The 57,671-nt window shown below is 49.5% G+C and carries 46 protein-coding genes and 1 riboswitch (2 of these 47 cut by a window edge); of the genes, 27 read left to right on the forward strand and 19 right to left on the reverse strand.

All coding sequences use genetic code 11. From position 1 onward, the window contains the following. A protein-coding gene (locus DYH27_RS02685) for a DNA polymerase III subunit gamma/tau (RefSeq protein ID WP_025067670.1) crosses the window boundary here: on the reverse strand, nucleotides 1-1,768 show its 5' portion. 35 nt of this gene lie to the left of the window's left edge; 1,768 of the gene's 1,803 nt are visible here — the first part of the coding sequence; it begins with the start codon at nucleotides 1,766-1,768; its stop codon lies off the left edge, out of view. Between the two features lie 219 nt (nucleotides 1,769-1,987). Between DYH27_RS02685 and DYH27_RS02690 the strand changes: the two genes are divergently transcribed. From DYH27_RS02690 to DYH27_RS02740, 11 genes are all read left to right on the forward strand, one after another. Next, nucleotides 1,988-2,332 carry an FtsB family cell division protein gene (locus tag DYH27_RS02690; RefSeq protein ID WP_004354141.1) on the forward strand — a complete coding sequence of 115 codons (345 nt, stop codon included), beginning with the start codon at nucleotides 1,988-1,990 and terminating at the stop codon, nucleotides 2,330-2,332. Continuing rightward, the gene (locus DYH27_RS02695; protein WP_025067669.1) at nucleotides 2,316-2,750 is read left to right on the forward strand and encodes a hypothetical protein; all 435 of its coding nucleotides are present in this window, start codon (nucleotides 2,316-2,318) and stop codon (nucleotides 2,748-2,750) included. Before DYH27_RS02690 ends, DYH27_RS02695 begins: the two co-directional genes overlap by 17 nt. A gap of 110 nt (nucleotides 2,751-2,860) precedes the next feature. Further along, complete coding sequence (locus tag DYH27_RS02700) at nucleotides 2,861-3,715, forward strand: DUF4369 domain-containing protein (protein ID WP_029216445.1); 855 nt, start codon at nucleotides 2,861-2,863, stop codon at nucleotides 3,713-3,715. 91 nt (nucleotides 3,716-3,806) lie between these two features. Further along, a complete protein-coding gene (locus tag DYH27_RS02705; RefSeq protein ID WP_025067668.1) occupies nucleotides 3,807-5,156 on the forward strand; it encodes a dihydroorotase in 1,350 nt (449 codons plus the stop codon). A 104-nt stretch (nucleotides 5,157-5,260) separates the two neighbouring features. Then, nucleotides 5,261-5,410, forward strand: a complete 150-nt coding sequence (locus DYH27_RS13710; protein ID WP_155809674.1) for a vitamin B12 dependent-methionine synthase activation domain-containing protein — start codon at nucleotides 5,261-5,263, stop codon at nucleotides 5,408-5,410. Next, entirely contained in the window at nucleotides 5,407-6,579 is a 1,173-nt protein-coding gene (locus DYH27_RS02715) for a metallophosphoesterase (RefSeq protein ID WP_025067667.1), read from the forward strand. Before DYH27_RS13710 ends, DYH27_RS02715 begins: the two co-directional genes overlap by 4 nt. 19 nt (nucleotides 6,580-6,598) lie before the next feature. Beyond that, on the forward strand, nucleotides 6,599-7,426 hold the full coding sequence (locus tag DYH27_RS02720) for a lysophospholipid acyltransferase family protein (protein WP_025067666.1): 828 nt from the start codon (nucleotides 6,599-6,601) through the stop codon (nucleotides 7,424-7,426). 67 nt (nucleotides 7,427-7,493) lie between these two features. Further along, entirely contained in the window at nucleotides 7,494-8,240 is a 747-nt protein-coding gene (locus tag DYH27_RS02725) for a polyprenol monophosphomannose synthase (RefSeq protein WP_025067665.1), read from the forward strand. Nucleotides 8,241-8,550: 310 nt separating this feature from the next. Continuing rightward, a complete protein-coding gene (locus DYH27_RS02730) occupies nucleotides 8,551-9,456 on the forward strand; it encodes a Cbp1 family collagen-binding glycoprotein adhesin (protein WP_025067664.1) in 906 nt (301 codons plus the stop codon). Between the two features lie 83 nt (nucleotides 9,457-9,539). Beyond that, nucleotides 9,540-10,355, forward strand: a complete 816-nt coding sequence (locus DYH27_RS02735) for a Nif3-like dinuclear metal center hexameric protein (protein WP_025067663.1) — start codon at nucleotides 9,540-9,542, stop codon at nucleotides 10,353-10,355. Nucleotides 10,356-10,443: 88 nt separating this feature from the next. Further along, complete coding sequence (locus tag DYH27_RS02740; RefSeq protein WP_013671502.1) at nucleotides 10,444-11,271, forward strand: zinc ribbon domain-containing protein; 828 nt, start codon at nucleotides 10,444-10,446, stop codon at nucleotides 11,269-11,271. A 702-nt stretch (nucleotides 11,272-11,973) separates the two neighbouring features. Here the strand turns inward: DYH27_RS02740 and DYH27_RS02750 are convergent. From DYH27_RS02750 to DYH27_RS02760, 3 genes are all read right to left on the reverse strand, one after another. Beyond that, a complete protein-coding gene (locus DYH27_RS02750; protein ID WP_013671501.1) occupies nucleotides 11,974-12,720 on the reverse strand; it encodes a peptidylprolyl isomerase in 747 nt (248 codons plus the stop codon). 189 nt (nucleotides 12,721-12,909) lie between these two features. Next, the gene (locus DYH27_RS02755) at nucleotides 12,910-13,740 is read right to left on the reverse strand and encodes a DnaJ domain-containing protein (protein WP_029216446.1); all 831 of its coding nucleotides are present in this window, start codon (nucleotides 13,738-13,740) and stop codon (nucleotides 12,910-12,912) included. Between the two features lie 325 nt (nucleotides 13,741-14,065). After that, nucleotides 14,066-14,515: a type I restriction enzyme HsdR N-terminal domain-containing protein gene (locus tag DYH27_RS02760; RefSeq protein WP_004354196.1), complete on the reverse strand. Its 450-nt coding sequence runs from the start codon at nucleotides 14,513-14,515 to the stop codon at nucleotides 14,066-14,068. Nucleotides 14,516-14,734: 219 nt separating this feature from the next. Between DYH27_RS02760 and holA the strand changes: the two genes are divergently transcribed. From holA to DYH27_RS02785, 5 genes are all read left to right on the forward strand, one after another. Continuing rightward, nucleotides 14,735-15,760 (forward strand): DNA polymerase III subunit delta, encoded by a 1,026-nt coding sequence (gene holA / locus DYH27_RS02765; protein WP_025067661.1) that lies wholly within the window; start codon nucleotides 14,735-14,737, stop codon nucleotides 15,758-15,760. 838 nt (nucleotides 15,761-16,598) lie between these two features. After that, nucleotides 16,599-17,069, forward strand: coding sequence for a helix-turn-helix domain-containing protein (locus DYH27_RS02770; RefSeq protein ID WP_025067660.1), 471 nt, complete (start codon nucleotides 16,599-16,601; stop codon nucleotides 17,067-17,069). A gap of 641 nt (nucleotides 17,070-17,710) precedes the next feature. Beyond that, entirely contained in the window at nucleotides 17,711-18,706 is a 996-nt protein-coding gene (locus DYH27_RS02775) for a 2-hydroxyacid dehydrogenase (RefSeq protein ID WP_025067659.1), read from the forward strand. 260 nt (nucleotides 18,707-18,966) lie between these two features. Then, nucleotides 18,967-19,551 (forward strand): porin family protein, encoded by a 585-nt coding sequence (locus DYH27_RS02780; RefSeq protein ID WP_025067658.1) that lies wholly within the window; start codon nucleotides 18,967-18,969, stop codon nucleotides 19,549-19,551. Nucleotides 19,552-20,371: 820 nt separating this feature from the next. Beyond that, a complete protein-coding gene (locus tag DYH27_RS02785) occupies nucleotides 20,372-21,733 on the forward strand; it encodes an MATE family efflux transporter (RefSeq protein ID WP_025067657.1) in 1,362 nt (453 codons plus the stop codon). Nucleotides 21,734-21,853: 120 nt separating this feature from the next. Here DYH27_RS02785 and pncB read toward each other — a convergent pair whose 3' ends face one another. The 4 genes from pncB to glyA form a co-directional block, all read right to left on the reverse strand. After that, nucleotides 21,854-23,059, reverse strand: a complete 1,206-nt coding sequence (gene pncB, locus DYH27_RS02790; RefSeq protein ID WP_025067656.1) for a nicotinate phosphoribosyltransferase — start codon at nucleotides 23,057-23,059, stop codon at nucleotides 21,854-21,856. A gap of 268 nt (nucleotides 23,060-23,327) precedes the next feature. Beyond that, nucleotides 23,328-24,392, reverse strand: coding sequence for a YncE family protein (locus tag DYH27_RS02800; RefSeq protein WP_029216447.1), 1,065 nt, complete (start codon nucleotides 24,390-24,392; stop codon nucleotides 23,328-23,330). Between the two features lie 108 nt (nucleotides 24,393-24,500). Beyond that, complete coding sequence (locus DYH27_RS02805; protein WP_025067655.1) at nucleotides 24,501-26,480, reverse strand: TonB-dependent receptor plug domain-containing protein; 1,980 nt, start codon at nucleotides 26,478-26,480, stop codon at nucleotides 24,501-24,503. 49 nt (nucleotides 26,481-26,529) lie between these two features. After that, nucleotides 26,530-26,719, reverse strand: a riboswitch (cobalamin riboswitch). 201 nt (nucleotides 26,720-26,920) lie between these two features. Beyond that, nucleotides 26,921-28,201, reverse strand: coding sequence for a serine hydroxymethyltransferase (gene glyA, locus DYH27_RS02810; RefSeq protein ID WP_004354237.1), 1,281 nt, complete (start codon nucleotides 28,199-28,201; stop codon nucleotides 26,921-26,923). 227 nt (nucleotides 28,202-28,428) lie between these two features. Between glyA and DYH27_RS02815 the strand changes: the two genes are divergently transcribed. After that, the gene (locus DYH27_RS02815; RefSeq protein ID WP_029216448.1) at nucleotides 28,429-28,812 is read left to right on the forward strand and encodes a hypothetical protein; all 384 of its coding nucleotides are present in this window, start codon (nucleotides 28,429-28,431) and stop codon (nucleotides 28,810-28,812) included. A 423-nt stretch (nucleotides 28,813-29,235) separates the two neighbouring features. On the opposite strand, the gene DYH27_RS02820 is transcribed toward DYH27_RS02815, so the two are convergent. The 5 genes from DYH27_RS02820 to DYH27_RS02840 are packed head-to-tail and all read right to left on the reverse strand — an operon-like array spanning nucleotide 29,236 to nucleotide 35,182. Further along, complete coding sequence (locus DYH27_RS02820) at nucleotides 29,236-30,321, reverse strand: ABC transporter permease (RefSeq protein ID WP_004354279.1); 1,086 nt, start codon at nucleotides 30,319-30,321, stop codon at nucleotides 29,236-29,238. Between the two features lie 7 nt (nucleotides 30,322-30,328). Continuing rightward, nucleotides 30,329-31,387, reverse strand: a complete 1,059-nt coding sequence (locus DYH27_RS02825; protein ID WP_029216449.1) for an ABC transporter permease — start codon at nucleotides 31,385-31,387, stop codon at nucleotides 30,329-30,331. A gap of 22 nt (nucleotides 31,388-31,409) precedes the next feature. After that, nucleotides 31,410-32,870 carry an ATP-binding cassette domain-containing protein gene (locus tag DYH27_RS02830; protein WP_029216450.1) on the reverse strand — a complete coding sequence of 487 codons (1,461 nt, stop codon included), beginning with the start codon at nucleotides 32,868-32,870 and terminating at the stop codon, nucleotides 31,410-31,412. Nucleotides 32,871-32,879: 9 nt separating this feature from the next. Continuing rightward, the gene (locus tag DYH27_RS02835) at nucleotides 32,880-33,896 is read right to left on the reverse strand and encodes an HlyD family secretion protein (RefSeq protein WP_025067654.1); all 1,017 of its coding nucleotides are present in this window, start codon (nucleotides 33,894-33,896) and stop codon (nucleotides 32,880-32,882) included. A gap of 14 nt (nucleotides 33,897-33,910) precedes the next feature. Continuing rightward, a complete protein-coding gene (locus tag DYH27_RS02840) occupies nucleotides 33,911-35,182 on the reverse strand; it encodes a TolC family protein (protein ID WP_025067653.1) in 1,272 nt (423 codons plus the stop codon). Between the two features lie 183 nt (nucleotides 35,183-35,365). On the opposite strand from DYH27_RS02840, the gene DYH27_RS02845 reads away from it, so the two are divergent. Next, a complete protein-coding gene (locus DYH27_RS02845; protein ID WP_025067652.1) occupies nucleotides 35,366-36,238 on the forward strand; it encodes a helix-turn-helix domain-containing protein in 873 nt (290 codons plus the stop codon). 456 nt (nucleotides 36,239-36,694) lie between these two features. On the opposite strand, the gene nifJ is transcribed toward DYH27_RS02845, so the two are convergent. Together nifJ and DYH27_RS02855 are read right to left on the reverse strand one after the other, a co-directional pair. Next, entirely contained in the window at nucleotides 36,695-40,270 is a 3,576-nt protein-coding gene (gene nifJ, locus DYH27_RS02850; RefSeq protein WP_025067651.1) for a pyruvate:ferredoxin (flavodoxin) oxidoreductase, read from the reverse strand. Nucleotides 40,271-40,316: 46 nt separating this feature from the next. Continuing rightward, nucleotides 40,317-41,501 carry an ATP-binding protein gene (locus DYH27_RS02855; RefSeq protein WP_029216451.1) on the reverse strand — a complete coding sequence of 395 codons (1,185 nt, stop codon included), beginning with the start codon at nucleotides 41,499-41,501 and terminating at the stop codon, nucleotides 40,317-40,319. A 155-nt stretch (nucleotides 41,502-41,656) separates the two neighbouring features. On the opposite strand from DYH27_RS02855, the gene DYH27_RS02865 reads away from it, so the two are divergent. Next, entirely contained in the window at nucleotides 41,657-42,739 is a 1,083-nt protein-coding gene (locus DYH27_RS02865) for a hypothetical protein (protein ID WP_025067650.1), read from the forward strand. 562 nt (nucleotides 42,740-43,301) lie between these two features. Here DYH27_RS02865 and DYH27_RS13520 read toward each other — a convergent pair. The 4 genes from DYH27_RS13520 to DYH27_RS02885 all read right to left on the reverse strand — a co-directional run bounded on the left by DYH27_RS13520 (nucleotide 43,302) and on the right by DYH27_RS02885 (nucleotide 47,430). Next, entirely contained in the window at nucleotides 43,302-43,475 is a 174-nt protein-coding gene (locus DYH27_RS13520) for a hypothetical protein (protein ID WP_231559286.1), read from the reverse strand. Between the two features lie 220 nt (nucleotides 43,476-43,695). Then, on the reverse strand, nucleotides 43,696-46,242 hold the full coding sequence (locus DYH27_RS02875) for an outer membrane beta-barrel family protein (RefSeq protein ID WP_025067649.1): 2,547 nt from the start codon (nucleotides 46,240-46,242) through the stop codon (nucleotides 43,696-43,698). 4 nt (nucleotides 46,243-46,246) lie between these two features. Beyond that, on the reverse strand, nucleotides 46,247-46,939 hold the full coding sequence (locus DYH27_RS02880; RefSeq protein ID WP_029216452.1) for a DUF4974 domain-containing protein: 693 nt from the start codon (nucleotides 46,937-46,939) through the stop codon (nucleotides 46,247-46,249). After that, on the reverse strand, nucleotides 46,936-47,430 hold the full coding sequence (locus DYH27_RS02885) for a sigma-70 family RNA polymerase sigma factor (RefSeq protein ID WP_025067648.1): 495 nt from the start codon (nucleotides 47,428-47,430) through the stop codon (nucleotides 46,936-46,938). The genes DYH27_RS02880 and DYH27_RS02885 overlap by 4 nt, the downstream gene beginning before the upstream one ends. A 406-nt stretch (nucleotides 47,431-47,836) precedes the next feature. On the opposite strand from DYH27_RS02885, the gene DYH27_RS02890 reads away from it, so the two are divergent. The 8 genes from DYH27_RS02890 to DYH27_RS02925 form a co-directional block, all read left to right on the forward strand. Continuing rightward, on the forward strand, nucleotides 47,837-48,475 hold the full coding sequence (locus DYH27_RS02890; RefSeq protein WP_029216453.1) for a DUF4827 domain-containing protein: 639 nt from the start codon (nucleotides 47,837-47,839) through the stop codon (nucleotides 48,473-48,475). Between the two features lie 60 nt (nucleotides 48,476-48,535). Further along, on the forward strand, nucleotides 48,536-49,927 hold the full coding sequence (glmM, locus tag DYH27_RS02895; RefSeq protein ID WP_025067647.1) for a phosphoglucosamine mutase: 1,392 nt from the start codon (nucleotides 48,536-48,538) through the stop codon (nucleotides 49,925-49,927). Nucleotides 49,928-50,152: 225 nt separating this feature from the next. Further along, nucleotides 50,153-51,601 (forward strand): hypothetical protein, encoded by a 1,449-nt coding sequence (locus tag DYH27_RS02900; protein ID WP_025067646.1) that lies wholly within the window; start codon nucleotides 50,153-50,155, stop codon nucleotides 51,599-51,601. 405 nt (nucleotides 51,602-52,006) lie between these two features. Continuing rightward, a complete protein-coding gene (gene rlmN / locus DYH27_RS02905; RefSeq protein WP_025067645.1) occupies nucleotides 52,007-53,068 on the forward strand; it encodes a 23S rRNA (adenine(2503)-C(2))-methyltransferase RlmN in 1,062 nt (353 codons plus the stop codon). A 75-nt stretch (nucleotides 53,069-53,143) separates the two neighbouring features. Continuing rightward, a complete protein-coding gene (locus tag DYH27_RS02910; RefSeq protein ID WP_029216454.1) occupies nucleotides 53,144-54,280 on the forward strand; it encodes a PdxA family dehydrogenase in 1,137 nt (378 codons plus the stop codon). A gap of 110 nt (nucleotides 54,281-54,390) precedes the next feature. Beyond that, nucleotides 54,391-55,392 carry a lysylphosphatidylglycerol synthase transmembrane domain-containing protein gene (locus tag DYH27_RS02915; RefSeq protein WP_025067643.1) on the forward strand — a complete coding sequence of 334 codons (1,002 nt, stop codon included), beginning with the start codon at nucleotides 54,391-54,393 and terminating at the stop codon, nucleotides 55,390-55,392. Nucleotides 55,393-55,937: 545 nt separating this feature from the next. Continuing rightward, nucleotides 55,938-57,179 (forward strand): sigma-54 interaction domain-containing protein, encoded by a 1,242-nt coding sequence (locus DYH27_RS02920; protein ID WP_004354177.1) that lies wholly within the window; start codon nucleotides 55,938-55,940, stop codon nucleotides 57,177-57,179. 40 nt (nucleotides 57,180-57,219) lie between these two features. Beyond that, on the forward strand, nucleotides 57,220-57,671 hold the 5' portion of the coding sequence (locus DYH27_RS02925; RefSeq protein ID WP_025067642.1) for an LptE family protein. 85 nt of this gene lie beyond the right edge of the window; the window shows 452 of its 537 coding nt (coding positions 1-452); it begins with the start codon at nucleotides 57,220-57,222; its stop codon lies beyond the right edge, outside the window.

The raw sequence follows: 57,671 nt of genomic DNA on the forward strand, positions 1-57,671 counted from the left end.
TTTTCACAGGGCTGTTGTTCCTCATCAACTTGTCAAGTTCCTCGCGGGGGGTGAGCATGGGCTTTATTTCCTCCTGGCGGGCAAGCCGGATAGTAAGGCCGATCTGTCCGTTGTGCAGATCCTTTGCCAGTGTGGCACGGATGCGCGACCTGATGGGAAGCATCTCGTTGAGCTGGATGTTGTTCTCTGCAAGTACCTGGATGTTGGGGAACTCGGTGATGGTCGGCGTAATATTCTTCATACGCTGTGCCAGAGCCTGCATCTTGTCAGGCATACGTGTACACATGGCCCGCCAGCGGACAACGAGTTCCTGCTGTGTGAAGGCCTCGTTTTCGTCTTTGTTGGTTATTTCCGGCTCGTCTTCCTGAGTTTTCTTTTTGTCACTCTTCAGCAGATTGTCGAATGACATGCTCAATGCGCCCAGATTGATAGACTTCGGCAAGCCCGACATCACTTTAGCCGCCGGTCGGGAAACCGGTGTGACAGATGCAGATGGCAACGCCTGCGACGGATTCACCACTGTTTTTCTGTCATCGCTTCGATGTGCCTCGTCGTTATGTTTCAGGCTCCCGACCACCTGCGGAGCCGGTTTCTGTTGAGCCTTCAGGATAAGATTCTTGAACAGGGATTTCAATCGTTTAGGGCTACGCCCCGAGGCTGGAACATCATCGTCCTTCTGCGTGATCTGTGCTACCTGGATAAGCGTCAGCTCTACCAGCAGCCGCTTGTTGGAACTCTGTCGGTATTCCACGTCGCAGCGGTTCATGATCTGTAGGGCATTGTACAGGAACCTGGTGGGACACTTCTGTGCCTGTTCCTGATAACGCAGCCTTTGCTGCTGGCTTACTTCGAGCAGTGGGAGTGTCTGTGCATCCTTGGCCATCAGTACGTTGCGGACATGGGAGGCCAGTCCGTTGACAAGATGGCCGCCGTCGAATCCCTTGTTGAGTACATCATTCAGGAGCACCATGATTTCGTTCACCTTGTTTTCCAGAGCAAGGCTGACGATATTGAAGTAATTGTCTGCATCCAGCACGTTCAGGTCTTCTATCACCTTCTGGTAGGTGATGTTTCCCTGAGAGAAACTCGCTGCCTGATCGAAGATGGAGAGGGCATCGCGCATACCACCGTCGGCCTTTTCGGCGATGATGGCCAGTGCCTCCTCTTCATACTGTATGTTTTCCTTTTCCGCCACGTTTTTAAGGTGACTGATGATGTTCGGGACAGTCATGCGCTCGAAATCGTAGATCTGGCAGCGTGACAGGATGGTGGGGAGGATTTTGTGCTTCTCGGTTGTCGCAAGAATGAAGATGACGTGTGCAGGCGGCTCTTCCAAGGTCTTGAGAAAAGCATTGAAGGCAGCCGTCGAGAGCATGTGTACCTCATCGATGATGAAGACCTTGTAGCGTCCTACCTGTGGCGGAATTCGCGTCTGTTCCATCAGCGACTTGATGTTCTCGACCGAGTTGTTGCTGGCAGCGTCCAATTCGAAGATGTTGTAACTGCGTCCTTCGGCGAACGCCTTGCAGCTTTCGCATTCATTACAGGCTTCACCGTCGACCGTCGGGTGTTCGCAGTTGATGGCTTTTGCAAAGATGCGGGCACAGGTGGTCTTTCCCACCCCCCGTGGCCCGCAGAAAAGATAAGCATGGGCCAGCTTTCCGCTTTTCACGGCATTCTTCAGCGTGGTGGTCAGCGCCTGCTGTCCCACGACAGAATCGAAGGACATCGGGCGGTACTTGCGCGCCGAGACAATATATTCATCCATAGACTTAAAATCTGATAGTTTATGCAAAGGTAATAAAAGTTAAGGGAAGAGGGTGGAGAGGGAAAGAATTAAATTGTTAATTTGCCAAAAATATAGATGTTTCATGCGTACGTCTGCAATCTTTTCCTTACTTTTGCAGGAAATAAGCTGCGCCTGGCAGATTGGGAACAGAACTGTTTGCCCCGCCTGCTTTATTTTTACTGAAAGGAAAACAGAGACGTGAGCAAGATTACCGGACATATTTACCGCTTTTTCAGTCGGTTCAAGTTCCATATTGTTATTGTTCTGGGCGCACTCATCGTGGGTGTGCTGGATGAGAACAGCTTTATGAAGCGCATAGAATATGCCTACCAGATTGATGACCTTAAGGCTGAGATTCAGAGATATGACCGTCAGTATCAGCATGACACGCAGCAGCTGAAAGATCTCAAGACCGATTCCGGAGCCATTGCGCGTGTGGCCCGAGAGCGTTACTTCATGAAAGCTGACGATGAAGATATCTTCGTGCTGAGCGACGATGAGCAGCCGGCAGAAAACACACCTAAATATGAGACAGCTGAATAAACTCGAATCAATTATCTATCTTGCAGGAGGCATTATCATGGTGGCAGGCGCAGGCCTGTATGCCTTTCTCATGATTCAGCCCTTTGCATGCTGGCTGATGCTGGTCGGTGCCATCGCTTTTGTGCTTGTGCAGGCCCGTCAGCGTTATCTTGGTACACAGCTTGTTGTCCGCCGCCTGCGCAGGATCATGACCTTGGCAGGGTGGGGGTTCATCCTTGCCGGGCTGTTCATGGTGGAAGACTGCTATCATTTTCTCCGCCCGCTGTTTTCCGGTTCATTGGACGGTTACAGCAGTTATGTCAGTATTTTTCACCATAACTGGGTCATACTCCTGCTTCTGTCGTCCGTCATAGAGATGTACACGACACATCGCATCAGCTATGAACTGAAGAAAGAGGGCGACAAGGAAAGTAACTAAAAAAAAGCTAAAAGGGTTACGGATAGTTTTAATTTGAATAAAAAAGTTTTTCAGGTCCGATTATAGATTGTAATTTTGTCTGAGAAGAAATTGAACCAGTTAAATGATCTATGAATAAAGTTCTCTATGCACTCCTGACGCTTGCGGCGTTCACATCGTGTGCCAACTCTTTCAATATCCAGGGGACATCCAACGTCTCAAGTCTGGATGGAAGGAAACTGTATCTGAAGACCGCCCAGGGCGACTCGCTCGTCAATCTGGACTCCTGTGATGTTGTTCACGGACAGTTTGCTTTCCATGGGACAATCGATTCTGTGGAAGTGGCACAGGTGTTCATGGATGATGTTAACCTGCAGTTTCCAGTCGTCATCGAGAAAGGAGACATTACGGTCAGACTGGACAATACGCAGCAGCGTGTCAGCGGGACACCGCTGAACGACAAGCTGAATGATTTCTGGACAAAATTTACACAGCTGCGTAACCAGTATGCAGAGATTGACCATGAGGAGAGCGCGGCAATCCTGAACGGTCACGAAGAGGATACGGTGAATGCTCAGCTCATCAAAAAAGCATTGGGAGTATACGCCAAGGGAGACAAGCTCTTCACGAAATTCGTGACGGAGAACTTTGACAACATCCTCGGCCCCTGGTGTTTCATGACCCGTATTACTTATGATACGACCCCCAACGCCTACCCTGTGTGGATGAACGATTATATGTATGCCAACGCCATCAACCAGTTGCCGTCATGGGTTGAATATATCATGACAAAGGCGACAGACTCATTCAAGCAGAATCCACAGGTAAAGGCTTTCTATGCCGATTTTCTACAGGCACAGAAAGAAATGAACGGTACGGCGGAACCGGCAGCTGAAGCGGCTCCTGATGCTGCCGGGACTACTCCTGATGCTGTAGCTGCACCTCCTACTCCAGCACAGATGGCCGGTGATTCCATCTCCAGATGATGCTGCGTCCTGCATTCTTCCTCCTTTCCTGCCTCTGATTCCTTCAGCTTTCCATGGAACAGACAGCCACAACCCCTAACAACAAAGACTTATGAGGAAACTCATCCAAGGCGGAACAATTGTCAATGAAGGGCGGAGCTTTACCGGTTCGCTCGTCATAGAGGACGATTGTATCGCAGAGATTATAGACGGAACACAGACACCCCATGGTACATTTGACGAGACGGTCAATGCCATGGGGTGTTTTGTTTTACCCGGAGTTATTGATGACCATGTTCATTTCCGTGAACCGGGACTGACCGAGAAAGCGGACATTGAGAGCGAGAGCCGGGCAGCTGCCTACGGTGGTGTCACGTCCTATTTCGAGATGCCGAACACCCTTCCGCAGACGACAACACTGGAAGCTCTGCACGACAAATGGGCACGTGCAGGTCGATCAAGTCATGTAAACTACAGTTTTTTCTTCGGTGCTGCAGACAATAACTGCAAACTGTTCTCTCTGCTTGATGCCCACACAATTCCCGGGATAAAACTCTTCATGGGAGCATCGACTGGAAATATGCTTGTCGACCGCCGTGAAACGTTGGAGGAAACTTTCCGTACGGCAGCAGAACTTGCCCTCCCCGTAATGACCCACTGTGAGGATTCGCACATGATCGATGAGAATATGAAAGCTGCCAAGGCACGCTATGGAAACGACCCGGACATCTGCCATCACTGTGAGATACGCAGTGAAGAAGCATGCTGGGCATCATCACGGTTGGCTGTCGAACTGGCACGGAAATACAAGACACGACTGCACATTGCACACATCTCTACTGCAAGAGAGTTGTCGCTGGCAAATCAGCCGGAGGATGAAGGGAGGATTACCCTGGAGGCTGTCATCGCCCATATCGCTTTCTCAGCCCAGGATTACCTTACCCGGAAAGCCCTCATCAAGTGTAATCCGTCAGTCAAAACCATTGCCGACCGTACCGCCATCCGTCAGGCACTTATGGACGGACGGATTGCAGTGGTCGGCACCGACCATGCCCCGCACTTGCTCGCACAGAAGCAGGGAGGCTGTGCCAGGGCAGCATCTGGAATGCCGATGGTTCAGTTCTCACTTGTTACGATGTTGGAGCTGGTTGATGGGAAAGTACTTGACATGGAGCGGATGGTGGAACTGATGTCTCATGCCCCCGCCCGCCTCTTCCATGTTGACGCCCGCGGTTTCCTGCGCAAGGGGTATAAGGCGGACATTACAATCGTCTCACCTCATCGTCCCTGGACAGTTGATGAAGCGTGCATACAAAGCAAATGCAAGTGGAGTCCGATGATGGGACACACCTATCGATGGAGAGTCTTACACACTTTCTGTAACGGGCATCATCTGTTGGATGATGGAAGATTTGACAGTGCTGTACGCGGTGAAATGATTACTTTCCGGAATGGGAAATGAAGCCCTATGTGTAATCAGTGTGGATTTTCGGCTTTATGGATTGCTGGACCTGAAGGGAGTTGGCATCAGTCTTGCGGAGGGGATGATGAAAGCCGTATGCCGGTGTGTCCGGCTTGATGTTCGTACACCCTGAAAGCAGGTGTTTCGATCTGGGAAATATCGGAGAGAATCAGTTGGAAGACCATGTCCGCCGGCACGACTTTTCGGTTGACGCAGGAAGGAGAATCCCCGGCTCCAGCCTTTTAAAGAAATGATAGCAAGAATCGTCATATACCTTATATTAGTGATAGTGCTGTCTGACCTGTATATAGATATGCACTATTTCCGCAAACGGTATCACATCACATGGTGGCAACGTCTCCTGTGGTGGATGCCCTGTGCCGGTATGGTCGTCTATACCTGCGCACTGGCTTCCATCCGCAATTTTGCCCCTTCCGACCTTACTTGGCTGAACACTTATCTCTTTCTCCTCGGTATGTTCGTCGGTCCTAAAGCCTTCTTCACCCTCTCTTCTTTCGTGGGGTGGATAGTCCGTAAGTACATTACGCATACTCATCGAAACTGGGGGCATTACGTCGGTCTTATCCTCGGCACCATAGCTTTCTGTGTCTACGTCTATGGACTTACGGCGGGCTTCTCTGCCATCCGTGTAAGACACATCGACCTGTCGTTCAATGATCTGCCGCCATCGTTCGATGGCTATCGCATCGTACACCTGTCCGACCTCCATCTCGGCACCTTTGACGGATGGCGGAAGAAAATATTGAAAGCAGAGATGGACAGCATAGAACAGCAGAAACCTGACCTCATCTGCTTCACTGGTGACCTACAGAATATGCGTCCCAGAGAGGTGGAGAAGATGCTGCCCGTCATCCGTCAGGCTATGAGGGGAACGATAGCCGTCCTGGGGAACCATGACTATACAGAATATATCAAAGGCAATCCGAAAGAAAAGGCGGCACAGGAAGCACGGCTGATTGCCGTAGAAGAAAAGCTGTTAGGCTGGACACTCCTGCGTAATCAGAACATCGTCATAACCTCGTCCAGTGGTGATTCCATCTATATCTGCGGTACGGAAAATGACGGCCGACCACCTTTCCCGAACTATTCCGACTACAGAAATGCGACGAAGGGTATCGGCAGGAAAGCCTTTGTGATTATGTTGCAGCATGACCCGTCGGCATGGAGACGGAATGTCCTGCCGAAAACGAGAGCGCAGCTGACCCTCTGCGGGCATACCCATGGCGGACAGATGCAACTCTTCGGGTGGCGGCCGACAAGTATCCGGCAGCATGAAGACTATGGACTATACCGACAGGGAGAACGCTGTCTCTACGTTACGGCGGGACTGGGCGGACTCGTACCTTTCCGTCTCAATATGCCCAACGAGATTGCAGTGATAACACTACATACAAAGAAATAGAATTAAAAAAGAATACGCTATGAGCAACCCTACAGCCCGGCAACAAGTACAACATTCCACTGTCCATCGTCCGGTATTCGTACAGATCCTGACCGTTCTGTACAATCTCTATACGATGTTTATCGTCTTACCGCTCTTTGTCTTGGCCTCCATACTTACCGCTCTGACAACCACCGTCGGCTGCCAGTTGGGCAACGGGCACTTCTGGGGATATTATCCCGGCAAGTACTGGGCGTGGCTTACGATCCGTCTGCTCCTCCTCCCCGTGAAAGTCAAAGGACGTGAACATCTTGACCCGAGACAGAGCTATGTCTTTGTCAGCAATCATCAGGGAGCTTTTGACATCTTTCTCATCTACGGCTTCCTCGGCCGTAACTTCAAATGGATGATGAAAAAGGCTATCCGGAAAATCCCCTTGATTGGTCTTGCCTGTGAAAAGGCCCACCACATTTATGTGGACAAGAGTGGTGCCAGCAAGATAAAGAAGACTTACGACACGGCGCGCGAAACGCTCCGTGAGGGTATGTCTGTCGTTGTTTTCCCCGAAGGCGCACGCAGCTTCACAGGACACATGGGACGGTTTCGCCGGGGAGCCTTCATGCTTGCCGATGAACTGCAGCTGCCTGTCTGCCCGCTCACCATCAACGGCTCTTTTGATGTCATGCCGCGTACCAGTGACTGGCGTTTCCCAGTATGGCACCGGCTCTGTCTTACCATTCATGAACCGATTTTCCCGGAAGGAAAGGGGGCGGCGTTTGAGAAGCAGACAATGGAAAGAGCATATGATGCGGTCATGGCCGGTCTCACACCCGAATACCAGGGATTCATAGAGAATCCGGATCAATAAAATCAGGCGGAAAATTTGTCAGTTCCATATTTTTCCACTATATTTGTCCTGTTAAAACAACAATCCTATGACAAGCGACAGCATTGTAATCATACCGACATACAACGAGAAGGAGAACATGGAAAAAATCATCCGGGCGGTATTCCAACTGGAGAAGTACTTCCATATTCTGGTGATTGACGACGGAAGTCCTGACGGAACGGCGCAGATTGTCCACCGTCTGATGGAGACGGAGTTCACAGACCGCCTTTTCATCATCGAGCGTTCAGGTAAGTTAGGATTAGGGACTGCCTATATTACCGGTTTCAAGTGGGCTTTGGAACATGGCTACGACTATATCTTCGAGATGGATGCAGACTTCAGCCACGACCCCAATGACCTGCCACGTCTCTATGCCGCCACGCACGATGAAGGCTACGACGTTGCTGTAGGGTCACGTTATGTCAGTGGTGTGAATGTCGTCAACTGGCCTATCGGACGAGTACTGATGAGCTACTTTGCCAGCAAGTATGTCCAGATTGTGACCGGCTTCCACGTCCATGATACCACGGCGGGATTTGTATGTTACCGACGTCGCGTCCTTGAGACAATCCCATTGGACAGAATTCGTTTCAAAGGCTATGCCTTCCAGATTGAAATGAAATACACGGCCTATAAGATTGGTTTCAGGATAAAGGAAGTTCCTGTTATCTTCGTCAATCGGCGGGAGGGGACCAGCAAGATGAGCGGGGGTATCTTTTCAGAGGCGTTCTTCGGGGTCATGCGTCTCCGTATGGACGGTTGGTTCAGGAAGTATCCGAAGATGCAAAAGTAGGTTCTCCGCATTGTTTTCGGAAAAGCAAGCCCCCAGATCAGATAAGTTCTGCCGGTACAGCTCTTTTCCAGCTGCAAACTGGCTTCCATCCTGGCTATATATTGCAAGGAGCGGGCCGTCAGCACGGTCGGTGTCTGCCGTCAACTCCATAAGTGATGGGCATCAACTCTATAAGTGACGATGACCGGTCAGGTGCTGCCTGCCGTGTGGGTATATGCTCGTTTACCTTTTATTAGCATTTTTAAGACACATCTGGCAGATTCTTCGTATAAATGGCGTATCTTTGCAGGATATTCGATATATTTTGAAGATGAACTGCAATAAACTCACATCTCTAATCTTACTTGCAGGTGTTTTCACTTCTACCTCTTGTGTGGAGGAAAAACGACCGGTCCCTGTCAGGCAGCGAATCAATGTCACCCCTCCGTCGAGGGAGTCGGAGGCGATAAGCCAGCTTACCGCTTCGATTGACGATATTTCTGCCGATCTTGATCTCATCTATTCGCAGGAGAGATTGCTCTGCAAGGCCACAGAGCATACGAACAAGCGGTCGAAAATCATCCGGCAGATCAACGCCCTCGGTGCCCTGCTGGCAGAAAAGCAGAAGCAGATAGCCCGGATCCAGAAAGAGAGGACGAGGAAGACGGATGGCACGTCAGGCGAGAAGACGGAGATGGAGAACCTCTACAAGGTGATAGACTTCCTTTCGGAGCAGCTGAAGGAGAAGAGTGAACGCGTAGCGCGCCTTCAGGCAATGGCAGCCCGGAAGGATGTAAGTGTAGACCAGCTCAGGTTCATCGTCCTGAACCGGAACAGCGACATGGATGCCCTTTGCGACAAGCTTAAGATATCAGAGCTGGAGCGGGAAAACATCAGACTCAAAGCAAAGCGGATAATGGATCAGCAGAGGGAGACTTCATCGGAGGTCTATTATATCATTGCCAGAAAGCAGACGCTGAAGGAAAAGGGACTGTTGAAGACCGGCTTCTTCTCGAAGAAGATTGACGGCAACCACATCATTGATGAGAATTTTACGAAGGCAGACCGCAAAGAACTGAAGACGTTGACAATCAACTCCCATGCGCCGAAAGTGCTGTCAGCAAATCCGGAGGCGAGCTATACGCTTACAGAGAACGAGGATGGTACGACTACACTTACGATTACGAATGCTGACAAGTTCTGGAACGTGTCGCGCTATCTGATCATTCAGGAATGACCGTGCTTCGAAAGGAGAAAAAATAATAGACGGCAAAGATTGTAGAAATCGGATAATTTTCTTATCTTTGCAGTCTGAAACTTATGCGTAGCGTGAAAATAAAGGAAGTAGTTGATGCCCTTGAACGATTCGCGCCTTTGCCTCTGCAGGAGAGCTATGATAATGCTGGCCTGCAGGTTGGGTTGACAGAGGCGGAAGTATCAGGGGCTTTGTTGTGTCTTGACGTGACGGAAAACATAGTGGATGAAGCCATCCGCCGGGGATGCAACCTGATTGTCGTACACCATCCGCTTATCTTCCGTAAGCTGGCACAGGTGTCGGATGCGGACTATGTGCAGCGTACTGTCATGAAGGCGGTCAAGAACGATATTGCCATTGTGGCCATGCACACGAATCTGGATTCGGCTGTGGGAGGCGTGAACTACAAGATAGCCGAGAAGTTAGGACTTGAAGACGTACGGTTTCTGAGACGTAGCAAACAGGTAATGAGTTCGCTGATGGGCGATACGGTTATTGGAGGCGACGGTGTCATTGGTGAGTTGGAGACTCCGTTGGCAGCCGACGATTTTATATTGTTGCTGAAGAAACTGTTTGACGTTGAGTGTGTTCAGGCCAATGAGCTGCTTCGTCGCAGGATACGTACCGTTGCTCTCTGTGGCGGATCAGGGGCTTTTCTTCTGCACGATGCTGTCGAGGCTGGTGCCGATGCCTTTGTTACGGGAGAGATGGGGTATCACGAGTTCTTCGGGCATGAGCAGGAAATACAGCTTTGTGTCATCGGACATTATCAAAGTGAGCAGTACACTGTGGAGGTGTTTCGTGACGTGATTTCACGTGATTGCCCGGGAGTGAAGTGCCTCCTGTCAGAGGTAAATACGAATCCCATCGTTTACTTTTAGCCAGTTAGGTTAATTGCAGACGTGTCGAAAGGTCTGCCGGCAGACACCGGTAATTACGATTATGAATTTTGAATTAATATAAGGAATTATGGCAAAGAAAGATCCAAAGGATTTACCAGTAGAGGAAAAACTGAAGAATCTCTTTCAGTTGCAGACGACATTGTCCGGCATCGACGAGAAGCGCGCACTGCGCGGCGAACTGCCGCTTGAGGTGCGCGACCTGGAAGACGAGCTGGAAGGTCTGCACACCCGTATTGAGAAAATCGAACAGGACATCAAGGACTACCAGAGTGCGGTTGCCCAGAAGAAGGGCGACATTGTTGAGGCACAGGCAAGTCTGGAACGTTACAACAAGCAGCTGGATACTGTTGCAAACAACCGTGAGTATGACACGCTGACCAAGGAAATCGAGTTCCAGACCTTGGAGATTGAACTTTGTAACAAGAAAATCAAAGAGGCTCAGTTCAAGGTTGAAGAGAAGCAGCAAGACCTGGATGCCAACCGCGCTCTGCTTGAAGACAGACAGCGTGCCTTGGAAGAGAAACGCAATGAACTGGATGAGATCATGCAGGAAACGCGCGAAGAGGAAGGGCTGCTGAAAGAGAAGGCGGCAGAGCTGGAGACGAAAATCGAACCCGGACTGCTCCGCAGCTTCAAGCGCATCCGGCGTGGTGCCCGCAATGGTCTGGGCATTGTTTATGTACAACGTGATGCCTGTGGTGGCTGTTTCAACAAGATTCCGCCCCAGCGTCAGCTGGATGTGAAGATGCACAAGAAAATCATCGTCTGCGAGTATTGCGGCCGTATCCTTATTGACCCGGAACTGGCAGGCGTGAAAGTGGACAAGCCTACAGAAGAGAAACCGAAGAAGCGTAGAACGACACGCAAGAAGAAAGAGGAAGAAGAGGGGGAGTAGTAGTCTGCAACCCTTCCTCTCTTTCCCGGACAGGTGTCGTATTGGGCTGTACAGAAGTCTTGGTTGTCGAATAGAAGATGGACAGCTCCTTTTCCCCGGAAAGCCCGGTCTGGATGTATACAGGAAAAGAGACGGTCTCAGAAGGTCGGAATGCAATCGTGGTTGCACCTGACGTTCTGGGATCGTCTCTTTCTGTGTCTGGGATAAGTCGTTTTTCTGTATGTCTTATATGGAGGGACAACGTATGTGTCTCAACCGAGTGGGAAGGGGAGGCAGGTTTTCCTGCTGCTTTCAGTATGCTGCTGATTGGCATACATAAAAAAGTGCATTTCGAAATGCAAATGTCTTTTTGAAAGTTCTTGCTCAAGAAATTATTCACAGCAGATGCACCTGTGATCGGTCTGCTGTGAAATTATTTTCCTGTCACTACCGTCACTCTGTAAATGCTTATAACATACTAATAAACAATGTGTTATTGAAAAATGTTAAAAGTGACAGCAAATAAGAAATAAACTTTTGCAGTAAACAGTTGGTAATTCTGTCCTCACTGCCACTTTAAACTTTAGAATTGTTTTTATAAGTAGAAAGAGTCTACCCCCACGAAAAATCTGCTGTTCCGATTTCAACTTACAGACTGGAAGATGCCAGGTTGTGGATCTGTATTTTCCTCCCTGTAGGGGCATCAGCGGTTCTGTGCATACGTCATAGTATAGCGATAGCTTCCATCTTTACGTCTTCTGTAGGACGGTCATTGCGGTCGGTCTTGCGGTTCTGGATACGCTCAACCACATTGATTCCTTCTTCTACTTCACCGAAGACGGTGTATTGGTTGTCAAGGAATGGTGTCCCGCCAACAGTTGTGTAGGCTTCTGTCTGCTCTGTTGTAAAGGTGGGCTTCCCCTTCTGCCTGCAGATTTTCTTTGTCTCTTCAATCAGTTGTTCCTGTAGTGTCTGTAATCCGGCCTGGTCACGGTTGCGCCGGAACTCCATGATTTCTTCACGATGTTCTTTTGCAAGCAGGTTGAAAACTTCCTGTTCCTGCTGCATGGCCATCTGACGTTCCATCTGCTTAAGTTCCGCAGGTTTGTAGATTTTTCCCCATACGATGTAGAACTGGCTGCCGCTGCTTTCCCTGTCGGGATTTACTTCATCTCCAGTACGGGCAGCGCTTAGTGCGCCACGCTTGTGAAAATATCGTGGGTAAACGAACTCTGCCGGAATGGTATAGTCTGGTCCGCCGGTTCCCAGTATTTTCCCTTTCGGTGCATTTTTACTGTCAGGGTCACCCCCTTGTATCATGAAGTCCTTTATTACCCGGTGAAAGAGGGTGCCGTTGAAGTAGCCATTCTTCGCTAATTTCAGAAAGTTGTCACGGTGTCTGGGGGTCTCATCATAGAGACGGATGACAATGTCGCCCTCTGTTGTCTTTATTTTAAGTCTTGTTGCCATATGGTTGTTTAATTTTGATATTTATGGTAATTAATAGGTCTAGGTTTACGGATTACTTCCGGAAGGTATAGCTACTTGTTTAGATTTCCAATATCCGATTCCTCCTGAAATCTGCCGATGGGTTTACATTTCATGCCATTCGACAGACGATTGCCCGTCTGCAAATGATCTGTAAACCCCTCAGCTTTTTTATAGTCCTCTTGCCTTGAATATTCTTTCTTTAGCATCATTAATCTTCTGAAATTTCTTTTCAGCAGCTTTGCGCACATCCTCTCCGAGGGAGGCGACACGGTCGGGATGGTGCTTCAGTGCCATCTTGCGATAAGCAGTCTTCACCTCTTCGTCTGTGGCAGACGGTAAGATGCCCAATACTTTATAGGCCTCCTCAATACTGCTGCTGTCCTTGGCACCGCTTTCCAGGTTGAGCATTGAATCTACATCCTGAGGCGAAAGGCCAAGATAGCGGGCAACCTCCTTCAATGCTGCTACTTCCTCTGGGCTTACAATGCCGTCTACCTTGGCAATGATGACAAGATAGTTGAGCAGCTGCAACCGCTGGCTGATATTCATGTGGAACCCGATTTCTACACAGCTTTTGCGGATTGTCTCCTTGAACTGGTAAGGTCCTTGCCGCTTTTGCAGCTCAAACAGTTTCAGCAGGATGTCCTCTCCCTGGCTTACAGCCTGTGTACCGAAGTTGTGGCGAAGGAACTGTCGCACGAACTCCATCTCAGAGTGCATGATCCGGCCGTCAGCTTTTATGATGTAAGAAGAAAGTACAAGCATGGAGAACAGAAAGGAATTACGGTCTTCCTCGAAAGGTCGACTGCCCCCAAAACCGTTTTGACTTCTGTAATAGTCCTGTTCCCTATTGCCTGTACTGTTGTCAGCTTTGCTGTTACTGCTGTCATTGATTGCTTCATCGAGCATAGTGCCTATGCAGAATCCTGCCACAGCTCCCAGGACACCTCCGCCGAGTATCCAGCCTAATGCACCGCCGATCCATTTTCCTATTGCCATTGTTTCTCTTTTTATACGAACTGACTTCTGTTAATCTCCTCCTCTGTAAGGAAGCACAAAGATGATGCCAAACTCTGATACCCGGCTAAGGCTTGTTCTGGAAATTCCACATTGACTTTTGCTTATTTTATATGGACATTGTCAGCTCTTTGTGCCATGCAACCCTATTCTTCTTTCTCTTTCAGCTGCATATTCGCCATACCCTTTCAGGAAGAAAGCAGAACCTGGGAGCCGAAAAGACAGAAGACTTATGAAGGAGACTTTCAAAGCGTCTTGCTTGTCAATATTTATTCTTGTATAATGAAAGGCTTGAGTTCACCTTCCGTTAAATATCATGATAATTCGGGATATTCTCTACGAACCTATATGTCTGCTTGTCATAATCCATTCTACAGACATAGGTTTCCAGTCCGTTTGACACGATAAGGTAGTCGACATGGAGCAAGAGATTGTAGACGGTTATCTGGTCGAAAACCTTTTGCGTCAAAGGGATGGTGGAGGCTTTATACTCGAAAATCATTCTCGGCCGAAGACGATTGTCATAAAGAACACTGTCTGCACGGACTTTCTTTTCTCCGACCTGCAGTGGAACTTCATTGGCGAGCAGGGTGATAGGGTAGTCCTTATGCTCAATGAGGTAATGAATGAAGTGCTGCCGGACCCATTCCTCTGGCGTGAGTGCCACATATTTTCTGCGGAGTATGTCAAAAATCTGTTTCCGTCCGTTCACTTCCTTTACCCTGGCCTGATAGGGAGGGAGATTTAGTTGCATCATTTCCAAAATATTCTATATATAATAAGGCATAAATGTAGGGGGTGAAAGTCATGCGAAAATTTTGTAATCTATATCTTTTCTATTAACTTTGCAGGAGAACCCCGTACCGTTTTGGGGCGCTTTTTCCACCAAATAGGTGGATTGCTCCGGCTTTCTTGCCAGGCAAGCCGCTTGAGAGTGCTACGATATATTAGTTATGCAAAGTTAATAAAAAAGTAAATGCCAGCAAAGCAAGGAACAACATTTCAGCATATTATGCAGGATTTGAAGAGCCGTAGGTTTGCTCCAGTCTATATGCTGATGGGAGATGAGGCCTATTACATCGATCTGATTTCTGACTATATTGCAGACCATGTCCTTTCTCCGGAAGAACGCGATTTCAACCAGACCATCTGTTTCGGGTCGGATGTTACGGCTGTCCAGGTAGCTGATATGGCGCGTCGTTATCCCATGATGGCAGAATATCAGGTGATTATTGTCAAGGAAGCGCAGAATGTCCGCTCTTTAGAGGCCTTGGAGAAGTATCTCAAGAATCCTGTAAAATCAACCATCCTTGTGTGGTGTCATAAAAATGGGAAAATTGATGCGCGCAAGAAAGCCATCGGATTGGCGCAGGCCGTCGGTGTCGTCTTTGAAAGCAAGAGGCTGCGCGACTATCAGCTTCCTGATTTTATCCAAGGTTATCTGAAAAAGAAAAATGTCAGCATCGACCCCAAGGCGTGCCAGATGATAGCCGACCATATCGGAACTGACCTCAGCCGTCTTGCCTCCGAGTTGGACAAGGTGCTCATCTCGCTTCCGGAAGACCACCTCCGGGTGACACCAGAGGTGGTGGAGAGGGAGATAGGGGTAAGCAAGGATTTCAATGCTTTTGAGCTGAGGAATGCCATCATTCAGAAGGACAGTTTCAAGGCTAATCAGATTGTGAAATATTTTGACAGTAATCCAAAAGCCGGATCTCTTTATTCTTTCCTCCCATTGCTTTTTTCCTATTTTCAGAATCTGATGATTGTTCATTATGCACCCCGGCGGAACTCGGAACAGGACATTGCGGGAGCATTGGATTTACGTAATACCTGGGGAGTGAGGGATTACATGATAGGCCTGAAAAACTATTCAGCACGTAAAACAATGGATATAATTTCCAAGCTACGGGATATTGATGGAAAGAGTAAAGGACTGGATAATCCTAATACTGGAGTAGGAGATTTGATGAAAGAACTTGTTTTCTTCATTCTTCATTAAGAAACAGAGGGGTTTTTATGTTTTTGTAGGGTAAAATTCCCTCTGTTTTACCTAACAGTATGTTGTTTTTGATCTAAAATGAGCACTCTGAAAAGAGTGCTTTTTTCGTGTTTTATGCTGGTAGATAGGAGAGTTAGCTCGTTTTCCCCCTTTCATTTTTCGCATATTTTCATACTGCTTTCCATTGGTCCACGAATATGCCAAGCACGCTAAAGATGGACCTTTTACCCGACATTAAATTTATGTTTCACGTATATTATGATTTACAAACGTATAACCCACTCAACCTTTCTAACCTCTTTGTTTTTGCATTTGTAAATTCAAGATACCAATCCTTTGTCCACTATTTTGCACATACAAACTTTTATTTTCAACTATAAACCTAAACTTTTTGGTTTGAAAACAGAAATGAATATACATGCGGTATTCTTCATTTTTATTTATACGTCTGTAATCCAGTGTTTTATGTAGTTTTCTTATTGGAAATAGCCCGATAGGATTAATATATTGTACCATTCATCCGTATATCATCTTGATTTGTATTTTATATTCTTTGGATAGGATTTGATAATCAGTAAATTAATTAAATCCATTCATCTATCTATTATGTTGTTTATCGAATATTTGATTTTGTTATGTAAATGTAAATACCGATGCACAGTATTGATTATATTATCTTTCAGATTGTAGGTATTAAAATGTAAATATCAATAACAATATTCTCTTTCATTTGATTTGGGTGTTTAAAATATTATGTTTACCTTTGTAAAATAGATGAGAATGTGGCAAATAAGCCATCATACATCACCTATTTACTTATGAACAATAGAATTTGGTTATGAAAGATAGAATCAGACAGCTCATGGAAAGTCAGCACATGACCCAGCAGACCTTTTCGGATTTCATCGGAATCTCATCAGCCTCTCTCAGCAGTATCTTCACAGGAAGAACCAAACCTACCCTGAATACTGTTGAGGCAATCAGGAGCAAGTTCACCAAGATTAATCTTGATTGGCTCATGTACGGGCAGGGACCTATGTTCAAGGGGCAGGAGGCTGAAGCTGCACCAGCTACAAGCGGGATGGGTACGGTACATTCTGCCGGATCTGAGGGAGCACTTGATTTTTCTTCCCCCACTGCTCCATCACATCAAGACGAGGTTTTGTCCACTATGGCTTCTATGGAGCAATCCCCTAGAAATCCTGTTCGTACAGAAGTGAAATATATTGACAAACCGCAACGTCGCATTACGGAGATCCGTATTTTTTTTGACGACCAAACATGGGAAAGTTTTGTGCCGAAGAAGTAAGTTGTTGATGTGTGCCTTGGTGATAGTAACGCTTCCGATTTTGGGATGTTGATGGCATGATATGTCTTGAGTCTGCAAAGTTACATTATTTATTCTCTGAAGCAACGGTGGTAGAGAGAAGAATAGCCAGTAAACATCTATGTAAGCAGTCTTGAAGACGCTTCTGTCGCATAAGTCTGGTAGGTGGAAATGGGTGTGTCAAAACTCGCTTTCCACTAAAGACAGCCATCATTCGTAAAGAATAACCGTTATCAAAGAGTCAATAACTCAATGATAGCGGTTGTTCTGGACCAGTAGATAATTAATGGGGATTATCATTTACTATGAAATGAAAACCACTTCTGTTTTCTCCTGTACTTGTGTACTTCCCGCAGACATATTTCAAGGATAGATTCCGATTTTAGACCAATGCTTCTTAATGAGGAAAATGTCTGTTCTTCCCATGTCATAAATCGGGTAACCGAGCAGAAATTTGCAGATATTACAGATTATACGTACCTTTGCATCGTCTTGGAAAAGGCGAGATAGCATCAACACATAAGATTGCCGGGAGATGTCAGGAAACAAAAAGGGGCACCCTCTGGCATTTGCATGTAGAGAATTCTCAGGATACTCATAATAATTTAAAACTAAACAGATTAATGGCAGTAAGGATAGCATTCTTCGATGCAAAGTCGTATGACATAAAGTCGTTCGACGCAGTAAATAAAGATTATAATTTCGACATCCGCTATTACCAGGAGCGACTCAGTATCAGTACGGTTCCTCTGGCAAAGGATGCTGATGTGGTCTGCATCTTCGTCAATGCAGAGTGTGATGCACGGGTGATTGACGAACTGGTGAAGAACGGAGTGAAGCTCATTGCTCTTCGCTGTGCCGGTTTCAACAATGTAGACCTCAAAGCAGCAGAAGGTCGTATCAAGGTCACACGTGTCCCGGCCTATTCGCCACACGCCGTGGCCGAGTATGCAGTAGCTTTGATGCTGAGCCTGAACCGCAAGATCTATCGTGCTGTACACCGTACACGTGACGGTAACTTCACGCTCAACGGGCTGCTGGGCTTCGATATGTACGGCAAGACAGCCGGCGTAATCGGTATGGGACGCATCGCCAAGGAACTGATCAGAATCCTCCACGGATTCGGGATGAACATCATGGCCTACGACCTTTACCCTGACAAGGAGTTTGCAGAACGGTATGGGGTAAAGATTGTCCAGCTCGACGAACTGTATGCGCACAGTGACATCATTTCGCTTCACTGTCCACTGACATCCGACACCAAGTTCCTCATCAATCGGGAGAGTATCGCCAGGATGAAGAAGGGGGTAATGATCATCAATACAGGCCGCGGACAGCTCATCCATACCGAGGACCTCATTGAGGGACTCCGCACCAAGCAGGTGGGGTCGGCCGGTCTCGACGTATATGAGGAAGAGAAAGAATACTTCTACGAGGACAAGAGCGGAAAGATGATCGACGACGATGTACTGGCACGCCTGCTGATGGTACCGAACGTTGTCCTGACTTCTCATCAGGCTTTCTTCACCAAAGAGGCACTTCATAACATCGCCGTTTCCACACTCAACAGTGTGAAGGAACTTGCAGAGGGAAAGAAACTGAGCTGTGAGGTGAAATAAAGTATCTCCCCTATATATAAATAAGGTGGACATTGAAAGATTATCTTTCTCTGTCCACCTTTTCATTGAAATCAATCAGCAAAAACACAAGATAAATACAATTTAACACAAAACGCTTTGACATTACATCCGTTTCCACTATCTTTGCCCACAAGAGGTATTTGATAATACATCATTCGGAAGACACCTGTACAGAGTGCCACGAGATAGAAAGGACAACATATTGGCAACATTTATACCTAATTAAAAACAAAAGAGTTATGAAAAAAGTATTGGTAGTAGCCGCATTGATGTTTTCATCAGTCGCTACATTCGCACAGCACGCAGTAGGTTCATTCAACCTCCAGCCGAAGGTCGGTGTAAGCATCGCCAACCTTACAGACAACAACAGTTCTGACGCACGTGTAGGTCTCGTCGCTGGTGTCGAAGGGGAATACCAGGCAAGCGACATCTTCTCTGTCAGCGCAGGCGTACTCTATTCGATGCAGGGTGCTAAGTTTGACGCTTTTGGTGCTAAGTCCACAGAAAAGCTGGACTACATCAATGTACCTATCATGGCAAACGTCTATGTTGTCAAAGGTCTCGCCGTGAAACTGGGTGTACAGCCGGGCTTCAAGGTTAATGACAAGCTTGATCTCAGGATGCCTGTTTTAGGAGGAGCTTTAGTCGATCTGAAGCCCAAGTCGGTGGATTTCTCTATCCCTGTAGGTATTTCTTACGAGTACAATAACTTCCAGGTAGATGCTCGTTACAACTGGGGATTGACAAAGGTGTTCGACGTTGACAAACTTGACCAGAAGAATAGCGTATTCCAGATTACTTTGGGTTACAAATTCGACCTGTAATTCATTTCCATTTGGGTTTTACTATCGGGGAGGGGACTTTATTGTCTCCTCCTTTTTTATTGTGGGTAGGTCAAATGCCGATAGATGAGAGCAGATGAGGGCAGCCCTTACCTCGGGACAGTAGATCTTTCGTGGGGGTAGACTCATTCTACTTATGAAAAATCTTCTAAATCTTCTAAAGTTTAGAGTAGCCAGGATGCTGACAATGAGGACAGAATTACCGACTGTTTACTGCAAAAATTTTATTTCTCATTTGCTGTCACTTTTAACATTCCTCACTAATACATTGTTCATTAGTATGTTATATGTATTTACTGAGTGACGGCAGTGACAGGAAAATAATTTCACGGCAGATCGCCCACAAGCGCATCTGCCGTGAAAGAATGCCAGACTATGTTTTATCCTGAAGTATATTCTTCTGCGGCAGACTCTTTATCGGGGGGAGCACGATGTTTATTCAGAAAGCATATTTTCAAGAATAACAGACTACTTCTGTCCGATTATCATAATACTTAACGTGATCCGAACTAAGCCTTGACACCATGGGTGTACACCGCCAACACCATTAGTGTTTACCATCGACCCACTGACAGGAAAGAATCAGTGGGTAAATGATAATCCCCATTCATTATCTACTGGTCCCTTACCTCAGCAGTCGGTGCATCTGCGTCTTTTCCGTGAAACGGTCCCCCTGTCTGTAGGGACTTGTAGGGAGTGTGGGAGCAGCCTTACGGAAAGCAAGCCATGAACTATGCGTGGAAATACGCTTTTATTTCGTACCTTTGCAGTTCCGTTATCATTTATACAGAAACCAAAAGGTATGTCTTATCAATTTTCAAAATACGAAACACACTATCGTAATCTCACTTATTTAGGCGTTCCCATCATCATCGGACAGTTGGGAAACCTTATTCTGAACTTTGCCGACACACTTATGATCGGGCATCACAGTACGGAAGAACTGGCGGCAGCGGCGTTTGTCAACAATATGTTCACGCTGGTCATTATCTTTGCCATCGGCTTCACCTATGCTGTCACAGCCCTTGTCGGAACGCTCTACGGACAGGAGAAGACCCATCGCATCGGCGAACTGATGAAGAGTGCTGTGGCAGCCAACACCTGTATGGCGGTATTCCTGTCAGTCATCATGACCGCCCTCTACCTGAACGTCCACCGGCTGGGACAGCCGGAGGAGCTGCTTCCGCTCATACGCCCTTACTTCCTCATCCAGCTTGTCTCCTTACCGTTTGTCTGCTGGTTCAATACCTTCCGGCAGTTTACGGACGGAATTACCGATACGAAAGTAGCCATGTGGATTCTTGTCAGCGGCAACGTGATGAACATCTTCGGCAACTGGATACTCATCTACGGTCATTTAGGCATACCGGAGATGGGATTGATTGGTGCTGGTCTGTCCACGATGATTTCACGGATTGTGATGGCAATCGTGATGGCCGGTGTCTTCTTCTTCGGCAGGAAATACAGGGAATACCGGAAAGGATGGCGACTGGGGCACACGAACCGCACGGATTTCAGGCAGATAACTGTCCTCGGTCTCCCTCTGGCATTGCAGATGGGAATGGAGGCGGCTGCCTTCAGCCTGTCGAGTCTGATGGTGGGATGGTTCGGTACGACATCCCTAGCGGCACATCAGGTCATGCTTACCATCTCACAGCTGGGCTATATGATTTATTACGGGCTGGCAGCAGCCGTGGCGGTGCGCATCAGCAACTTCATGGGTCAGCGCGACTATACGAGCGTAAGACGCACGGCGACTGCCGGAATCCATCTGGTCTTCCTGCTTGCACTGTCTACATCCGTTCCGGTTTTCCTTTGCCGTCACATTATCGGTGGTCTGTTCACCGATAATGCCGATGTCATTTCAATGGTCTCCATGCCGATTGTCCCATTTATGATCTATCAGTTCGGAGACGGTATGCAGTGCAACTATGCGAATGCCTTGCGCGGCATTGCTGTTGTGCGTCCGCTGACATGGATTGCCTTCATCGCTTTTTTTGTCGTGTCATTGCCTCTGGGCTATTTTTTCGGAGTTGTAATGGACTACCGGCTGCTGGGTGTCTGGTACGCCTTTCCCTTTGGGCTGACAACAGCAGGAATACTCTATTACATTTACTACCAGAAAGGATTAAAGCGAATCGAAAGTTCAACGGAGAAAAGATAGGTACGCCCCAACCGGAAAGACGGTAATGAAAGTGTGTCACATATCCCATATGGACTTTTGACACAGCCTCATTAATGTCTTTCTGCAATTCGTCAGCATGCTCCTTTTGCGGTGTGGACGTTACTCCTTGTAATGTATGGCTTCCATAAACCTCTTGATGACCTCAGGTCTGCCCGTATGCTTCCCCTTGTCCTCTGAAATCTTGCAGGTGTCGTTGTAGAAGGGCCACGACTCCGTGATTTTCACGGCAACCAGCTTGATGACGATGTTCATCGGCTTCACATGGGGGAAGTCGTTGGTGAAATGCGTACCGATGCCGAATGACGGTTTCACACGGCTTTCGGCATAATGCTGTATCTCGATTGCCCTGTCTGTGTCCAGTGCGTTCGAGAACAGTACCTGCTTGTCATGCGCATCGATGCCGAATGACTTGTACTTGGCAATGATTTTCTCCAGCTGCTCAAAGTTGTCACCGGAGTCGATGCGGAGCCCCTTGAACTGGTTGGCGAAGTCTTCCGAGAAATTATAAGAGAAGATGTCCCAGCCGAAAGAGTCGTAGAGATAAGTCCCGAGTGCGCCCCGATAGGTCTTGCGCCATGCTTCCATCGCCATGTAATTGGCCATCTGCGGACCGAACATACCGCCGATGGCACAGATGAACTCGTGTGCCATCGTGCCGACAGGCATCAGGTCGTACTTCATGGCAAGGTGGATATTGCTCGTTCCGACAAATCTGCCTTTCCATTGGCGGCTGTCGTAGCAGTCCTTCATGGCACGGACGGCTGTGTCCTCGGCTACCAGACTCGCCCGACGGCGTGTGCCGAAATCGGAGAAGACGCAGCCAGCTTCAAGCAACCGCTCAGTTTTGTGATAGGTCTTGTCATAAAGTTCCTGGTAATCGAATCCCCGTGCCTGTTCGTTAAACATATAAAACAGCTCTGAAATGATGGCGAGTACCTTCACTTCAAGCAGTATCGTGTCTGCCCACAGCCCTTCAAACTCAACATGAAGATGCCCCTGGTCATTCTGCCACACCTTCACCCAGTCACGTGAAAAGCGGAAGCCACGGAGGTAAGTCAAGAACCATTCGGGCAGATAATAACACTTCTGGCGAAGAAAACTTATCTCCTCATCGGTAATGACTACCGACTCCAGCAACTCTATCTGGTGTTCCACTTCACGGGCGAATCCATCAGGATAGACCATATCATCACGGTCTACAAACTGGTAACGCACGTGCGCACGTGGATAATTGTCAATGACGGCACAGCACATGGTCAGCTTGTAGAGGTCGTCGTCTGTGAAATGGTTAATGATCTGTCTCATTCCGTTATTCTTGATTTCTGCTGCCAAAAGTATAAAAAAGATATGGAAAGACAAAGTGATTTGTAAGAAATATGATTCTGGAGGAAGATAAGCGAACCCTGTGTGACAAGCCCGGCAGGCAAGGCGGCAAGAAAAGGGACTTTGTCCTGCCGGCAGACAACAAGCAGAGGGAGCGTCAATCTGCATCGATGCTCCCTCGGCTAATAGGATATGTTCGGTCTGTAAAGACCGCCGTCAGCGTGCAGCAGTCTTCTTTCCCCAATATTGCTTAATTGGCGAATCTCACGTTCTGTGCGCTGTAGCCCACCTGGATATTCCCCTGGATGAGCTTGCCTGCCGGCGAATAGTAGAACACTTCGCTCGGTGCCTTGTAACTCGGGTTGTCAATGACATAAATCTGTCCTTTGCTGTCTACGTTCACCTGCTGCGGACTCCTCAGTCCCGTCATGGCGATGTCGGCCTCCGCACCGGTCTTCAGATCATAGAAGAAGAACCGCTTAGCCGTATCATAGTAAGCTGCGTATAAGCATACGAGTGCTTTCTTCGGTGCATCATAGGCAATGGCACTTGCCTTGCAGACGCTGGTAACCTTGTCGGTTGTTGCATCAATCTTCTGCACGAGGGCATTCTCGCTATGGTAATTGGAAACAAAATAAATGTCATTGCCCACAGCAATACTCTGGTTGTAAGGGTTCAGCACTACTTCTATCTCCTTGACTTTCTTGAACGAACCGAGGTCGACAACGGAAATGGATTTACCCTTGTTGTCAAAGTTGTGGTCAGACATATTCGCATAGAGCTTTCCGTTTGCAACAGAGATTGCTTCCGGATATGGACCGACTTCAACAGAGTCGATGATCGGCTTCTGCAGATCATTGGGATTCATCTTGTAGATTTTCCCGCTGTATGCCGAGAAGTAAACATACTTTCCGTCTGTAGCCAGATAGCGTGGCTCAACTTTCGGCATGAGGATTTTCTTTTCAAGCCGTCCTAAACGGTTCAGGATTTCTATCTTTGAAGAAGTCGTCCCGGTTATGACCACCTTGTCGCCGACGACGATCAGGTCCTGGGCATCGCCCACCTCTTCTCCGTTCTGTGCAGTATAAGCATCGTAATAACGGAAGGGTGATGTCGGGCGTGCCGTAGCATTATAGAAGAGGATGCCGACAGTGCCGTCGTTGGCTTTGAAATTGCCGGCGCAGGCAACGTAAGTTGTAGGATTGGCGACCTCCGGCTGTTGCCTGCCGTCGTCAAAGTCATTGTCATCGCTACAGGCGGTGAACGTAAGCGCAGCCATCAGGATGATGCCCAGCGCAAGAAGATTCTTTTTCATTGTTCTTGTTGTTTTAAATATAATTGATTTTAATGCTTCTGCTTTCACATCTTGCTTTTCCATTTTCCTCCTCGCATCTTTTTCTTTTTCCTTCCCCTTTTTCCTTTTTTACCTTTTTACCTTTCCACGGCCTTTCCAGCTTATAGAGATCCGCCAGTTCGTACCAGGCATGGGGTAGAACCTTACTATCTCATAGTTTTTGTTTCCAAGATTGCGCAAGTCGAACTGTATTCGCAGCTGCTGATGGAAGACACGAAGTTCCTTGGACAGTGTAATGCTGTGGTCGGCAAAGCCTGCCATTCGGTTCTGCGGAATGGCATAGCCCAATGAATAACGCTCGCCCATCCACAAGACATTGTAACCAAGGTCGGCCCATGATGTGTGCAGCAGTATGCTCGCAGCCCCTGAATGGCGTGGAGTATAGGCAATCTGGTCACCATAGTAGACATCGGCAGGGTCGGTTCTGTCGGTAGCCTTGAGAAGACTGTAGCTCCCGATAACACTGACTGACAACCCCTCATTCCATCGTTTCTCCATGTTGGCAGACAGATCGAGCCCTATCTGTCGTACCTTCCCGGCATTCATCATCTGCCAGTAGAACATCTTGGGCACAGCGATGATTTTGTCTGTGACATTTCCTAAATAGCCGTCAGCCGTCAGCGAAAGCTGAATCATGCGGCTGAACACATGACTGTAGGTTGCTCCAAGATTCCATTGTCTTGATTTCTCCGGGTGCAGATGCCTGTTGCCCACGCCTGTATAATAGAGTTCGTTTAACGTAGGTGTCCGGAAGATGTCCTTGTAGCCGAGACGGAAGCGAAGCCCTTCCAGACAGTGCCATTGCAGGCTGAAAGCTGGAGAGAGCCGGTGAAAACCGTCAGAAGGACGGCCCTGTTCTGTCTGTTCCGTAATATTCGTTGCAAGGAGGGAGGTGTTGATGGTGAACTGCCTGGCATGATAGCTGGCTGCCAATGCCGTCCACAGCGAATTGCGTGTCGGATTGGCCGCCTGCGCAAGCGTCATGGACAGGTGGTTGTGGGCATAATCCTGTGCCATCGACAGATGCAGTCCGCGCATAGGCGCACTCCATAATGTTGCAGTGAGATAGACCTCCTGTTGCCTGTAGATGTCCTCCTTGTAGCCGGCGGCAGGTACATCCGAATAGCGCGACCACGTGTAGTTCCATTTGGCAGCCGCCTTCAGCTTGACGCGCCGGCTGACTCTATTCTCATAGGCGAATTGTGTAAACACATTCTTGTCGGCAAGTCTTTCGGCAGAGTAGGGGTTGTCATAGATGACAGCCCCCGGCAGTCCTCTGTGAGACACGAAACCGTAAGTCTTCCATTTCATCGTCTGATGGTTGCCGGGCTGCCAGTCCATGTTCAGCTCTCCCCGCCACGTCTCAATGTCGCTGTTGTTACGGTGTTCATGGATGGTCCTGTTGCCGTTTTTCAGTTTGAACGCATAGATGCCGTCGGCCCTTTCACAGCTCCCGTATGCACTGATGCCGAGATGGGAGAATTGCCGGTGGTAGAGTAGGGAAGGGGAGAACAGGCCATAGCTGCCTGTACGGACGGTTGCAGCAAGGCTGTTCCTGCGGTCATTATTGCTGCCATGCAATGTACCGATGTTTATCAGGCTTGCATATGAAAAAGACTTGGCACTCCGGTAGATATTATCGTCCTGTCCTATCTGGAGGCTGACGAGCGACACATTGTCAAGGGTGAAGCGGGAGAGGTCGACCTGTCCGCTCTGGCAGTCGCCGACCTGTACGCCGTCATAGATAACCCCTGTATGTCCTGCACCCAGCCCACGGATATTGACCGTCTTCATACCGCCTACGCCGCCATAATCCTTTACCTGTACGCCGGCGAACTGCTTCAGGGCATCACCCATGTCGATGATGCCGAGCCGTTCCATGTCAGCGTGCGAGAGCGTCTGTACGGGTGAACTTGACAAGATGTTTCCGGGAATATGGAACCCATTGACCACTACCTCCTGTATCGAATGAACCGAATCTGCGCCGACAGTCTGTGCCATTGTTCCGATCGGGCACAACAACAATGTGTAAGAAGCCAGTCGCCTCATGTCTTCTTGCTTGTTTCAAAGGATTCTATGCAGTGCCCTTCCTCGAGGGATGCAACGACTTGCAATGGCAGGTCTTCTGACTTGTTATCCAAATGGGGGCAAACGCCTTCCCGGATTAGCAGAACCAGTGGCTTCAGTTTGCCCGGCGGATAGCTTACAGCTGCGGGACAGTAGCGGATTTGCACCGCTTTCCCTTTTTAATCATATTGGGTAATGAACCTATTGCGATTGCAAACTTACATAAAAATATCGGATTTCATGCCTGTTCTATTAAAAAAGTCCATCCGGACCTCCCTCTGCCGAATATGAAAGCCTTATTGTGCCCGGTTTCCTCAAGGCTTCAAACCAATGTCCTGGCAGGGAAACAAAAGAAGGTGTGCAGGATTTCCTGCACACCTTCTTTTGTTTTGTATCTTTCAGATACAGCAATGATATTGCCCTTAGTAAGCAAAGAGCGGATAATCCTTCATCGTCTCATTCACCTTCTCACGTACACGTTTGATGACCTGCTCGTTCTCCGGGTCTGCCAGCACCTCGTCGATGAGGTCGGCACAGAGCAGCATCATGTCTTCCTTGCAGCCGCGGGTCGTCATGGCTGCTGTTCCAAGACGCAGACCGCTTGTCTGGAAAGCAGAACGCTCATCGTACGGAACCTTGTTTTTATTGGCTGTGATGTCAGCTGCAACAAGGGCCGTCTCAGCCACCTTACCCGTTAGGTCAGGGTACTTCTGACGCAGGTCGAGCAGCATGGAATGGTTGTCCGTACCACCGCTGACGATGCTGAAGCCCTTGTCAACGAGTGCCTGGGCGAGTACGGCAGCATTTTTCTTTACCTGAAGGGCATACTCCTTCCAGCTTGGCAGGAGATTCTCGCCGAACCCGACAGCCTTGGCTGCAATGACGTGCTCCAGCGGACCGCCCTGGTTCCCAGGGAAGACAGCAGAATTGAGGAGCATGGACATCGGTTTCACAACACCTTTCTTCGTTGTCAGGCCCCAGGGATTCTCGAAATCTTTGCCCATGAGAATGACACCGCCGCGAGGACCGCGGAGGGTCTTGTGGGTTGTCGTGGTAACGATGTGTGCATACTTCACGGGGTTGTCGAGCAGCCCTGCTGCGATAAGTCCTGCAGGATGAGCCATGTCGATCATCAGCAATGCCCCCACCTCGTCGGCAATCTGTCGCATACGCTTATAGTCCCATTCACGGCTGTAAGCGGAGCCACCGCCGATGATGAGCTTCGGCTTGTGCTCCCGGGCGAGCCGTTCCATCTCGTCATAGTCGACACGTCCAGTCTCCCGGTTGAGCGTATAGCCTATATGATGATAGAGGATGCCTGATGTGTTCACCTCACTGCCATGAGAGAGATGCCCGCCCTGGTCAAGGTCGAGTCCCATGAAGGTGTCGCCAGGTTTCAGCACAGCAAGCAGCACTGCCTGGTTTGCCTGTGCGCCGGAGTGCGGCTGTACATTGGCGTATTCTGCACCGAAGAGCTTCTTTATGCGCTCGATGGCAAGTGTCTCTACTTGGTCAACCACTTGGCAGCCGCCATAATAGCGCTTGCCAGGATAACCTTCAGCATACTTGTTTGTCAGGTAGGATCCCATGGCCTGCATTACTTCGTCACTGACGAAATTCTCAGATGCAATCAGCTCCATTCCTTTGAGCTGGCGTTTGTGTTCCAACTCGATAAGGTCAAAAATTTCTTGGTCTCTTCTCATGTGTATTTTGAAATGTTTATGGGAGGATAAAATCTGTCTATGCCCTCCGTGGTTAGTGATAACGCTGCAAATATACGAATTAATGTTCTAACTTGCAAGCGTATCAAAAAAAATAATGTAACTTTGCATACACAACGGTTCTGCTTTCAGCAGCCAATGTGAAAGTATATGACTTTATAAGTTGTTATATCGTAATATTTTACAAAACAACATTCAAGAAAGATTACATGAGGTTGAAAGAGTTATTTCTGGCCTACGATTTTGATGAGATTTATCCCCAGGTAGGGCTTATGTATCCCAAGGGGCGTCATCTGCGTGGACAGTTCCGCAATGCATACGATTTATTGAGAAGCATCAAGCCGGTAGCATCAAAGAAACTGATCCGTTATCAGCTGATGGAAGACCCGGAAACCAACGAGATGTTCTATGGTGCAGACGACCGGGATTTTAATGGGCCTTGGGAGGTACTCCTCGGAAAGGAGGTCAAGAAAGATCCGGAAGTTAACCTGACCAGTGAGGAACTTGTTGCCAACTGCCTGCTTAACACTGTGCTGACGGGACGCCATCCTCACACTTTCGACAAAGATTATCAAGACATTACGACGTATTAGCGGTCCTTGAGTGCCCTGTCGCAATTCCTTGACAAATTATTGGCAACGGATTGTAGCCTTACTTATCCTGTTGCCAATCAATGATTGTCAGTGCTGTCCGGCAGCCCCATTTCACGTGTAAGTCAGTCATCAGCGTCTTACTGTATATGATAACGACAGGAACGGACCGGTCTTCCCTGCAGGTGTGCTGGGCCCCGTCACTTATGGAGTTGATGCCCATCACTCATGGAGTTGACGGCAGACACCAGTCGTGCTGACGGTCCGGACCTTGCTATATATTGCCGGAATGAGAGCCGGCTTGCAGCTGGAGAAGAGCTGTGCCGGCAGAACTTATTTGTGAGGGCTTACTTTTCCGAAAACAGTCCGAATATGCTATGGCGGGTGGACTGTAGGGACGATACTCTCTCCTCACCCGCCCCCTTCTCAGCAGTTCTTTTTATAGCTTTGCACAGCCCATACGCTCATGAAAAGCCCGATTCCAAGCAGGGCGAGTACCTGGTGGGAGATGCTTCCCATATCGCCTCCGCGGATGCAGACCGTCCGCATGGCCTCGATAAAATAGCTTACCGGGTTGACATAGGTAGTCAGATAAGCTGCGTAAGGCATGGAACGTGTCGGCGTGAACAGGCCGGAGAGCAGCATGAGCATCACGACGAAGAACCACATGACGAAGATGGCCTGCTGCATGGTGTCCGAATAATTGGAGACAATCAGCCCGAAGGACGAGAAGAACAGTGCCAGCAGCATCGCCAGCAGATAGACAAGGGCAATGCTTCCCACGGGAACAATGCCGTATATCCCCCATGAAAGAAGCAGGCAGACGGTGACGACGAAGAAGGCGATGATCCAGTAGGGAATCAGCTTGGCAAGGATGAATGTCCATTTACTTACGGGTGTCACGTTGATCTGTTCGATAGTCCCTGCCTCCTTCTCACCTACGATGTTGAGCGTCGGCAGGAATCCTGTCATCAGCATCATCACGATGGCAAAGAGTGCGGGAATCATGAAGCGTTTGAAGTCCAGCTGCTTGTTGTAGAGATATAAGGTAGACACCTGCGACTGGACAGAAGCTGCGGAAGGAGATGCATGGGCGATGACAACCTGCGAGAGATAGGCAGACCCTATCGAGCCTTTTGTCCCGTTGACGGCGTTGGCAGCCACCAGCACCTGCGGCGTACGTCCCAGGACAAGATCCCTGCTGTAGTGCTGTGGAATGACCACTATGGCATCCGACGTGGAATGCTCTATGTTGCTGAGTGCTGCCGCATACGTAGGCTGCTGTCCATGAAAGACAAAGTAGTTGTTTGCTTCAATCTCATGCACCAGCCGCTGCGACTGTGTGGAGCGGTCGTTGTCGACGACATCTACTACGATATTCTTCACTTCCATGTTCATTACCCACGGCATGACACACATGACCATGATGGGGAAGACGATGATGAGCCGTGGCAGAAACGAGTTGCGGCGTATCTGGGTGAACTCCTTGCGTAAAAGATATTTCAGTACCATATAGTTTCTATTCCAGTCGTTTGTTGAATCTCGTGAGAGAGAGGAGAAGCAATATGACGAGCATGCCGAGGAGAATCGTCAGCTCACGGAAAACCTGTCCGATGCCGGTACCCATGATCATCAGCTTTCGCATGGCGCTGATATAGTAACGTGTGGGGATGATGGCCGACACATACTGTAGTATCCGGGGCATCGACTCAATGGGGAATACCATTCCGGAAAGCTTGATAATAGGCATCAGCAGCACCATGGCCGACAGCAGCAGGGCGGCAAGCTGTGTCTTTGCGATGTTGGAGACAAGCAGTCCCAATGAGAGTGCCAGCAGAATGTAGATGGTGGAGATGGCGAATATCCAGAACAGGGAAACATGCAGCGGTACGCCCAGGACGTAAGTGGACATGAGGAGGATTGCCGTCAGAATCAGGAAGGCGAGTACCAGGTAGGGAACGACTTTTGCGATGATGATCAGCAGCGGACGTGTGGGCGATACGAGCAGCACCTCCATCGTGCCTCTCTCTTTTTCCCGGACAATGGAGATGGAGGTCATCATGGCACAGACCAGCATGAGCAGCATCCCCATGATGGCAGGCACGAAGTTATAGGCGGATTTCATCTGCGGATTGTAAAGCATCCGTGAATTGACGGCAGTCCCCTCCGCATTCATGAGCACGGCACGGGCATAGTTAGACCACAGCTGTGCCATGTTGGGATCCGCCCCGTCCACGATAAACTGGATTCCATGTCCCGGTTCTGTAAAGTCCTGTGCGAAGACAACCGCTATGTCTGCCTGCTGGTTACGGATCGTCTGCTCGGCTTCGGCAGGTGTGGCGGCGGTCTTCACGATCGTGAAATACTCCGATGCCGCCAGACGGTCAGCCGCCTGCTGCGTCGCATAGCTGGCATTGCTCATGACGATGACTGTCCGCACGTTCCGCACGTCGTTGGTGATGGCGAATCCGAAGATCAGCATCATGACGACAGGCATGCCGAAAAGCATCAGCATGGTACGCTTGTCACGGATGATATGTTTTGCCTCTTTGGTGACAAAAGCTATGAACTGCCTCATACGTTATGGATTGGTTTCATTCTTAATCTGCACATCTTGTGGCCTGTCGTGCCAGGAATGTAAAGACATGCTCCATGTCCGGCTGCCCCAGTTTCTGTTTCAGTTCTTCAGGTGTGCCCAGGGCTTTGATCTTGCCGTCTACCATGATGGAAATCCGGTCGCAGTATTCCGCCTCGTCCATGTAGTGAGTGGTCACGAAGACCGTTATCCCCTGCTTCGCAGCGTCATAGATCAGTTCCCAGAACTGGCGGCGTGTGGCGGGGTCTACACCTCCCGTAGGTTCGTCGAGGAATACGACATGAGGGTCGTGGAAGATGCTGACCGAGAAGGCGAGCTTCTGCTTCCATCCCAAAGGCAGACTGGATACAAGCGTGTTTCGGTGTGCCGAGAAGTCCAGCCGATCGAGCAGGTCGGTGGTCTTGCGGCGTATCTCTCCGTCGTCCATGCCGTAGATGCCGGCAAAGAGCCTGATGTTCTCGGCAACGGTAAGGTCCTCGTAGAGCGAGAACTTCTGGCTCATGTAGCCGATATGCTTCTTTATCTGCTCGTACTCGGTACGGATGTCAAAGCCTGCTACTTTTCCGTTTCCACCCGTCGGCTGGCTGAGTCCTGTGAGCATACGCATGGCTGTGGTCTTGCCGGCTCCATTGGCACCGAGGAAGCCGAAGATCTCTCCTTTCCTGACCGTGAAGGATATGTCGTCTACCGCATGGAAGCTGCCAAAGGCCTTGACGAGGTGTTCTACTTCGATGGCATTCTCGTTGCTCTTCGTTCCGGCTTCCAGCTTCTCGATGGCAGGAGGATTGAAGATGTCCCTGAAAGTGGTGAGGATGTCGTCCGGTGTACCGATACCCCTGATACGACCTTCCGAAAGGAAAGCGACACGCTCACATTTCCTTACTTCATCCAGGTAGGGCGTTGAGGCGACAATGGTAATCTCACGCTCCTTCAGCTGGGACAGCATCTCCCAGAACTCTTTGCGGCTGACAGGGTCGACACCTGTTGTCGGTTCGTCAAGGAACAGGACACTCGGCTGGTGGACCAGTGCGCAGCAGAGAGCCAGCTTCTGTTTCATGCCGCCCGAGAGTGCTCCCGCCCTGCGTTTTCTGAACGGTTCAATCTGTGTATAGATGGCCTTGATGGAGTCGTAGTTCTCTTCCACCGTCGTCCCAAAGAGCGTGGCGAAGAACCTCAGGTTCTCTTCCACCGTCAGGTCCTGATAGAGCGAGAACCTGCCCGGCATATATCCCACTCTCCTGCGTATCTCTTTCATGCCGCTGACAACATCGTATCCATCTACCGAGGCTGTGCCGTCATCGGGTAGCAGCAGTGAACAGAGAATACGGTACAGGGATGTCTTGCCGGCACCGTCGGGACCGATAATGCCGAATATCTCGCCTTTCCCGACGGAAAAGCTGACATCATGCAGTGCCTGCACTTTCCCATAACGTTTGGACAAGCTGTCTACTTCAATCGCATTCATCGGCATAGTCTAAAACTTCACTTCACCGTACATTCCAATCTTTACATAGCCGTCGTTGCGGAACTGCACCTTGACCGCATAGACGAGGTCGGCACGCTCGTCGTCGGTGAGGATGGTCTTGGGCGTGAACTCCGAACGGCTGGAGATCCATGCGACAACGCCGTCGTAAGTCTTCCTCTGTCCGTCACCATAGTCGGCCATGACCTTCACCCTCTGTCCGATTCTGACACGCTTCAGCTGTCCGGAGGTGAGATAGGCACGGATAAACATCCTCCCCGTATCGGCCATCTTGAAGAGCGGTTTCCCTATAGGGACGAACTCGCCACACTCGGCATATTTCTCCAAGACTGTTCCGGTGATGGGACTCTTCACGAAGGTATGGGCTATCTGGTCGTCAAGCTGTGCCCGCTGGGAGCGAATACCGGCCTGTTGTGCATTGACACCGGCTTGTTGCGCATTGATGCCCTCCATCTGTGCAGCGATGCCCTTGTCCTGTTCGGCCAAAGAAGCATTCTGGCTGGCAATCTGTTCTTCTGTGGCGGCAAGCTGCTTCTGCAGCACCTGAATCTGATAATCTATGTCATCCACCTGCTTCCGTGCGACAGCTCCGTCTCGCAACAGTTCGGCGAAACGCTGCCGTTCACGCTGCTGATTGGCAATCTGCTGACGGATGGACGCTACCTGCCTCGTCAGATCCAGCCGGCGGCTTGCCGTCGCCTCCCTGTTGGCGGCAAGCTGCCGTCTGTTTGCTTCGAGTTGTCCATGGGTAGCCTGGAGCTGGTCGTTGTTCGTAGCCAGCTGGTCACGCTTCAGGACAAGCTGTCGGGCGTCAATCTGTCCTACTGTCGCCCCGCCCTTGAGCTGCTGTCCCTCGGTGACATTGAATGTTACCAGCTGTCCGGCAGACTCCGCCGACACGGTTACCTCCGTGGCTTCGAACGTCCCCGTAGCGTCGTAATCCTTCCTGTCTCCACCGCAGGATACCATCACAAAGGCAAGTGCGGCTAAAAAAAGTATTCTTTCCATATCTGTCAGTTGTTTCATTCGTTGCTGGTATATCTCAGATCGTACATTTCCTTGAGCAGCTCAATCTCGTGTATAGCCTGCTGTGTCTTGGCCGCATTCTCGTTGTTTATCTCCCTGAGAAGGCTGTTTACATCAATGATGCCGTGGGCAAGCTTTGATTCCGCCGCTTTGCGGACACGGGTTCGCAGGCCGATGATTTCGCTGTCATTCTGCATCATGGTATGGTACCGGCTGATATTCTCCGTCTGCTGTATCTGTTCCATATGGTTGTTGAACAGGAACACTTCACGTGCGTTCTCTATCAGTTCACGCTCCAGCTTCAGTTTTTCTCTGTCGTTCTTACGGGTATAGAGCGCACCGATGTTCCACGACAGCTTCACCCCTATAATACCGTTGAGACTCCACCGGTGTCGCATCATGTCTTCGAACATATTAAGTCCCGGATAGCCGTAATAGCCCTGGGCGAAAAATGCCAGCTTTGGCCGCAACTGCGTATCCAACGCCCTCTCCTGCTCTACGGAAAGGCGCAGCTGACTGTCGAACAACCGTAGTTCCGGGCGGTTGTTGCCAGTGGCGGCAGATTCAAGAACATCCGGTTTCCGGAGACCGTCGACCTCAATACCGCAAAAGGCACTCAACATCCGGCGCAGCATCTGCCGCTGTGCTTTCAGGCTTGTGTTCTGCTGCTCCGCATTCAGCCGCTCTGCCTTTACATTCTCAAAATCGCTTGTCGATGCCGTCCCGCCCTTGACCATCGCCGAGAGCTTCTTCTCGCTCGACAGCAGCAAAGCCATGACATCATCGTTGAGACTGATCTGCTCGTCGACAAGCAGGATAGAAAAGTACATCTCGTTGACACGCCTGCGCACCTGATACAGCTCCACTTCATTCTGCGCCTTCTGCACCTTCCCTTCCTGCCGGGCAATCCTACTGCGACTGCTGATAACACCGCCGTCATAGATTGTCTGCCGGAGGTCGATACCGACCTTGTATTGGTCCTTGGTCAGACCTTTCATCTTGAGCCCCATCTGCTGGAACATTCCCTGCATATTCTCCGGCCATGCCGCAACATCACTTTGGTAAGTTGCCTGTGCCGAAGCGGAAATCTGTGGCAGCCAGCCTTTTTGGAGATTGCTGACTGTCAGATGGGTTGTCTGTGCAATCAGGTCATACTTCCTGATGACAGGATAGTTCTTCTCAGCAGCCTGCTGGCATTCCTCCAAGGTCTGGGCCTGGACTGCGGCCGGCAATGCCGAAAGCATAAGAAGCAATATTCTCTTTCTCATATATCCGTCTTTGATAATTCATTGTTTCCTGTTGGTTGCGGCAAAGGTAGGCTTATTCTGACACAATACGCTTATTAAATGCACGGAATTAATTGCCATATTGTATGATTTCCGTGTTATCTGATCTCATATCCCGAAATATAATGTTAATTTTGCAATCAAATCATACAATAAAGAAATCTTATGGAAAAGGCAAGAAGCCTCAACCCGCTTTCTATGGAGAGCATTGATCTTGAAGAACTTTACCAGCAGCCGCAACAGGGACGGATTATGGTGAACGATGATGTGGTACTTGTCATCGGCGGGCACATACAGCACACCCGGTTTCTCGAAGAGGGGAAAATCTACCAGATCGTCGAGCCCCGTCTGGTGCTTGCCATCAAGGGGAATGCCGATATCTGCGTCAACCTACAGGACTGTCATCTGGAGAAAGGATCCGTCATGCTGCTGCCTTCTGACACCATCCTTGAGGCAAAGGCAATATCCACAGATGCACGCGTGGTGGTCGTCGTCTTCCGTGAAGGCATGGACATCCCGGAGGAGACTATACTCAGTGCCTCTCCAGAAGAATGTGACCGCATACTGCGTATGGTATATCTTACCTGGGACATCATGCAACTCAAGCCTTACAGGCGGAAGACCATACAGCACCTTTTGCAGTCGGTTGTATCTGACGTTCTATATATCAAGGACATCGAAGAGAAAAATGTAATACGCAGTCACACTGCACGCGCCCACGAGCTGTTCATACAGTTCAAACGGCTGGTACACCGGAACTGTACCCGCGAGCGTTCCATTCCTTTCTATGCAGAACAAATGCACGTGACACCGCACCACCTGTCTGCCACCATCAAGAAAGCCAGCGGCCAGAGTGTCATGTACTGGATCAACCGGGCTACGGTCCAGGAAGCGAAAATCCTCCTGAAAACCAACGGTGCGATGGGCTATGAGATTGCTTACCGGCTGAACTTTCCCAGTGCATCCGCCTTCTCCAAGTTCTTCAAGCGAGAGACCGGTTTGACACCCCGGATGTACCAAGAGAGAGCTGGCAGGTAATCCTGGAAACTGCAAGTGGGAGACATCCTGCTACAGGGAACACGAGTCCCAAGTGGTCGGGAACAGATGTCCCGGTGCTTGGGGACATGATTCCCAATGCCTGGGAACGTCTGTCCCAGTCAGTTGGGAAATCCGGAATTTGATGACAAGCTATCCGTGTAAATCCATTGGACAGCGTGAGTTATTCCTTTGTGTACGTGTGGACAATCCGTTGTATAGGCACCACAACGGATACTGATATAGGTATTTCCTGATGAGAGATGACCGGGACTCGCTGATTCCCGGCACATTAGGATATATGATAAGAGGTCTGGCAAATCGTTTCTGTAAAAACGTCAAAACCCTCATTTTATAGATGTTCCAGACCGAAAGACAGTCTGGCAGCATCTATAAAATGAGGGTTGGAATAAGGGTTATATAGTCCTTTGACTGTATGATGTTCCGTTCAGGAAGCCGTTAAGCCTCCTCACTCCAGTCTTCCTTCGTCTTGCGGACATAACTCTGGTAACGGAGTTTCGCCATGTCCTCACAGGCCTTGAAGAGCTCTTCTCCCTCATTGGGATAAGCCTTGAGGACAGAGAGGAAGCGTACCTCGCTGCGGAGGAAGTCCTGGAACTTGCTCCAGTCCGGTACCTTGGAATCGAGAGAGAACGGGTTCTTGCCCTCTTCTGCCAACTGTGGGTTGTAACGCCAGAGGTGCCAGTAACCGCAGGCAACAGCATTGGCCTCCTGCGCCTGACTGCGACCCATACCGCCCTTGATCTTCAGACCGTGGTTGATACACGGAGAGTAAGCGATGATGAGCGACGGCCCGGGATAAGCCTCAGCCTCACGGATGGCCTTCAATGTCTGTGCGTTGTCAGCACCCATGGCAACCTGTGCTACGTAAACGTAACCGTAGGTTGTAGCCATCAGACCGAGATCTTTCTTGCGTACACGCTTGCCCTTGGCAGCGAACTGAGCAATGGCGCCGAGCGGAGTAGACTTTGAACTCTGGCCACCCGTGTTGGAGTAAACCTCTGTATCGAGTACCAGGATGTTGACATCCTCTCCGGAAGCGATGACGTGGTCGAGACCGCCGTAACCGATATCGTAGGAAGCACCGTCACCACCGATAATCCACTGGCTGCGCTTGACGAGATAGTGGTCGAGGGTCTTCAGCTCGGCACATACAGGGCATCCATGCTCTGCGCCAGCTTCAATCAGCGGTTTCAGCTTGGCAGCGGCAACCTTTGACGCATCCGCATCATGCATGTTGTCGAGCCACTCCTGTGCAGCCTCCTTGAAGTCGGCTGGTGTCTTGTCGTCGGCCATCAGCTCATTGAGCAGCACGACGATGCGCTCACGCATCTTCTTGTTGCCCAAAGTCATACCCATGCCGAACTCGCAGAAGTCCTCGAACAGTGAGTTGTTGAAGGCTGGTCCCTGTCCGTTCTCGTTGGTTGTATACGGGGTGGAAGGAACGGAAGCAGAGTAGATGGAAGAGCAGCCGGTAGCGTTGGCAATCATCTCACGGTCGCCGAAAAGCTGTGAAACGAGCTTCACATACGGTGTCTCACCACAGCCCGCACAAGCTCCTGAGAACTCGAACAGCGGCTGAGCAAACTGGGAGTTCTTGGCATTCGACTTGATGTCAACCAGGTTCTGCTTGCTCTTGACGTTCTTGACGAGGTACTCCCACTTGGCGGCACGTGTCGTGGCCTCTTCTTCACCGGCAACGAACTGTGTCATCTTGAGAGCCTTGTTGCCCTTCTTGCCCGGACAGACGTCAGCACAGTTGCCGCAACCTGTACAGTCGAGAACTGATACGCCGATGCGGAACTGCATGCCCTTGAGCTGCTTGGGTGCGAGGATGTCGAGAGTGGTGTCGTTGAAGCCGGCCTTCTCCTGTTCGTCGAGGACGAACGGACGGATACAAGCGTGAGGACAGACGAATGAACACTTGTTGCACTGGATACAGTTCTCTGCGTCCCATGTAGGAACGAAAGCAGCGACACCGCGCTTGTCGTAAGCAGCGGTACCTACCGACCATGTACCGTCAACCGTGTTGTGCTTTACGAAGTCTGACACTTTCAGGAGGTCGCCTGCCTGTGCGTTCATCGGGCGTACGAGTTCCTTGACGAATGCGGGTGCATCGTCGGCTTTGGCCTCATCGTCAGGGAGGTTTGCCCATGCAGGGTCAACAGCCAGCTGCTTGTACTCGTTACCGCGGTCAACGGCAGCAAAGTTCTTGTCTACGACATCCTGCCCCTTCTTGCTGTAGCTCTTGACGATGAACTTTTTCATCTGCTCTACCGCAAGGTCGAGTGGAATAACCTCCGTGATACGGAAGAAAGCCGACTGGAGGATGGTGTTGGTACGGTTGCCAAGCCCGATCTCCTGTGCGATCTTGGTTGCATTGATGTAGTAAACGGTGATGTTGTTCTTGGCGAAGTAACATTTCACCTTGTTGGGAATGAAGTTTACAAGCTCTTCTCCGTCAAAGATGGTATTCAGCAGGAATGTACCGTTCTTGCGCAGGCCACGTGTGACATCGTACATGTTCAGGTAGGCCTGAACGTGGCAGGCAACAAAGTTCGGAGTGTTCACCTGATAGGTAGAACGGATCGGGCTGTCGCCGAAACGGAGGTGAGAGCAGGTGAAGCCGCCCGACTTCTTGGAGTCGTAAGAGAAGTAAGCCTGACAGTGCTTGTCGGTGTTGTCGCCGATAATCTTAACAGAGTTCTTGTTAGCACCGACAGTGCCGTCAGCTCCCAGGCCATAGAACTTAGCCTCGAACATTCCTTTGCCGCCCAATGGAATCTCCTCAACCTCCGGAAGAGAAGTAAAGGTGACATCATCCACGATACCTACAGTGAAATGATCCTTTGGCTCCGGCAGTTCGAGATTGTTGTAAACAGCGATGATCTTGGCGGGTGTGGTATCGGCAGAACCGAGGCCGTAACGGCCACCGACTATCAGCGGCTTGTTTTCGACATCGTAGAATGCGCTCTTGACATCGAGGTACAACGGCTCACCCTCTGCACCCGGCTCCTTGGTACGGTCGAGCACTGCGATACGCTTAACAGTCTTCGGAACTGCTGCCAACAGGTGCTTGACAGAGAATGGACGGTAGAGATGAACGGCAACCATACCCACCTTCTTGCCTTGAGACATCAGGTAGTCGATAGCCTCGCGAGCGGCTTCTGTGGCAGAACCCATCAGGATGATGATGTTCTCCGCATCCTTTGCGCCATAGTAATCGAAGAGGTGATGCTCACGGCCGGTAATCTTGGTCAGCTCATTGAGGTAGTGTTCAACAACTTCCGGTACATTCTCGTAGGCAGAGTTGCTTGCTTCACGGTGTGTGAAGAAGGTCTCCGGGTTCTCGGCAGTACCGCGTACGACAGGACGCTCCGGTGACATGGCACGGTCGCGGAACCGTTTGATGTCCTCTTCGTCAACCAGCGGACGGATGTCCTCCTGGTCGAGGCACTCGATCTTATGATACTCATGGGAGGTACGGAAACCATCGAAGAAGTTGATGAAAGGAACGGAAGTCTTCAGTGAAGCAAGATGAGGAACAGCAGAAAGGTCCATGACCTCCTGGACAGAACCCGAGCAGAACATGGCGAAACCTGTCTGACGGCAAGCCATTACGTCCTGATGGTCACCGAAGATACAAAGAGCGTGACTTGCGAGTGTGCGTGCTGAAACGTTGAACACGCATGGCAAAAGTTCACCGGCAATCTTGTACATGTTAGGAATCATCAGGAGCAGTCCCTGTGATGCGGTGAAGGTTGTCGTGAGAGCACCCGACTGCAGTGAACCGTGTACGGCACCTGCTGCGCCCCCCTCTGACTGCATCTCCTGTACGCTTACGGTCTGACCCCAGAGGTTCTTCCGTCCGCGTGCCGACCACTCGTCGACGTGCTCAGCCATTGGAGATGAAGGAGTGATAGGATAGATTGCTGCAACCTCAGAGAACATATAGCTCACATGAGCAGCGGCCTCGTTACCATCACAAGTGATAAACTTCTTTTCTTTAGCCATTTTGAAATTTATTAAATGAATATTGTTATAATGTTTTTGGTCTTGCCTAATAAAGGAAACCCATCAGCCAAAGCGGTACTTGTCTTCCTTTCCCCACTTCGGCATTGTATACTGTATAGGTGGTATCGCTGTTGAACCTCATTTTCGGCTTCCCGGCGTCATACACCTTGAATTTTTCTTTCTGGTTGATGATGTAAGTACCCTGTTTGTTGCCTTCATTCACGGAACACTCCTCCTGTAGTGCATTGACGAAGAAAGTCTCCATGAGCTGCTGCTGGTCCAGCTGGATGGGATAGATGGCATAAATCAGGTTGGAGTTCTGCAGCATCACCTTCGCCGGCTTCTTGGGGAATTCCTGCCCGACAGGATAGACGATGTTGATGAGACGTGCGTCAGCAAGGTTCTTGATATAGTTCATCACCGTCGCCCGGCTCGTATTGATTTCCTTGGCAAGATTGCTGATGTTGGGGGCTTTCGGTCCTTCCAGGGCAAGGAGATAGAACAGTTTTTTTATCTTGGTAAGATATTTCAGGTCTATCTGTTTGATGAGGAGGATATCAACTTCCGTCATCATGTTCATCGTCTTCAACAGGTTTTCGGAATAGTTCCGATGTTCCAGGAAGAAAGGATAGAAGCCATGATGGATATAATCCTGAAAGTGTTTCATCGGACTAACCTTGGACAGGATGGCATGGGTAATCTCTTCGTGATGGTCCTGAATGTCCTTCAGCGTGTAAGGCTCGAACTGCTGTCCGGTCTGCAGGTTCAGGTATTCCCGGAAAGAGAATCCCCGGAGGTTGTAGCTCTTGACGATGCCGTTGAGTTCCGGGTTTTCTTCCTTCAGCCTCATGACACTCGAACCGGTGAAGACTATCTGAAGCTGCGGGTAGCTGTCGTAGCATCGGCGAAGTTCTCGGCTCCAGTCCGGTTGCTTGAATACCTGGTCAATCAGCAGGACCTTTCCCCCCTTGCGGCAGAACTCGCCTGCGAAATCGGCAATGCCTCTGCCCTGGAAGTAAAAGTTGTTCATGTTTACATAAAGGCACTGCCGGTCTGTAGAGCCATAACGTTCTTTGGCATATTGCAGGAGGAAAGTAGTCTTGCCCACGCCTCTCGTACCCTTGATTCCGATGAGCCTGTCGTTCCAGTTTATCTCATCCATAAGACAACGGCGCACTGGAGCATTGACATGTTCCACCAGATATGTGTGAGTGCGAAAGAATGCGTCCATCTTGTTCCCGTTGTTGTCTATCTAATGCAGATGCAAAGTTACTATTTATTTCTGTTATTTGCAAACTATAGATGGCAAAAGTTGTTTTTTACTTTTATTTTTTTGTGTTGCATCTGCTTTCATGTACCTTTGCAGAACATAAACAAAGAAATCTGATGACACTGCACGTATTCAATCCCGAACACGATATTGCGTTAGCTTATGATAACAAGTACTTTACGGCTCCTCATGCCGGCAGGCAGCTGCGCCACGATTTAGATTATCTTCCTGCACTCTGGGCTGAGGACGGCGACCTTGTTCTGGTCGAAAACGTGGCTTCTGCCAGGAATTATGCACGGCGTTTCATGCGTTACAGCGGTCGGATCCGTTTTGTCGATAGAAGTGGAGTAGGGGAACTGTCGGACCAGATTGACCGTGTATCTCCCTGGGGATGGGATGCTGCTGTGAAGTTCCAGCTGGAACAGGTGGGCATCCGCGAGGCGGTCTTGCCCGGTGGAACATGGCTTGCCGAAATACGCAGGCTCAGCAACCGGCGTTTCTCTTCTACGGTCTTGAAAGAACTGCGGGCATGTCTTCCTGGACTGCCGCTGGTCGGAGAGGCTTTTTATGCCGGCGATGTGGAAGAGGTAAAACGTCTGGTGGAGAAAACGGGCAGGACGGTCATCAAAGCTCCCTGGAGCAGCAGCGGACGAGGCATACGTTATGTTGACTCCGTTCTGGATGCGCCTGTGGAAAGCTGGGCAAGGAAAGTCATTGCCAGACAGGGAGGTATGATGGTCGAGCCATATTACGGTAAAGTCAAGGATTTCGGAATGGAATTCGTCTCAGACAAGACAGGCGTTCATTATGCAGGATTATCCGTCTTCCATACGGTCAACGGTGCGTATGTGGGCAACAGTCTTGCCGATGAGACGGAGAAGCGCAAGCTGATTTCGGCTTACATTCCAGGCGATGTGCTGGACAAGGTGGGCGGAATGCTGGAGCTGATTCTTACATATCGTCTGCAAGGTATATATCAGGGATGCTTTGGCGTGGATATGATGGCTGTAGCGCATGACGGTGACTCCGGTTCCCCTGATGCCGGATTCCGGTTTCATCCGGTAGTGGAAATCAATCTGCGTCGTACCATGGGGCATATTGCCCTGACACTGTCGGACAGGCATGAATTTCACAACCGGATGATGCGTATAGATTACGACGGTTCGCACTATCATCTTCATACTGTGCATAATGACTGACAGTGTGACCAGTAAATGGATTATCATCTACGCCCACACTGATTCTTTCCTGTCAGTGTGCCGAGGGTAAACACCATTGGTGTTGAGGGTGTACACCCATGGTGTCAAGGCTTAGTACGGATCACGTTAAGCATGATAATAATCGGATAGAAGCAGTATTGTTATTCCTGAAAATAAGCTTTCTGAACAGACATCATAATCCCTGATAAAGAGCCTGCCGCAGAAGAATATACTTTAGGATAAAACATAGTCTGGCATTCATCCACAGCAGGTGCGCTTGTGGTCAATCTGCTGTGAAATTATTTTCCTGTCACTGCCGTCACTCTGCAAACACATATAACATACTAATAAACAATGTGTTAGTGAAGAATGTTAAAAGTGACAGCAAATGAGAAATAAACTTTTGCAGTAAACAGTCGGTAATTCTGTCCTCATTGTCAGCATCCTGCCACTCTAAACTTTAGAAGATTCTTTCATAAGTAGAATGAGTCTACCCCCACGAAAAATCCACTGTCCCCTGACAGTGTCTGCAGTGGACAGTAAGGGAAAGGGAAGAGCCGGATCAGTTGCTGTACAGCCAGCAGACCAGCCCGACAATTGCCAGTGCAAAGAAAGTCATAACGATTTTCATCATTTTGTTCAGCTTCTTCCGTCGACGTGCATTCCTTGATGATGCGTTGTCGTAAAATCCTGATCTGTGGTGGGAACGGTGGTGATGGTGTTGTGTTGTTGTCATTTTTTTAGCGTCTGAATGATTTCTGTTTGTTGAAATATCTGCTTTCCTCTCTGTATGCAGATTAACCTTGCTGGCTGCAAAGTTACAAAAAAGCACGGATATACGCCATGTACATCCGTGTTTTTTATTGTTCCGTGGTAACATTCATACGGTTATTTTTACGGTTGTCTCACGTGCTGGACACGTGAAGTCTCTGATGAGTGGATGATTCCCGATTCCTTTACAGCCGGTTCTTCTCTGCATTACCCGCACCTGTCCCCTTGTACTTGCTTCGCTTTGCATTGAAATTATAGGTAACGGTCAGTGAGACGGAGCGGGAATAGGTGTTACAGTCCTTATCCATAGTGGAGCCATAGCCTCTGAGCCCCCATCGTTCTCGCATGGAATCGAAGATGTCGTTTGCAGAAAGGGAAAGTATGAGGCGTTCATTGTAGAATGACTTGCGTAAAGCCAGGTTCAGACTTGCAAAGCCGTTTGCCTCTTGAAAGCCTTGGTAAAGTCTTGTACGTGTCCAGAAATTCACTCTGCCCATGAATGTCTTGGAGAATACGAACTGGTTGAGCAATGAGAATGTTACTGTAGGCTTGTTCTTCACTAACGAGCCATCATCATTCGGTGCATGGAAGTTCTGTTGCAGATAGCTTAATTCTGCCGTAGGCTGATACCATTTGAATTTAGGTGAGGCGACGACAGAGGCATAGTACATCTCAGAATGGTCATAGTTGTAGACTGCAGCAAAGGAGATGGCCTTGTTCTGGTATAATCCATGTGTCCATATCATTGCATTCTTGTAGTATTTATAGCCAGCCGAAAGGTTCAGCCAACCATATACTCCATTTACTTCTATGTTGTGTATCTGTTCCGGGCGCAGTTCCGGGTTGCCCCCTTCATAGCCGTAACGGTTGTTGTATTGTACGAAATTGCGCAGGGAACGGTAGCTCGGACGGTTGATCTTATTGCTGTAATTAAGCTGGAGCGACCACTTCCCACTGTTCCATACCAGTGACGCAGAAGGGAAGAAGTTGCTGTAACGCCGGCTGGCATCGTCCTGTTTAGTCTCGAAGGAGTAATAGTCTGACACTACATGCTCGTATCTTAGTCCTGCACTAAGGGAGAACTTACCCAAAGGAAGGCTGTAATCTGCAAAAACAGCCTGGTTCCTTTCCTTGATGTCAGTCTCCGAGGATGCAACAATCTGCTCTTTATTGGTGAAGTTTCCCCAGGAGTTGGTATAGCTGAACTCCGTTCCCCAGTTCAGATTACCACGCCATAGCGGATATTCAAAGACAAGTTTTCCTGCCCAGAGATGGCTGCGCTGGTTGCCTGAAGAATGTACCTCACGGTTGGAAAGCTGGTCGGAATGCTCTGTCTGGGTATGGTTTTCCTTAAACCTCATGGCAACATAGGATGCGTTGAAGTCTATTCCGAGTTTTCCGAGTCTGCCAACATAATACACATCAGCCTGATGACGGGCAGGAGTACGTATCTCAACATTCCCGTTCTGCGTTATGGTTCCTTCTGATATGCCGTTTTTATAGATATTCTGAACCCCATCCATTGTTCCTTCCATGCGGTAATCGGAATAGAAACGGTAAGAAGCACCGATAGAGTTGCTGTCATTGAAGAGGTAAGAAGTACCTATGCGCTCGGAAAAGGCATTATGCCTGCTTTTATAGTTGATGTGCTGGCGAATATCAACATCATCTCCGTTTGCGTGTATCTGAGAGTGAAGGTCGTTGTTCTCCTGCTGTAAATAATTTATCCAGTAGAGACTGTTGAACAGCTCCAGACGCTTTGTCCGATAAGTCAGTTTGGTCGATTCCGAGCCAGTCCACCATCCATTGTATTCCACATTGGCATCATTACGAAAGCTGAAGCCTTCATCCTGCCTGCGAATGGTTTTGATGCGGATGACGGACTGTACCTGTGCATCATACTGTGATCCGGGACTTGTGATGACATCCACACTCTTGATGTTGTCAGACTTGAGTTCCGTCAGTTCCTTCATGTCACTTATCTTGCGGTTGTTGATATAGATAAGCGGTGTTCCTTTGGCAAAGACTTGTACACTGTTGTCGCTTGTCGTTACACGGGGAAGCTGTGCCAGTACGTCCATGGCACTGCCCGTCTTTGCCAACAGTGAGTGTTCAATGTCGATTGTCATGCCTCCCCGCGTCATCTTGTATTGTGGTCGGACGGTCTTGACGGTCACTCCTTTCAGCTGCAAGGCATCGGGTGCAAGCTGGACAGTGCCTGCATTCTCGGTTGAGAAGGTTCGGTAAACGGTCTTGTAGCCCACGTAGCTGATGCGTGCAATGACCTTTGCCGGCTCGTAAGGCACTACGAACACACCGCTTTCATTGCTCACCCCGCCGGCAACGGCACTGGAGTCGACTACTGACAGCAGCAGTATATTGGCGTAAGGTATGGGCTGCCCGGTCTCATCAACGACTTTTCCCGTCAGATGTCGTTTTGTCTTGTGCGTACATTCCACCATGATTGTATTCCCACGGTGTGTCATCCGTATGGGATAGAAGCCTATCAGCTGCTGGATGGCATCGGTAACACGCTGGTTCTTGATGCTGGTTGTGATGCGGAAATCCTCCAGATCGTCATAAATGAAGTTGATTGTGTAACGGTTTTGCAGGCTGTTGAGTTCTTTCAACGCCTGCGCCATAGAGACATTATTGTATTGTCGGGTGATGCGCTGGGCCGATGCTCCACACATCATGGTGAGGAGCACGATCGTTGTTAATAACTTTTTCATAGCTTCATTCTATTGTCAGGGTGTTGTCGGAATAGGTAAGGTTCACACGGTCAAAGGCATTCAGCAGTTCAATGTTCTGCTGGAGAGATGCCTGCTTGTCCCATTTGAAGAAAAGCCGTACATGGGCTGCGCCCGGGTTCAGCACTTTCACCTCTGCATGATAGTACTGTCCCATCGTCTCGATGATGGTCTTCAGTGATACATTCTCAAATACAACCAGCTGCACGGGGATGCTGTCTTTCTGTGGAAGAAGCGTGCGTGTAAGACTGTCAATGACAGCTTTACGTTGTTCCCGTATCTGTTTTAATGAGTCGGCTACGGTTGTCCGCTGTATCTGTGGCTGTGGATTGATTGGCTGTTTGTTACCGAAGAAAGGCAGAATGCCCAACTGTACGGTTGCTGCAAAGGCAAGTCCTGATGCAAAGACAATGCCTGCGATAGATGCTGCTATCTTCATCCTGCTGCGCTGTTGTGGTACAGAGTGCTGGGCAGAGAAGTGTTCCCACTCTTCCTCTACGTTTACTTCTCCAGCTTCATTACGTATCATGGCACGCTTGGTCATGGCTAAATCCTGCACAAAGGTACGAATCTCCTCGTCGGCAAGCAGTGTTTCAATCTGCTCATCGGTATATTTTTCGGGATGTTCCTGCATGTCAAGGAACTGCATCCTTTTCTCTTCTGACTGATTCTTGTTCATTGTCGTGCTTGTTTTAGTTGTTCTTTGATGGTGTCGATAGCTGCTGAAAGATGATGATAGACCGTCACCCGACTCACGTCCAGTTCGTCTGCAATGCGCTGGAAGGGCAGCCCCTGCAGATGTCGAAGACAAAGAATCTGGCGACGGATGGGCGGATCAAGAAGTTCGATGATGTGCATCAACCGGTCAAGCAGTTCGTTGTCCTGTTCGGAAAGGACGGTCTCAGCATCTGCCAGAAGCAGCTTCGCCGTCCGTTCCCGTATGTCCTTCTGCACAATGATATTCAGACAACGGTTGCGGACAGCCCTCACGAGGTAGCCTTCTTCCGTCTCTGGCAGCAGGACGATCTGCTCGCTCAGCACATGGGAGAAAACGTCACTCACCACGTCCCTGCACTCGTCACAGTCGTAGAGAATGCTCCTTGCCACCCGGTACATCGGCTGGTAATAACGTTTGAAGAGCCTTTCTATGTCAGTCTTTTCTTGTTTCATACATTATCCTTACAGTTCAGCAACTGAAAATGTAAAGCAGAACAATGATTTTTTTGCATCAGACTGCAAAGATAATCACTTTGCGGTAATTAACGTCTTCTACCGATGTTGTTTCTCCTGTTCATGGGGGTAAATAAAGCAGGTAAGGTGCATTTTGTTCCTGAACGGTATGACCTGTATGCACTTGATGCGACAGATTGTAACGGTGTGGACTCTCAGCACACTTGGTGACGGGTATCAACACACTTGGTGTCGGGCATCGGCACGATCGGTGACGGTCATCACATTGGCCGGGAAGTGGCTGTCTGCAGTCCTTTTGCAGTGCTTAATATATTTTCTGATTTCTAATTTCAGCTTTCTAAATACTTTTCTTACCTTTGCACAGCATATATAAACAAAGAAACGAATGAAGAAATTTACTTTTCTCCTTGTTGTCATGGCAGCCGTGCTGGCATTCAGCTCATGTAACAAGTCCGAGACCTATGCCGATCAGCTGGAGCGGGAGAACAATGCCATTAACGCTTTCATTGTCAAAAAAGGCATCAACGTCATCAGTGAAGGGCAGTTTGCGAGCCAAGGGAATACGACTGACGTGACGAAGAACCAGTATGTCCATTTCTCCAATACAGGCGTGTATATGCAGATTGTGGAGAAGGGTACAGGCGAGCCTGTCAGAAAAGGCGAGACGGCAACGGTTCTCTGTCGTTTTACGGAGTGGAATCTTATCAGGGACACGCTGCAGCTGTCTAATCAGTTCCTCGTCTTCGGTCCGAAAGTAGACAAGATGTCTGTTACGAACACGAGCGGTACTTATACAGCTTCCTTCGACCGTACTTCCAGTGTGATGTACGATGCCTACAAGAGTACGTCAGTACCCGGTGGGTGGCTGGTCCCCATGCCCTATGTCAGGCTGGGCAGGCTGTCTTCTGCAACCTCTAAGCTGGCGCACGTGAAGCTCATTGTCCCTTCGCAGCAGGGACAGATCAATGCCTCACAGGCTGTCTATCCCTGTTTCTACGACCTTACGTTCCAGAGGGGACTCTGATGGAAAGGTAAAAAAGGAAAAACGGTAAAAGGGACAATACCCTCAAAATACATTTGGAGTATGACACTTATCAAATCAATTTCCGGCATCCGTGGTACAATCGGAGGTCGTGCGGGAGACACACTGAACCCGCTGGACATTGTTAAATTCGTTTCAGCATACGCTACTTTCATTGCGCGTAAGCATCCCGGAAAGAAGCTGAAGATCGTCGTCGGCCGCGATGCACGCATCTCCGGCCCGATGGTCAAGAATGTGGTATGCGGCACGCTGATGGGAATCGGTGCTGATGTAGTGAACATCGGACTGGCAACTACTCCTACGACCGAGCTGGCTGTGCGTATGAGCTGTGCGGACGGTGGAATCATCATCACCGCTTCCCATAATCCCCGCCACTGGAACGCCCTGAAACTTCTGAACGAGGAGGGCGAGTTCCTGACGGCTGCCGACGGTGCAGAGGTGCTCGACATTGCGGTTCGTGAAGACTTTGAATATGCAGATGTAGACGGATTGGGCAGCTATACGGAAGATGATTCGTTTGACCGACGGCATATTGAAGAGGTGATGAACCTCGAGCTGCTCGACCTTGAAGCTATCCGCAAGCGCAGATTCCGTGTCGTCGTAGACTCCATCAATTCTGTCGGCGGTGTCATCTTGCCTAAACTTCTCGACCGGCTGGGTGTAGAATACAAGTTCCTCAATGGAGAACCTACGGGTGACTTTGCCCACAATCCGGAGCCTGTCGAGAAGAACCTCACGGGCATTATGGATGAGGTCGCAAAGGGCGGTTACGATCTGGGGATCGTTGTCGATCCTGATGTGGACCGTCTGGCATTCATCCAGGAAGACGGCAAGATGTACGGCGAGGAATATACACTCGTCACGGTGGCTGACTATATTCTCGACCACGTGAAAGGCAGTACCGTAAGCAATCTCTCTTCCACCCGTGCCCTGCGTGATGTGACCGAGAAACATGGCTGTAAGTATTATGCCTCTGCGGTCGGCGAGGTGAACGTGACCACGAAGATGAAGGAAGTGGGAGCTGTCATCGGCGGCGAGGGCAATGGCGGTGTAATTTATCCGGAAAGCCATTACGGACGTGATGCCCTCGTCGGTATCGCCCTCTTCCTCAGCTCTCTGGCACAGAAGGGCATGAAGGCAAGCGAGCTGCGCAGGACTTTCCCGGCGTATTTCATCGCCAAGAACCGCATTGACCTCACGCCGGAGACCGATGTCGATGCCATTCTCAAGCGGGTGAAAGAGCTTTATGGGAAGGAGAAGGACGTGCAGGTTACGGACATCGACGGTGTGAAGCTCGACTTCCCTGACGCATGGGTGCATCTCCGCAAGTCGAATACCGAGCCGATTATCCGTGTCTACAGCGAGGCCGATACGATGGAAGCCGCTGACGCATTGGGAAAGAAACTCATGCAGGTGGTTTATGATATGCAGTAGATTCACCTTATTATATTAGCAGGAAGAAGACGGATGCTTCTGAATGGCTGGGAATGAAGAACACGGTCATTTCATCGAACATCACCCTTGCCTCTTTAGCCTCGGTCATCCTCCTGTCGATGGGGTAGTATGAAAGCCTCCGCATCAGTTCAAGGTGAAGAAGGGCAGACGTTATGAATGTTATTTCACGTCTGTTTCCGCATATAACACTTTATAAAGGACAAGATGCCAAGAAAGAAGAAAGCTGGAAAAGGTCAGCAGCAGTTCCTCTCGCCCGAGAAATATCTTCGGACGAAAGTCAGGACGCTGCAGAAAGGACTGTGCTACCGTTCTTCCAGCCTGTTTGAGGTGGGAGAAGGATATGTCATCGTCACAAGAAAGCATACGGGAGGAAAAATCAGCTTTGCAGATTATCTCATAGACACTTATTGTGTCGGAGTGAAAAATTCTTTTTACAAGTTGAGGATTGAAGAAGACGAGTTTGAGGACTTCTTAAACCGTGCCTCAGAAGAAGATAACCTCATAGAATGCAGCTATGAAGAAGCGCACAACATTGTCTACGGTGCTGTTGAGTTTGCCGGTGAGGCTGATATAGATCCCGACAAGAGCTTTGCGCTCTCAAGGTATATGCTGGAAGAAGACACGGAAGATGTCCCGCTCATCGAGTACGAGTTCGGAAAAGGCGGCAAGCATTTCCTCGTTGCCTCCAGCGGGTTTGAAGCCAGCAAGTATCTGCTGAAACTGAAGAAAACTTATGGAACAGATTTCAAATATATTGTGCCTTGTACAGACTTCGGTGTAGACGACAGCGACTATGAGAAAAACCCGACTTACGGTCTTAAGACAAAATATACTTATACTCCCCCGCGATACGCCGAAGCCTGGGGCGTACATAACAAATGGCTTGTTGAGGAACTGAGCAAGCCGGAGAATTCCTTGTGGTTGGAAGACGAATTGATTGACCGTATTCTTGCCTTGCCAGAGGAGGAACTCCGCGCTGATTTAGAAGCCATCATCCGTTATGTCATGACGATAACAAGCGAAGGCAAGATACCGGAAGGTTTTGATGACGGGAAGTATAACGGAATACTTGTCTCTTCCATCATCCTGTTAGGCGAGGTGGGCAACAATGAGAGCAGTCTCGACCTGATACTGGAATGCTGCAGGCAGTCGGAAGGTTTCTATGACTATCATTTCGGCGATTTTGCCAATGAAATCATAGTCCCGACATTGTATAAACTGGTGACACCAGACAAGTTCGCTAAGCTGCTTGAATTCATGAAAGAGCCGGGGCTTTATTCAATATTTAAGTATTACGTGAGTTGCACAATGGCACAGCTCGCCCGTAGGAAACCGGAGCAGCGGCAAGCCTGTCTGGAATGGTTCAGCAGTCTTATCACCTTTGCAACGGAAATACTTCCCAAGGTACAGTATATTGATGGCCGTCTGGCAGGATTTATAACTGCAGATGCAGTCAGTCTGCATACGGAAGAATTATTGCCTGGGTTAAAGGCAATGTATGCTACAGGATGTGTAGACCAGCAGATCTGTGGAAGGATTGACGAGGTGGGAAAACTCATCCTCCATGAAAGGGATAAGGATGTATTTAAGTCTTCCCACTTTGAGGTCCACGAACGCTTTGCCGACATGAAATCCCGATTCGGGAACTCATAATATTTTTAAAACAGGGAAGGGAGGCCGGCGAGGCTTCTCTTCTTTTTTAGGCTGATTCTAAAGACTTTCCTCTAAAGGAAAGACGCTTTCTTTATCCAACTGGCTTATAATTCGGGAATTTTATCTAATTTGTAGTACTTCGCCTTTCAGACGAGCAGATTCCGCTTTCTCCTTGAAAGAGCATGGCAGGACGGTGCGACTGAAAGAGCAAGCAGATTGTGCCGTATAAAAGCAAAGGCACAAAGAGTTGACAATGTTCACATAGACAAAAGTCCGATGACAAAAGTTCAATGTGGATTTTTAGGACCTGCCTTTCATGATTCCGGTCTTCATAAAAAGAAAGCAAAGCACGTATATTAGCTTTTTTTTCGTTATCTTTGCAGCAACAAAACATTGGGAACAAGTATGGAGACTGCGAAGAAGTATCTGTTGGGGATGACACTTGGCGAGCTGAAAGAGGTCGCAAAGTCGCTCGGTATGCCGGCTTTCACGGGTGGACAGATGGCTAAATGGCTTTATACACAACAGGTGGAAAGCATTGACGAGATGACGAATATCTCGAAAGCAAACCGGGAGAAGCTGGCGGCAGCGTATGCCATCGGCTGCAAGGAACCGACTGATGCGCAGTATTCCAAGGACGGAACAGTCAAATACCTCTTCCCTACGGACAGCGGCAAGTTCGTCGAGACAGTCTATATACCCGAGGACGGCCGCGCCACACTGTGTGTCTCCTCGCAGGTAGGATGCAAGATGAACTGCCTCTTCTGCCAGACGGGGAAACAGGGCTTTGAGGGCAGCCTCTCGGCAACAGATATTCTCAACCAGGTCTATTCGCTTCCGGAACGTGACAAGCTGACGAACATCGTCTTCATGGGGCAGGGCGAACCGATGGACAACCTCGACAATGTATTGCGTGTGACGGAGATACTGACTGCCGGGTTCGGCTATGGATGGTCTCCCAAGCGCATCACGGTGAGCAGCGTGGGCATCAAAGGCAAGCTGAAGCGTTTCCTTGAGGAGAGCGACTGTCATGTCGCCATCAGCATGCACTCGCCGCTTCATGAACAGCGTTCGGAACTGATGCCGGCAGAAAGGGGGATGTCTATCGAGAGCATTGTCGATCTGCTGGGCAATTATGACTTCTCTCACCAGCGGCGTCTGTCGTTTGAATACATTGTCTTCAAGGATGTAAACGACTCTGAAGCTCATGCCAAGGCCATCGTGCGCCTGCTCAAAGGACTGGACTGCCGCATCAACCTCATCCGTTTTCATCCGATTCCCAATACTCCATTGCAGGGCGTTGACGACCGAAAAATGGAGGAGTTCCGGAACTATCTGACACAGCATGGTGTCTTCACGACGATTCGTGCCAGTCGTGGACAGGACATCTTTGCCGCCTGCGGTCTGCTTTCTACGGCAAAGGAGAAGGACGGAAGGAAGGGAAAGAGTAAGACGGTAAAAGAGTAAAAAGGTAAAAAAGGTAAAGCTGTAAACATTGAAGAGTAAGTAGGAAAAGAACATAACCATACAAGATATAGATATATGAACGAGAATAAAAAAGTCCGCGTAGCAATCACACACGGAGATACGAACGGCATTGGATATGAATTGATTTTCAAGACTTTTGCCGAACCAGAGATGCTGGAACTCTGTACGCCTATCGTCTATGGCTCGCCGAAGATTGCCGCTTACCACCGCAATGCGCTGGGTATTGAAGCGAATTTTACCATTATCAAGGATGCGAAAGATGCACAGGAGGGACGGCTCAACCTGCTGCCAGTGTTCGACGACGAGATAAAGGTGGAACTTGGGGTAGCCTCAGAAGAATCGGGTGCAGCAGGCCTCCGGGCTGTCGACAGGGCTTTGGACGACTACCGTCAGGGCTTGTTCGATGTATTGGTGACAGCACCTGTCGACAACAACGAGCAGTTCCACTTCAGCGGCCAGAGCCGGTATATCGAAGACCATCTGGAGACAGAAGGACAGGGACTTTCCGTCCTTGTCAACGAGGAACTGCGTGTAGCACTTGCCACCCGTAACCTGCCTTTGCGCCAGGTGGCAGAGTCCATTTCCAAGGAAAGCATCATCAATAACGCAACCACTCTCTTCCGGAGTCTGCGACGCGACTTCCGTCTTTCCAGTCCGCGTATCGCAGTACTTGGGCTGAACCCCAAGGCCGGTGACAACGGACTGCTGGGTTCAGAAGAACAGGAATTTATTTCGCCTGCTATCGACGAGCTTGCCGACAAGGGCATCCAGGCTTTCGGTCCCTATCCGGCGGACACGTTCTTCGGCTGCAGCCATGCCGGGGAGTTCGACGGTATACTGGCAATGTATTACGAACAGGGACTGTCCCCCTTCCGTACTCTCTCCGCATGCCGGGGCATCAATTATACGGCAGGACTGCCCCTTGTCCGTACTTCTGCAGAAATACCCGACAGTCTTCCGCTGGCAGGCAAGGGAGTTGCTGATGAGCAGTCCTTCCGCCACGCCGTTTACCTTGCTATCGACATTTTCCGCAACCGTGCCGAATATGACGAGCCCATGGGAAATCCGCTGCCGAAGCTTTACAAGGAAAAACGGGACGAAAGTGACAAGGTGCGCTTTGCCATCCCACGCAAGCGTGAAGACCGCACACCGCACGGGACCGCACACCGCAATCCGAAAGAGGCACATTAAGATGGGTGGCCAGGGAGACAAGTGGGCCATGCCGGCTTTTCTGTCCCTTAGCAGAAAGGAGAATACGGACACAGAGCCATCTTGTCTGGCCTCTTTATCAGCGATTGTTTATGGAAAAGAAGTATCAGAACATCTTCTTCCTCTTCGGCTTGGCTGTTCTTGTCGTCATGGTGACACAGCTCGACTTTGCCGATGTATGGCACAATCTCCAGCATGCCGGATACTGGTTTCTTGCGGTGGTTGTCCTGTGGGCGTTCCTCTATATCTTCAATACGGCAGCCTGGCTGACGATTATTCGCAGCCAGAGCCACGACCCGATGGAGCGGAAGCGAGTTTCGTTCCTTTGGCTTTATAAGGTTACGGTATCAGGATTCGCACTCAATTATGCAACGCCTGGCGGACTGATGGGCGGCGAACCATACCGTATCATGGAGCTGACACCGAAAATCGGTGCAGAGCGTGCAACGTCATCCGTCGTCCTCTATGCCATGACGCATATCTTCAGTCATTTCTGGTTCTGGCTTCTTTCCATGTTTCTTTTCGTCTTCACGCAGCCCGTCAGTTTTTTCATGGGAACAATGCTCACGCTGACAGGTGCGTTCTGCATCTCCGCTATCTGGTTCTTCCTCACAGGCTACAAAAAAGGGCTGGCGGTCCGTGTGATGAACCTTGTACGTCATATTCCTTTCATTAAGAAATGGGCAGAGCCGTTCGTTGCGGACCATAAGGAAGAACTTGACAGGATTGACAGTCAGATAGCTTCGCTTCATAACCAGAACCCACGTACATTCCTTACGGTCGTATTGCTCGAACTCTCCTGCCGGATATGCAGTGCGTCGGAGATATTCTTCATTCTTTTGGTTCTTTTCCCATCTGTCAATTACCTTGACTGTGTCCTTATTCTTGCTTTCACCTCCCTTTTTGCCAATATGCTCTTTTTCATGCCCCTGCAGTTAGGAGGCCGTGAGGGGGGCTTTCTCATGTCTGTTACCGGCTTGGGACTTTCCACCAGTGCCGGAGTCTTTGTCGCGCTCCTCGTCCGTATCCGCGAACTTATCTGGACAGCCGTCGGGCTGCTGCTGATCAAGTTGGAGAAGAGAAGAGCCCGGTAGCTATGTCAGTTGGCAGAATCCTGATCGGTACTGCTCTTGGATTCTGACAGGACTGTCCCGGAGATTTCTACAGCCAGAGAGGCTGCCTGTCCGGTTCTCAAGCTGTCGGTTAGGTGTATGCGCCTGTTTGTTCGGATGGAGGTTCCCAACCGGTTGGGAATCCTGTTCCCGGTGCTTGGGAATCTTGTCCCCAGTGCTTGGGAATCCTGTCCCCAGTCGGTTGGGAATATTGTTGCATTGTGGTTTGATGTTTTTGCTGACAGCTTTTCGCCTTACTTTTCAACTTGGTTGACTGTTTTAAGGACTTAATTTTAATTGTTGTTGACAGTATTTTGTTTTAATCATGTTTGAAGTTTACACATCTTAGATGACACGAAAAGATAGTCTTTCCGTTGGAGGAAGAACTGGAGAGATAACGATGTTATGTTTCTTTTATGGATGCAGAATGTGGAGCACGGAAAGGAACACGAAAAGGTATGGGACAGTTGTTAAAGTCTGCCAAAATTGCAGTTTTGTCAAATATAATAGGTAATTTTGTCAGTTAAATGAATACAACAGAACTGCAACGAACCAAACAAAGATATAACATCGTAGGCAACAGCGATGGATTGAACCATGCTTTGGATGTCGCCCTGCAGGTGGCACCTACGGATCTGTCTGTACTGATTGTCGGCGAAAGCGGTGTGGGCAAGGAGATTATACCACGTGTTATTCACGACAGTTCTCCCCGTCGCCGCGAGAAGTATTTTGCCATCAACTGTGGCTCCATCCCTGAAGGGACTATTGACAGCGAGCTCTTCGGACATGAGAAGGGCTCCTTTACCGGTGCCGTCGGCGAAAGTGAAGGCTATTTCGGTATCGCCAACAAAGGAACGATTTTCCTCGATGAGGTCGGCGAACTGCCCATGGCAACGCAGGCGCGGCTGCTCCGTGTGCTGGAAACAGGCGAATATATCCGTGTGGGCGGACAAGAGATACGCAAGACGGACGTGCGTATTGTGGCCGCCACCAACGTCAATATGCGCAAGGCCATCAGCGAGGGGAAGTTCCGTGAAGACCTGTTCTACCGACTGAACACCATTCCTATCCAGATGCCCCCGCTCCGTGACCGTGGCGGGGACATTGTCCTGCTCTTCCGTCTCTTTGCCATGCAGATGGCGGAAAAATACCATCTGCCGAAAATCACGCTCACGGAGGAGGCACGCCAGATACTGCTACAATATAAGTGGCCGGGAAATGTCCGCCAGCTGAAGAACATCACCGAGCAGATGTCTGTTCTCAGTGAAAAACGGGAGATCGATGCCGATACGCTGCTCCGTTTCATTCCACGGGATCAGGACAGTACCGAACTGTCTACGGTGCAGGGGAACGGGACGCACACCTACGAGAGTGAACGGGAGATACTCTACAAAATCCTCTATGAACTGAGAGGAAACGTAAGCGACCTGCGCCGCGACCTCAACAACGTCCGCAAGCAGCTGGAGGAGAGCAGGCAGCTCAACGGTGCAGCTGGTTTCCAGCCGGCAGCACCCGCAGTTTCCAATCTTCCGGTTGCAGCAAACAAGCAGACGATCAATCCGCCGGCAGCCATCAGTCAGGTGGAGGATGCCGAGGCGGAAGAAATTTCCGAACCGGAGACACTTAACCTGAACGACATCGGAAAGCAGCTGGTCGAGAAAGCACTGGAACGCAACAACGGAAACCGGAAGAAGGCGGCACAGGAACTGGGTATCAGTGACCGTACGCTCTATCGGCGTATCAGACAGTACGGATTAGACAAAGATTAAAACAGAGGCTATGAAAGGAATGCCATCTACCGGCGACATGATGAAGGCCGGAAAGGGACTTACGGCAGCCCGCCTGTTAAGGTGGGGTGTGCCGGCAGTCTGTCTGCTGTTGCTGGCAGCCTGCAGCGTGTCCTATAAGTTCAATGGCGCAAGTATAGACTATAATAAGGTACATACCATACAGATTGCCGATTTCCCCATTCGTTCCACTTATGTCTGGGGCCCGATGGGACCGATGTTCAACAACCAGCTCAAGGATGTTTTTGCCAACCATACCCGCCTGCAGCAGGTGAAGCGCAACGGAGACATGAAAATCGAGGGTGAAATCACGCAGTATCAGCAGCGCAACAAGAGTGTGTCGAGTGAGGGGTATTCGGCTCAGACAGAGCTTTCCATCACGGTCAACGTACGCTTCACGAACAATACGAATCACAGAGAAGACTTCGAGCGGCAGTTTACTGCCACTTCAAGCTACGAGACAAGCCGGAGTCT

Source organism: Prevotella denticola, from assembly GCF_900454835.1.
Lineage (GTDB): Bacteria > Bacteroidota > Bacteroidia > Bacteroidales > Bacteroidaceae > Prevotella > Prevotella denticola.

What these genes read in the sequence shown, in the direction of transcription:
- DYH27_RS02695 (WP_025067669.1), top strand. Translation starts at nt 2,316, where the DNA reads ATGAGACAGCTGAATAAACTCGAATCAATTATCTATCTTGCAGGAGGC.
- DYH27_RS02700 (WP_029216445.1), top strand. Translation starts at nt 2,861, where the DNA reads ATGAATAAAGTTCTCTATGCACTCCTGACGCTTGCGGCGTTCACATCG.
- DYH27_RS02705 (WP_025067668.1), top strand. Translation starts at nt 3,807, where the DNA reads ATGAGGAAACTCATCCAAGGCGGAACAATTGTCAATGAAGGGCGGAGC.
- DYH27_RS02715 (WP_025067667.1), top strand. Translation starts at nt 5,407, where the DNA reads ATGATAGCAAGAATCGTCATATACCTTATATTAGTGATAGTGCTGTCT.
- DYH27_RS02720 (WP_025067666.1), top strand. Translation starts at nt 6,599, where the DNA reads ATGAGCAACCCTACAGCCCGGCAACAAGTACAACATTCCACTGTCCAT.
- DYH27_RS02725 (WP_025067665.1), top strand. Translation starts at nt 7,494, where the DNA reads ATGACAAGCGACAGCATTGTAATCATACCGACATACAACGAGAAGGAG.
- DYH27_RS02730 (WP_025067664.1), top strand. Translation starts at nt 8,551, where the DNA reads ATGAACTGCAATAAACTCACATCTCTAATCTTACTTGCAGGTGTTTTC.
- DYH27_RS02735 (WP_025067663.1), top strand. Translation starts at nt 9,540, where the DNA reads ATGCGTAGCGTGAAAATAAAGGAAGTAGTTGATGCCCTTGAACGATTC.
- DYH27_RS02740 (WP_013671502.1), top strand. Translation starts at nt 10,444, where the DNA reads ATGGCAAAGAAAGATCCAAAGGATTTACCAGTAGAGGAAAAACTGAAG.
- DYH27_RS02750 (WP_013671501.1), bottom strand. Translation starts at nt 12,720, where the DNA reads ATGGCAACAAGACTTAAAATAAAGACAACAGAGGGCGACATTGTCATC.
- DYH27_RS02755 (WP_029216446.1), bottom strand. Translation starts at nt 13,740, where the DNA reads ATGGCAATAGGAAAATGGATCGGCGGTGCATTAGGCTGGATACTCGGC.
- DYH27_RS02760 (WP_004354196.1), bottom strand. Translation starts at nt 14,515, where the DNA reads ATGATGCAACTAAATCTCCCTCCCTATCAGGCCAGGGTAAAGGAAGTG.
- holA (WP_025067661.1), top strand. Translation starts at nt 14,735, where the DNA reads ATGCCAGCAAAGCAAGGAACAACATTTCAGCATATTATGCAGGATTTG.
- DYH27_RS02770 (WP_025067660.1), top strand. Translation starts at nt 16,599, where the DNA reads ATGAAAGATAGAATCAGACAGCTCATGGAAAGTCAGCACATGACCCAG.
- DYH27_RS02775 (WP_025067659.1), top strand. Translation starts at nt 17,711, where the DNA reads ATGGCAGTAAGGATAGCATTCTTCGATGCAAAGTCGTATGACATAAAG.
- DYH27_RS02780 (WP_025067658.1), top strand. Translation starts at nt 18,967, where the DNA reads ATGAAAAAAGTATTGGTAGTAGCCGCATTGATGTTTTCATCAGTCGCT.
- DYH27_RS02785 (WP_025067657.1), top strand. Translation starts at nt 20,372, where the DNA reads ATGTCTTATCAATTTTCAAAATACGAAACACACTATCGTAATCTCACT.
- pncB (WP_025067656.1), bottom strand. Translation starts at nt 23,059, where the DNA reads ATGAGACAGATCATTAACCATTTCACAGACGACGACCTCTACAAGCTG.
- DYH27_RS02800 (WP_029216447.1), bottom strand. Translation starts at nt 24,392, where the DNA reads ATGAAAAAGAATCTTCTTGCGCTGGGCATCATCCTGATGGCTGCGCTT.
- DYH27_RS02805 (WP_025067655.1), bottom strand. Translation starts at nt 26,480, where the DNA reads ATGAGGCGACTGGCTTCTTACACATTGTTGTTGTGCCCGATCGGAACA.
- glyA (WP_004354237.1), bottom strand. Translation starts at nt 28,201, where the DNA reads ATGAGAAGAGACCAAGAAATTTTTGACCTTATCGAGTTGGAACACAAA.
- DYH27_RS02815 (WP_029216448.1), top strand. Translation starts at nt 28,429, where the DNA reads ATGAGGTTGAAAGAGTTATTTCTGGCCTACGATTTTGATGAGATTTAT.
- DYH27_RS02820 (WP_004354279.1), bottom strand. Translation starts at nt 30,321, where the DNA reads ATGGTACTGAAATATCTTTTACGCAAGGAGTTCACCCAGATACGCCGC.
- DYH27_RS02825 (WP_029216449.1), bottom strand. Translation starts at nt 31,387, where the DNA reads ATGAGGCAGTTCATAGCTTTTGTCACCAAAGAGGCAAAACATATCATC.
- DYH27_RS02830 (WP_029216450.1), bottom strand. Translation starts at nt 32,870, where the DNA reads ATGAATGCGATTGAAGTAGACAGCTTGTCCAAACGTTATGGGAAAGTG.
- DYH27_RS02835 (WP_025067654.1), bottom strand. Translation starts at nt 33,896, where the DNA reads ATGGAAAGAATACTTTTTTTAGCCGCACTTGCCTTTGTGATGGTATCC.
- DYH27_RS02840 (WP_025067653.1), bottom strand. Translation starts at nt 35,182, where the DNA reads ATGAGAAAGAGAATATTGCTTCTTATGCTTTCGGCATTGCCGGCCGCA.
- DYH27_RS02845 (WP_025067652.1), top strand. Translation starts at nt 35,366, where the DNA reads ATGGAAAAGGCAAGAAGCCTCAACCCGCTTTCTATGGAGAGCATTGAT.
- nifJ (WP_025067651.1), bottom strand. Translation starts at nt 40,270, where the DNA reads ATGGCTAAAGAAAAGAAGTTTATCACTTGTGATGGTAACGAGGCCGCT.
- DYH27_RS02855 (WP_029216451.1), bottom strand. Translation starts at nt 41,501, where the DNA reads ATGGACGCATTCTTTCGCACTCACACATATCTGGTGGAACATGTCAAT.
- DYH27_RS02865 (WP_025067650.1), top strand. Translation starts at nt 41,657, where the DNA reads ATGACACTGCACGTATTCAATCCCGAACACGATATTGCGTTAGCTTAT.
- DYH27_RS13520 (WP_231559286.1), bottom strand. Translation starts at nt 43,475, where the DNA reads ATGACAACAACACAACACCATCACCACCGTTCCCACCACAGATCAGGA.
- DYH27_RS02875 (WP_025067649.1), bottom strand. Translation starts at nt 46,242, where the DNA reads ATGAAAAAGTTATTAACAACGATCGTGCTCCTCACCATGATGTGTGGA.
- DYH27_RS02880 (WP_029216452.1), bottom strand. Translation starts at nt 46,939, where the DNA reads ATGAACAAGAATCAGTCAGAAGAGAAAAGGATGCAGTTCCTTGACATG.
- DYH27_RS02885 (WP_025067648.1), bottom strand. Translation starts at nt 47,430, where the DNA reads ATGAAACAAGAAAAGACTGACATAGAAAGGCTCTTCAAACGTTATTAC.
- DYH27_RS02890 (WP_029216453.1), top strand. Translation starts at nt 47,837, where the DNA reads ATGAAGAAATTTACTTTTCTCCTTGTTGTCATGGCAGCCGTGCTGGCA.
- glmM (WP_025067647.1), top strand. Translation starts at nt 48,536, where the DNA reads ATGACACTTATCAAATCAATTTCCGGCATCCGTGGTACAATCGGAGGT.
- DYH27_RS02900 (WP_025067646.1), top strand. Translation starts at nt 50,153, where the DNA reads ATGCCAAGAAAGAAGAAAGCTGGAAAAGGTCAGCAGCAGTTCCTCTCG.
- rlmN (WP_025067645.1), top strand. Translation starts at nt 52,007, where the DNA reads ATGGAGACTGCGAAGAAGTATCTGTTGGGGATGACACTTGGCGAGCTG.
- DYH27_RS02910 (WP_029216454.1), top strand. Translation starts at nt 53,144, where the DNA reads ATGAACGAGAATAAAAAAGTCCGCGTAGCAATCACACACGGAGATACG.
- DYH27_RS02915 (WP_025067643.1), top strand. Translation starts at nt 54,391, where the DNA reads ATGGAAAAGAAGTATCAGAACATCTTCTTCCTCTTCGGCTTGGCTGTT.
- DYH27_RS02920 (WP_004354177.1), top strand. Translation starts at nt 55,938, where the DNA reads ATGAATACAACAGAACTGCAACGAACCAAACAAAGATATAACATCGTA.